General features: G+C 68.0%; 54 protein-coding genes and 1 tRNA gene (2 of these 55 running past the window's edge). 35 read left to right on the plus strand and 20 right to left on the minus strand.

The genetic code is table 11. The features are described 5' to 3' along the window. From EX20_RS06385 to mnmC, 7 genes are all read right to left on the minus strand, one after another. On the minus strand, positions 1–355 hold the 5' portion of the coding sequence (locus EX20_RS06385) for an SET domain-containing protein (RefSeq protein WP_034192996.1). The gene continues 176 nt to the left of window position 1, outside the view; only the first 355 of its 531 coding nucleotides appear in the window; it begins with the start codon at positions 353–355; its stop codon lies off the left edge, out of view. A gap of 183 nt (positions 356–538) precedes the next feature. After that, positions 539–1,651, minus strand: a complete 1,113-nt coding sequence (locus tag EX20_RS06390; protein WP_011882786.1) for an NADH:flavin oxidoreductase/NADH oxidase — start codon at positions 1,649–1,651, stop codon at positions 539–541. Positions 1,652–1,831: 180 nt separating this feature from the next. Further along, positions 1,832–2,542, minus strand: coding sequence for a glutamine amidotransferase (locus tag EX20_RS06395; protein ID WP_034193033.1), 711 nt, complete (start codon positions 2,540–2,542; stop codon positions 1,832–1,834). Positions 2,543–2,570: 28 nt separating this feature from the next. After that, the gene (locus tag EX20_RS06400; protein WP_011882784.1) at positions 2,571–3,209 is read right to left on the minus strand and encodes a MarR family winged helix-turn-helix transcriptional regulator; all 639 of its coding nucleotides are present in this window, start codon (positions 3,207–3,209) and stop codon (positions 2,571–2,573) included. A 504-nt stretch (positions 3,210–3,713) separates the two neighbouring features. Next, positions 3,714–4,829, minus strand: coding sequence for a YbdK family carboxylate-amine ligase (locus EX20_RS06405; RefSeq protein WP_011882782.1), 1,116 nt, complete (start codon positions 4,827–4,829; stop codon positions 3,714–3,716). 14 nt (positions 4,830–4,843) lie between these two features. After that, on the minus strand, positions 4,844–6,058 hold the full coding sequence (locus EX20_RS06410; RefSeq protein ID WP_011882781.1) for a cation:proton antiporter: 1,215 nt from the start codon (positions 6,056–6,058) through the stop codon (positions 4,844–4,846). A gap of 672 nt (positions 6,059–6,730) precedes the next feature. After that, positions 6,731–8,692 carry a bifunctional tRNA (5-methylaminomethyl-2-thiouridine)(34)-methyltransferase MnmC2/FAD-dependent 5-carboxymethylaminomethyl-2-thiouridine(34) oxidoreductase MnmC1 gene (mnmC, locus tag EX20_RS06415; RefSeq protein ID WP_034192997.1) on the minus strand — a complete coding sequence of 654 codons (1,962 nt, stop codon included), beginning with the start codon at positions 8,690–8,692 and terminating at the stop codon, positions 6,731–6,733. A gap of 389 nt (positions 8,693–9,081) precedes the next feature. On the opposite strand from mnmC, the gene EX20_RS06420 reads away from it, so the two are divergent. Further along, positions 9,082–9,360, plus strand: coding sequence for an HU family DNA-binding protein (locus tag EX20_RS06420; RefSeq protein ID WP_006401505.1), 279 nt, complete (start codon positions 9,082–9,084; stop codon positions 9,358–9,360). A gap of 140 nt (positions 9,361–9,500) precedes the next feature. On the opposite strand, the gene EX20_RS06425 is transcribed toward EX20_RS06420, so the two are convergent. After that, positions 9,501–10,811, minus strand: a complete 1,311-nt coding sequence (locus EX20_RS06425; RefSeq protein WP_011882778.1) for a GTP-binding protein — start codon at positions 10,809–10,811, stop codon at positions 9,501–9,503. Positions 10,812–10,956: 145 nt separating this feature from the next. Beyond that, a complete protein-coding gene (locus EX20_RS06430) occupies positions 10,957–11,403 on the minus strand; it encodes a lytic transglycosylase domain-containing protein (RefSeq protein WP_014722145.1) in 447 nt (148 codons plus the stop codon). Between the two features lie 372 nt (positions 11,404–11,775). On the opposite strand from EX20_RS06430, the gene gspD reads away from it, so the two are divergent. From gspD to gspF, 3 genes are read left to right on the plus strand one after another with little or no spacing between them, the layout of a single operon-like run. Beyond that, positions 11,776–14,100 (plus strand): type II secretion system secretin GspD, encoded by a 2,325-nt coding sequence (gene gspD / locus EX20_RS06435; protein ID WP_034192998.1) that lies wholly within the window; start codon positions 11,776–11,778, stop codon positions 14,098–14,100. Next, positions 14,097–15,596, plus strand: coding sequence for a type II secretion system ATPase GspE (gene gspE / locus EX20_RS06440; RefSeq protein ID WP_011882775.1), 1,500 nt, complete (start codon positions 14,097–14,099; stop codon positions 15,594–15,596). The genes gspD and gspE overlap by 4 nt, the downstream gene beginning before the upstream one ends. Before the next feature lie 4 nt (positions 15,597–15,600). Continuing rightward, the gene (gene gspF, locus EX20_RS06445; protein ID WP_011882774.1) at positions 15,601–16,818 is read left to right on the plus strand and encodes a type II secretion system inner membrane protein GspF; all 1,218 of its coding nucleotides are present in this window, start codon (positions 15,601–15,603) and stop codon (positions 16,816–16,818) included. 30 nt (positions 16,819–16,848) lie between these two features. Here the strand turns inward: gspF and EX20_RS06450 are convergent, their stop codons facing one another. Beyond that, positions 16,849–17,259 (minus strand): hypothetical protein, encoded by a 411-nt coding sequence (locus tag EX20_RS06450; RefSeq protein WP_011882773.1) that lies wholly within the window; start codon positions 17,257–17,259, stop codon positions 16,849–16,851. Positions 17,260–17,432: 173 nt separating this feature from the next. Here EX20_RS06450 and gspG point away from each other — a divergent pair, with 173 nt between their 5' ends. The 8 genes from gspG to gspN are packed head-to-tail and all read left to right on the plus strand — an operon-like array spanning position 17,433 to position 23,362. Next, positions 17,433–17,885, plus strand: coding sequence for a type II secretion system major pseudopilin GspG (gspG, locus tag EX20_RS06455; RefSeq protein ID WP_011882772.1), 453 nt, complete (start codon positions 17,433–17,435; stop codon positions 17,883–17,885). A gap of 42 nt (positions 17,886–17,927) precedes the next feature. Beyond that, positions 17,928–18,458, plus strand: a complete 531-nt coding sequence (locus EX20_RS06460; protein WP_034192999.1) for a GspH/FimT family pseudopilin — start codon at positions 17,928–17,930, stop codon at positions 18,456–18,458. After that, positions 18,455–18,862: a type II secretion system minor pseudopilin GspI gene (gene gspI / locus EX20_RS06465; protein WP_014722141.1), complete on the plus strand. Its 408-nt coding sequence runs from the start codon at positions 18,455–18,457 to the stop codon at positions 18,860–18,862. The genes EX20_RS06460 and gspI overlap by 4 nt, the downstream gene beginning before the upstream one ends. After that, positions 18,840–19,544, plus strand: coding sequence for a PulJ/GspJ family protein (locus EX20_RS06470; protein WP_011882769.1), 705 nt, complete (start codon positions 18,840–18,842; stop codon positions 19,542–19,544). Before gspI ends, EX20_RS06470 begins: the two co-directional genes overlap by 23 nt. A 2-nt stretch (positions 19,545–19,546) precedes the next feature. Continuing rightward, a complete protein-coding gene (gene gspK / locus EX20_RS06475) occupies positions 19,547–20,647 on the plus strand; it encodes a type II secretion system minor pseudopilin GspK (protein WP_034193034.1) in 1,101 nt (366 codons plus the stop codon). A 24-nt stretch (positions 20,648–20,671) separates the two neighbouring features. Next, a complete protein-coding gene (gene gspL / locus EX20_RS06480; RefSeq protein WP_034193000.1) occupies positions 20,672–22,039 on the plus strand; it encodes a type II secretion system protein GspL in 1,368 nt (455 codons plus the stop codon). Further along, entirely contained in the window at positions 22,036–22,542 is a 507-nt protein-coding gene (gspM, locus tag EX20_RS06485) for a type II secretion system protein GspM (protein WP_011882766.1), read from the plus strand. Before gspL ends, gspM begins: the two co-directional genes overlap by 4 nt. Before the next feature lie 31 nt (positions 22,543–22,573). Next, positions 22,574–23,362, plus strand: coding sequence for a type II secretion system protein N (gene gspN / locus EX20_RS06490; RefSeq protein ID WP_011882765.1), 789 nt, complete (start codon positions 22,574–22,576; stop codon positions 23,360–23,362). Between the two features lie 28 nt (positions 23,363–23,390). Here gspN and EX20_RS06495 read toward each other — a convergent pair whose 3' ends face one another. Both EX20_RS06495 and EX20_RS06500 read right to left on the minus strand, forming a co-directional pair. Then, positions 23,391–24,929: an efflux transporter outer membrane subunit gene (locus tag EX20_RS06495; protein WP_034193001.1), complete on the minus strand. Its 1,539-nt coding sequence runs from the start codon at positions 24,927–24,929 to the stop codon at positions 23,391–23,393. 287 nt (positions 24,930–25,216) lie between these two features. Then, on the minus strand, positions 25,217–25,510 hold the full coding sequence (locus EX20_RS06500; protein ID WP_081054222.1) for a multidrug ABC transporter ATPase: 294 nt from the start codon (positions 25,508–25,510) through the stop codon (positions 25,217–25,219). 173 nt (positions 25,511–25,683) lie between these two features. Here EX20_RS06500 and EX20_RS06505 point away from each other — a divergent pair, with 173 nt between their 5' ends. Both EX20_RS06505 and EX20_RS06510 read left to right on the plus strand, forming a co-directional pair. Next, positions 25,684–26,181: a MarR family winged helix-turn-helix transcriptional regulator gene (locus EX20_RS06505; RefSeq protein ID WP_011882762.1), complete on the plus strand. Its 498-nt coding sequence runs from the start codon at positions 25,684–25,686 to the stop codon at positions 26,179–26,181. Positions 26,182–26,356: 175 nt separating this feature from the next. Next, a complete protein-coding gene (locus EX20_RS06510) occupies positions 26,357–27,919 on the plus strand; it encodes a DHA2 family efflux MFS transporter permease subunit (protein ID WP_034193003.1) in 1,563 nt (520 codons plus the stop codon). A gap of 126 nt (positions 27,920–28,045) precedes the next feature. Here EX20_RS06510 and EX20_RS06515 read toward each other — a convergent pair whose 3' ends face one another. Next, entirely contained in the window at positions 28,046–28,972 is a 927-nt protein-coding gene (locus tag EX20_RS06515) for a LysR family transcriptional regulator (RefSeq protein ID WP_014722135.1), read from the minus strand. A 138-nt stretch (positions 28,973–29,110) separates the two neighbouring features. Between EX20_RS06515 and EX20_RS06520 the strand changes: the two genes are divergently transcribed. The 17 genes from EX20_RS06520 (at position 29,111) to EX20_RS06600 (ending at position 46,985) form a co-directional block, all read left to right on the plus strand. Next, positions 29,111–29,587 carry a CidA/LrgA family protein gene (locus tag EX20_RS06520; protein ID WP_034193004.1) on the plus strand — a complete coding sequence of 159 codons (477 nt, stop codon included), beginning with the start codon at positions 29,111–29,113 and terminating at the stop codon, positions 29,585–29,587. A 13-nt stretch (positions 29,588–29,600) separates the two neighbouring features. Further along, on the plus strand, positions 29,601–30,323 hold the full coding sequence (locus tag EX20_RS06525; RefSeq protein ID WP_011882758.1) for an LrgB family protein: 723 nt from the start codon (positions 29,601–29,603) through the stop codon (positions 30,321–30,323). Positions 30,324–30,545: 222 nt separating this feature from the next. Continuing rightward, complete coding sequence (gene fliL / locus EX20_RS06530) at positions 30,546–31,082, plus strand: flagellar basal body-associated protein FliL (RefSeq protein ID WP_046425506.1); 537 nt, start codon at positions 30,546–30,548, stop codon at positions 31,080–31,082. Between the two features lie 22 nt (positions 31,083–31,104). Next, positions 31,105–32,103, plus strand: coding sequence for a flagellar motor switch protein FliM (fliM, locus tag EX20_RS06535; RefSeq protein ID WP_011882756.1), 999 nt, complete (start codon positions 31,105–31,107; stop codon positions 32,101–32,103). Further along, on the plus strand, positions 32,096–32,608 hold the full coding sequence (gene fliN, locus EX20_RS06540; protein ID WP_034193005.1) for a flagellar motor switch protein FliN: 513 nt from the start codon (positions 32,096–32,098) through the stop codon (positions 32,606–32,608). Before fliM ends, fliN begins: the two co-directional genes overlap by 8 nt. Beyond that, positions 32,605–33,174: a flagellar biosynthetic protein FliO gene (gene fliO / locus EX20_RS06545; protein ID WP_034193006.1), complete on the plus strand. Its 570-nt coding sequence runs from the start codon at positions 32,605–32,607 to the stop codon at positions 33,172–33,174. The genes fliN and fliO overlap by 4 nt, the downstream gene beginning before the upstream one ends. A gap of 36 nt (positions 33,175–33,210) precedes the next feature. Then, positions 33,211–33,972: a flagellar type III secretion system pore protein FliP gene (gene fliP, locus EX20_RS06550; RefSeq protein WP_011882753.1), complete on the plus strand. Its 762-nt coding sequence runs from the start codon at positions 33,211–33,213 to the stop codon at positions 33,970–33,972. A 15-nt stretch (positions 33,973–33,987) separates the two neighbouring features. Further along, complete coding sequence (gene fliQ / locus EX20_RS06555) at positions 33,988–34,260, plus strand: flagellar biosynthesis protein FliQ (RefSeq protein ID WP_011882752.1); 273 nt, start codon at positions 33,988–33,990, stop codon at positions 34,258–34,260. 28 nt (positions 34,261–34,288) lie between these two features. Further along, positions 34,289–35,071, plus strand: coding sequence for a flagellar biosynthetic protein FliR (fliR, locus tag EX20_RS06560; protein ID WP_014722130.1), 783 nt, complete (start codon positions 34,289–34,291; stop codon positions 35,069–35,071). Positions 35,072–35,216: 145 nt separating this feature from the next. Then, the gene (locus EX20_RS06565; RefSeq protein WP_034193007.1) at positions 35,217–36,221 is read left to right on the plus strand and encodes an ABC transporter substrate-binding protein; all 1,005 of its coding nucleotides are present in this window, start codon (positions 35,217–35,219) and stop codon (positions 36,219–36,221) included. A 135-nt stretch (positions 36,222–36,356) separates the two neighbouring features. Continuing rightward, positions 36,357–37,154 carry an ABC transporter ATP-binding protein gene (locus tag EX20_RS06570; RefSeq protein WP_011882749.1) on the plus strand — a complete coding sequence of 266 codons (798 nt, stop codon included), beginning with the start codon at positions 36,357–36,359 and terminating at the stop codon, positions 37,152–37,154. Positions 37,155–37,199: 45 nt separating this feature from the next. Continuing rightward, positions 37,200–38,057, plus strand: coding sequence for an ABC transporter permease (locus tag EX20_RS06575; RefSeq protein ID WP_124260013.1), 858 nt, complete (start codon positions 37,200–37,202; stop codon positions 38,055–38,057). 71 nt (positions 38,058–38,128) lie between these two features. Further along, on the plus strand, positions 38,129–39,496 hold the full coding sequence (locus tag EX20_RS06580; RefSeq protein WP_034193008.1) for a sensor histidine kinase: 1,368 nt from the start codon (positions 38,129–38,131) through the stop codon (positions 39,494–39,496). A gap of 14 nt (positions 39,497–39,510) precedes the next feature. Then, on the plus strand, positions 39,511–40,188 hold the full coding sequence (locus tag EX20_RS06585; RefSeq protein ID WP_011882746.1) for a response regulator: 678 nt from the start codon (positions 39,511–39,513) through the stop codon (positions 40,186–40,188). A gap of 286 nt (positions 40,189–40,474) precedes the next feature. Then, a complete protein-coding gene (locus EX20_RS06590) occupies positions 40,475–41,605 on the plus strand; it encodes a porin (protein ID WP_034193009.1) in 1,131 nt (376 codons plus the stop codon). Between the two features lie 335 nt (positions 41,606–41,940). Next, a complete protein-coding gene (locus EX20_RS06595; protein ID WP_034193010.1) occupies positions 41,941–43,959 on the plus strand; it encodes a site-specific DNA-methyltransferase in 2,019 nt (672 codons plus the stop codon). Then, the gene (locus tag EX20_RS06600) at positions 43,959–46,985 is read left to right on the plus strand and encodes a type III restriction-modification system endonuclease (RefSeq protein ID WP_034193011.1); all 3,027 of its coding nucleotides are present in this window, start codon (positions 43,959–43,961) and stop codon (positions 46,983–46,985) included. Before EX20_RS06595 ends, EX20_RS06600 begins: the two co-directional genes overlap by 1 nt. 239 nt (positions 46,986–47,224) lie before the next feature. Here the strand turns inward: EX20_RS06600 and EX20_RS06605 are convergent, their stop codons facing one another. The 5 genes from EX20_RS06605 to egtB all read right to left on the minus strand — a co-directional run bounded on the left by EX20_RS06605 (position 47,225) and on the right by egtB (position 50,878). Next, the gene (locus tag EX20_RS06605; protein ID WP_034193012.1) at positions 47,225–47,608 is read right to left on the minus strand and encodes a hypothetical protein; all 384 of its coding nucleotides are present in this window, start codon (positions 47,606–47,608) and stop codon (positions 47,225–47,227) included. Between the two features lie 198 nt (positions 47,609–47,806). Further along, on the minus strand, positions 47,807–48,061 hold the full coding sequence (locus EX20_RS06610; protein WP_034193013.1) for a glycine zipper 2TM domain protein: 255 nt from the start codon (positions 48,059–48,061) through the stop codon (positions 47,807–47,809). Between the two features lie 56 nt (positions 48,062–48,117). Beyond that, positions 48,118–48,420: a hypothetical protein gene (locus tag EX20_RS06615; RefSeq protein WP_034193014.1), complete on the minus strand. Its 303-nt coding sequence runs from the start codon at positions 48,418–48,420 to the stop codon at positions 48,118–48,120. A 231-nt stretch (positions 48,421–48,651) separates the two neighbouring features. Then, positions 48,652–49,665 carry an L-histidine N(alpha)-methyltransferase gene (egtD, locus tag EX20_RS06620; protein ID WP_034193015.1) on the minus strand — a complete coding sequence of 338 codons (1,014 nt, stop codon included), beginning with the start codon at positions 49,663–49,665 and terminating at the stop codon, positions 48,652–48,654. Next, complete coding sequence (egtB, locus tag EX20_RS06625; RefSeq protein ID WP_034193016.1) at positions 49,649–50,878, minus strand: ergothioneine biosynthesis protein EgtB; 1,230 nt, start codon at positions 50,876–50,878, stop codon at positions 49,649–49,651. Before egtB ends, egtD begins: the two co-directional genes overlap by 17 nt. Positions 50,879–51,432: 554 nt before the next feature. Here egtB and EX20_RS06630 point away from each other — a divergent pair. Further along, entirely contained in the window at positions 51,433–51,909 is a 477-nt protein-coding gene (locus tag EX20_RS06630; protein WP_034193017.1) for a carboxymuconolactone decarboxylase family protein, read from the plus strand. After that, positions 51,909–52,778 carry a sigma-70 family RNA polymerase sigma factor gene (locus tag EX20_RS06635; protein WP_034193018.1) on the plus strand — a complete coding sequence of 290 codons (870 nt, stop codon included), beginning with the start codon at positions 51,909–51,911 and terminating at the stop codon, positions 52,776–52,778. The genes EX20_RS06630 and EX20_RS06635 overlap by 1 nt, the downstream gene beginning before the upstream one ends. A 173-nt stretch (positions 52,779–52,951) precedes the next feature. On the opposite strand, the gene EX20_RS06640 is transcribed toward EX20_RS06635, so the two are convergent. Then, positions 52,952–53,028: transfer RNA gene (locus EX20_RS06640), tRNA-Val, on the minus strand. 519 nt (positions 53,029–53,547) lie between these two features. On the opposite strand from EX20_RS06640, the gene EX20_RS06645 reads away from it, so the two are divergent. Both EX20_RS06645 and EX20_RS06650 read left to right on the plus strand, forming a co-directional pair. Continuing rightward, positions 53,548–54,648: an Imm72 family immunity protein gene (locus EX20_RS06645; RefSeq protein ID WP_231572243.1), complete on the plus strand. Its 1,101-nt coding sequence runs from the start codon at positions 53,548–53,550 to the stop codon at positions 54,646–54,648. 76 nt (positions 54,649–54,724) lie between these two features. Beyond that, positions 54,725–55,795, plus strand: a complete 1,071-nt coding sequence (locus EX20_RS06650) for an Imm72 family immunity protein (RefSeq protein WP_034193019.1) — start codon at positions 54,725–54,727, stop codon at positions 55,793–55,795. Positions 55,796–56,290: 495 nt separating this feature from the next. Here the strand turns inward: EX20_RS06650 and EX20_RS06655 are convergent, their stop codons facing one another. After that, positions 56,291–56,431, minus strand: the end of a protein-coding gene (locus tag EX20_RS06655) for an anti-sigma factor family protein (protein WP_011882732.1). It continues 621 nt past the right edge of the window; the window shows 141 of its 762 coding nt (coding positions 622–762); the start codon falls outside the window, past its right edge; the stop codon is at positions 56,291–56,293.

Genomic DNA, 56,431 nt, shown 5'->3' on the forward strand with positions numbered 1-56,431 from the left:
TCACGAGGCCGTAGTCGTAGAACAGCTCCTCTTCCGGCTCGATGTCGCGCAGCGCGTGGACGAACACGCGGCCCTTGATCTCCTCGGCCTCGCAGTTCGGCGCGCACGAGTGGTTGATCCAGCGCGCGCTGTTGCCGTTGACCTTGCCATCGATCACGCCGCCGTCTTCGAGTGCGAAGTAGAACGTATGGTTCGGGTCGTTCGGATCGTGCGGATGACGGCGCAGCGCTTCCTTCCACGAGATCCGCTCGCCCTTGTATTCCACTACGCGCTCGCCGGCCTTGATCGGCTCCACCGCGAACACGCCCTTGCCGTGTATTCCCGAGCGGCGCACCGCGATCCTGCGTGAACTCATCGAACGAATCCTTGTGAAGTCGACTTGAATGAAAGACGGCCGTGCTCACGGCCCTGCGTCGCGCCAAACGAAAACGCGGCACCGACGGTGCCGCGTCCGGGCATGCAGCGAATCATCCGCATGCTACACGTTCGAGATTGCTTCGTTCAACATCGCGCGACGTCGCGCGCACGACGTTCAGCGTCAGCGCTGGCCGAACGCGACGTCGCCGAACAACGCCTTGTGCTCGCGCGGTTGCGAACGCCAGTACTGCGGCGGCGCCGACACCTGCGCGCCGAGCTCGGCCGCCGCATGCCACGGCCAGCGCGGGTCGTACAGCATCGCGCGCGCCATCGCGACGAAATCCGCGTCGCCGGCCTCGATCAGCCGGTTCGCATGCGCGGGCTCGCTGATCAGGCCGACCGCAACCGTCGGCATCCCGACCGCGCGCTTCACGGCCTGCGCGAACGGCACCTGATAGCCCGGCGACAGCGGAATCTTCTGCAACGGCGACACCCCGCCGGACGACACGTCGATCCAGTCGCAGCCGCGCTGCTTCAGCGCATGCGCGAACGCGATCGTGTCGTCGAGCTCCCAGCCGCCTTCGACCCAGTCGGTCGCCGACACGCGCACGCCGACCGGCCGATCGTCGGGAAACGCCGCCCGCACGATGTCGAAGATCTCTAGCGGAAAGCGCATCCGGTTCTCGCGCGAGCCGCCGTACTCGTCGGTGCGCCGGTTCGCGAGCGGCGACAGGAACTGATGCAGCAGATAGCCGTGCGCCGCATGCACCTCGATCGCGTCGATGCCGAGCCGCGCCGCGCGTTTCGCCGCCGCCGCGAACGCGTCGCGAATCCGGTTCAGGCCGGCCGTATCGAGGGCCAGCGGCGGCGTCTCGCCGTCCTTGTGCGACACGGCCGACGGCGCATGCGGCAGCCATCCGCCGTCGGCCACCGAGACGAGCTGGCCGCCCTTCCACGGCACCTCGCTCGAGGCCTTGCGGCCGGCATGCGACAGCTGCATCGCGACGCGCACCGGCGAATGCTTGCGAATCGCCGCGAGCACCGGCGCGAGCGCGGCTTCGGTCGCGTCGTCCCACAGGCCGAGGTCGCCGGCGGTGATGCGGCCGTCGGGCTCGACCGCGGTCGCTTCGATGCAGAGCAGGCCCGCGCCGGACAGCGCGAGATGGCCGAGGTGAATCATGTGCCAGTCGGTCGCCTCGCCGCGTTCGGCCGAATACTGGCACATCGGGGAGATCACGATCCGGTTCGGAAGCGTCACGCCGCGTAGCGTGAACGGGGAAAACAACGCAGTCATGGAGGCCGCTCGCGTGCAGAGGAAAGAGCGGATCAGCGTAGCACGCACGTCGCGCGCGTGCAGGCGGGCGGTTGGTCAGTAAGCGGATGGTCAGCTAGGGGGTTGCCGCAGATGTGGGAACAGCACTGCGCCGCGTGCCGGCTCGCCGATCGCGCGGTGCCAGCGGTGCCGCGCGCGCGATCACACCCCGACGCTGTCGAGCCACTCCGAGAACATGCGTCGCGCGGCCGTCTCGAGCGCGGGGCCGTGCTGCGCGGTGTCGGCCCGCAGACGACACGCGTCGATGCCGGCCGTCGCCGCGATCTCGCCGGCATTGCCGATCAGCCAGGGCTCGAAGCGGTCGGTGCGGATTTCCGGATGGCATTGCAGCGCCAGCACATGCCGGCCCCATGCGAACGCCTGGTGGCGGCACGCCGGTGTCGATGCGAGATGGATCGCGCCGCCCGGCAGGTCGAACGTGTCGCCGTGCCAGTGCAGCATCGAGGTGGCCGCAGCGTCCAAATGACGCAGCGGCGAGGCGCGGCCCGCGTCGGTGAGCGCGAGCGGCGCCCAACCGAGTTCCTTCTCGGCGGCCGGATAGACGCGCGCGCCGAGCGCGCGGGCGATGAACTGTGCGCCGAGACAGATGCCGAGGATCGGCAGGCCCGCATCAATGCGCTGGCGCACCAGCGCCGCAAGCGGCGCGATCGACGGATACTGCGCATCGTCGTACACGCTGAGCGGCCCGCCGAGCAGCACCAGCAGCGACGGCTGCAGCGCGTCGAGCACCTCGACGCGCGACGCGCCGACGTCCACGTAACGCACGCGGCGCCCGCGTTCGCCGAGCACCTGCTCGAAGCTGCCGAGATCCTCGAAATGCACGTGGCGGATCGCCACCACTTCGGCATGCATCATCGGCCTCCCGGTCGATCGGCGGACTTCAGCCGGCGAATACCTTCCAGGTCTTCTTCTGGGTCGCGACGTCGGCTTCTTCGTGCCCCGAGCAGTCGAGGCGCAGGTCGCTGTCGGTCATCGCCTGGTCGAACACGGCGCAGTGGTGCACGGTCTTCTTCGACTGCTTGCCCGGCTGGAAGTGCGCGCACGTCAGGCACATGCGCTGCGGCGGCGTCGCACCGGCCACCTGCAGCTCGCGCAGCGTCTTCAGCAGCGCGCGGTAGAGCGCGCCCTGCTCGTCCGCGCCGAGCTTGCCGACCGCTTTCGACAGGAACTCCGGCCATTGCAGCGCCTTCTTCGCCGCGGTGCGGCCGCGGGCCGACAAACGCACCGCGAGCGCGCGGCCGTCGTCCAGGGCGCGACGCTTCTCGACGAGCCCCTTCGTCTCGAGCGTGCTCACCGCATCGCTGGTGGTCGCGGCCGTGAGCTGCGTCTCGCGTGCGATTTCGCCGAGGCGCATCGGCCCCTTGCGTTGCAGCAGCAGCACGAGGATCTCGCCCTGCGTCGGCGTGAGGCCTGCGCCCTCCGCCCAATCCCACGCCTGGCTCCGCATGGCCGTGCTCAATCGCAGCAAGCTGTGGGTCACACGTCCCGAAGCCTGATTCCCGTAAACGCCTTCGCTCATAGTCTTTTCGCTTTGCCGCCGCCCGGATGCCGAGCAGCCGTAGTGTGGAGATCCGATGTCTATCTCAAAATAAACGCCCACCGAGGAGCGTCAACACGGCCGTCGCGAGGCACACGCGGCGGTCGCATTCGCGGCGACCGGTGAGAGACCCGTCGTTCCGGTGTCCGCAGAGTCGCCATTCTAAGCGAGAGCGGAAAATCGTACAGCTAAGTTATCCACAGCATTCTGTGGGGAATACCTCGATAACCGTAACTTTTCGTTGTGCCGCCAATTGCCGCGGGTGGTGCGACAAAACGCGCAAACATTTTCGTGTCCGGATCGGACATTTGTCTGGCGATACCGGACGAAGGGGTTATCCAGTGCGCAGAGCGTTGACTTTGAAGCGGAATATCGGGTTATCCACAGATTTTGAGGAACACTGGGGACGCGATTGGCCCGAAATGGCGGCGAATACCGTTCAGTGAATCGCCGCGCGGTCGAGCCTGCAATCTGCAAAACATTTTTTCATTCGCGCCAGCGCAAACACTGCTGTCTGACCGTTTCGTTCAGCGACTTCTCCTGTTTGAAAACGGTTCTCAACCACGACGCGTCATTTACGCGCGCTTTCGCTAGCGCACCGATCTCGTCGAGGGCCGCGCGCGAGCCGAGCGCCGCCGCGTGCGGGGCGATCCGGTCGAGCGTGTCGAGGATGTCCTCCGCGATCGTGCGGCGCTCACCCGTCTGAGGATTCACGCAGGTCCCCTCGAGCCCGAAGCGGCACGCTTCGAAACGGTTGAACGTGTAGACGAGATAGTCGTCCTCCGACAGCTTCAGCGGCCGGTCGGTCAGCAGATAGCGCGCGAGCGTCTGGATGTAGCACGCGATCGCGGCCGCGCGGTCGACCGACAGCGGCGTGTCCATCACGCGCACCTCGATCGTTCCGTAGCCGGGCTTCGGCCGGATGTCCCAGTAGAAGTCCTTCATCGAGTTGACCACGCCCGTGTTGACCATCTTCGTGAAGTACTCCTCGAAGCTGTCCCAGGTCAGCACGAACGGCGCGCGGCCCGACAGCGGGAACGCGAACACCGAGTTCAGGCGCGCCGAATGGAAGCCGGTGTCGACGTTCTGCACGAACGGCGACGACGCCGACAGCGCAATGAAGTGAGGAATGAAGCGCGACATCGAATGCAGCAGGAACAGCGCGCTGTCCGGGTCTGGGCAGCCAATGTGCACGTGCTGGCCGAACACGGTGAACTGCTTAGCGAGATAGCCGTACAGCTCCGAGATGTACTGGAAGCGCGGCGCGTCGTAGATCTGCCGGTCGCTCCACTGCTGGAACGCGTGCGTGCCGCCGCCGCAGAGCCCGACGTTCAGCTGGTCGGCCGCCTTCACGAGCACGTCGCGGATCGCGTGCAGCTCGGAGAGCGCCTGTTCGTGCGAATGACAGATGCCGGTCGACAGCTCGATCATGCTTTCGGTGATTTCCGGCGTGATGTTGCCCGGAAAGGTCTCGCCCTGGATCAGCCGCATCAGGTCGGACGCGGCCTTGGTCAGGTCGTAGTTGTGCGTGTTGACGACCTGGATCTCCAGCTCGACGCCGAAGGTGAACGGTTCGGAATTGACGAAGGTTTCGAGTGCCATGGCGGGTTCCGGAATCAGTTTCTGTCGCTGCGTTCGCTGACCGCCGACAGGCAGCGGTACACGACGAACGGGCTCACGAGCTGCAGGACCACGATCGTGCACATCACGATCGCGCGCAGGTGCGGGTCGAAATTCGGATACATCTGATAGGTGTCGTCGACGAGCAGGTACGACAGCGCGGACATCGGCGTGAGCGCGATGCCGAGCGCGACGCCCTGCTTCATCCCGAGCCCGCTCGGCTTCGCGAACGCGACCACACCCGCCAGCTTGGCGACGAGCCGCGTGACGATCAGCACGATCGCGAGCAGCCCGCCGAGCGCGATGTCGCCCCACGTGAACGACGTGAGCGTCAGCACGAACAGCACCACCGTGAGCAGCCAGCCGGCCGTGCCGAAGTGCTCGGGCCACAGCTGCGGACGCGCTTCGAGGTTCTTCACGATGATGCCGGCGAGCAGCAGCGTGAGCAGCGTCGACAGCTTCAATGCCTGGGCGACCGCGATCGCCAGCATCACGAGCCCGAACAGCGCGACGAACGAGTGCTCGTCGCGCATCGTCGAGGTCATGTGGCGGAACAGGTAATTGCATGCGCGCGCAACGAGATAGGCGACGATGAACGAACCGGCGATCAGATACACCGGTTGCAGGATCGTCGCGAACACGTTGCCGTACGCTTCCTGATGGAGCCAGCTCGTCACGAGCTTGGTCAGCACGATCGCATACACGCTGTTCAGCGCGGTCAACGTGATGAGCCGCTGCGACACCTGCCCTTCCGCGCGCAGTTCGGTCTTCAGCTGGATCACCATCGACGGCGAGGTCGCGATCGCGATCGCCGACAGCACCAGCGCGACCATGCCCGACACGCCGAGCGCGAGCATCACGAACAGCACGAGCACGAAGGTCAGCGTCGCTTCGGCGAGGCTCGACGCAATCAGCCACGGATTGCGGCGAATCCACTTCAGGTCGAGCCGGCTGCCGAGCTCGAACAGCAGCAGGCCGAGCGCGACGTCGATCAGCAGACGCGAGGTTTCGTCGGTACTCGCGTCGATCACGCCGAATCCGAGCGACCCGGCGATCAGACCGATCACCGCATAGCCGGTGATGCGCGGCAGCCGCCAGGCGCGATAGCACAGCTCGCCACACAGACCGGCCGCAAACAACGCGAGACCGGCCCAGAACACGGCATCCGGCGCGAGCGGCCAGTTGGGCAGAAATGAGAACGCCGACTTCATCGTGGTGACTTCTCCTTTGGAAGCAATCGCCAGCGGCGCGGGGTCAAGCGTCAGAAATGAGATGCACGCCGGCTGGGTATCGCCCCGAATGTGATTGTTGTGGTCGACGACGGCGGGACATGGGATCCGCCTCTTCCGCCATCCGGCGGAGTGTCGTACAGGCTGCCGATCTGGATTGTCGGCCTGGTGTGTGAACGGACTGCGCAGTCTCGAAGATTCAGATTCGAAATCGTGCCGACCGTTCCATTGATGCATGTCCGGCGCAGGGCCGGACGAACGCGAAGGAAACCGATTGTGCCACAGCTTTTTCGTTCCGGAACCCGCCCGATCGACTCGCGGCGCTGTGAGGCGCCACAGGTCTTTGGTTTCAACTGTTTACTCGTATACATACGTAGTAGAAGTTAACAAGGCACGCACAGTTCTGTGGATAACGCCGGTTTGTGTAGAAAGATCAAGGCATTGGCGTGCGCGTAACCCGTTGCACACGCTGTTTGCTCACAGCGGTTCGAGTTGAGCAACTTTCGGGCCGCATCGCGGCTGTGCGAGTTACCCAGTTTACGTCCACTGTGATTGCACACGGACTGCGTACGGATTCCGCGCAGTTATCCACAGCGGTGCGTGGATAAGTTTGCGCGGGCGAATCGCGGGACTGTGAGGCATGGGCCAGCCAGGTCAGCCGAGTTTGCGCCCGCGCAGGGCGCGGATCAGGAACCGGGCGGGGTCGACGGCATCGGCGAGCTCGCGCTCGAGCGGCAACGGCTCGCCTTCGAGTTGCGACGCAATCAGCTCGGCGCCGAGCGACGCCCACACGAGGCCGCGCGAACCGAAGCCGAACGCGCCGTACAGGCCGGCGGTGCGCGGCAGGTCGCGCGCTTTCGCACCGCTCAGCGCCCGCGCGTTGGCAGCGGCCTGCGCTTCGTCCGCGAGCGGGCCGATCAGCGGCACGCGATCGGCGACGACCCAGCGAAACGCGACGCGCCCGCGCAATGTATCGACGTCCGGCACGTCGCCGACGAGGCCCGGCAGCAGATGCCGGATGCGCGCGAGGTTTTCGAGGTGGCCGGCGTCGCGAATCTCAGGATCGACGTCGTCCGGTTCGAAGGTCGCGCCGATCAGCAGCGTGCCGTCGTCGAGCGGCACCGCGTAGCCGTCGCCGATCGCGGGGCACGGCAGCGGCGCCGTCGTGCCGGGCGGCAGCAGCGTCAACTGGCCGCGCACCGGCTGTAGCGCGACATGCCGCAGGCCCGCGAGCCGCACCGCGTCGCCGGCATTCGCGAGCACGACGACCGGCGCTTCGGCGATCGTCGCGCCGTCGGCGCCGATCGCGCGCCACGTGTCGCCGTCGCGTTCGAGCCGCGCGACCTCGGTGCCGGTGCGCAGCGTCACGCGCTCGCCGGCCGCGGCGACCTGGGCGGCACAGAGTCCGGCCGGCCATACGGCGCCGCCGTGCGGAAACAGCAGGCCGCCGTGCGCGACCGGCAGATTCAGATGCGCGCGCGCGGCGTCGGCATCGAGCAGCGTGACATGGTCGGCCGGTGCGCCGAGCGCGTCGAACGCATCGCGCATTCGCACGAAGTCGTCGGCCGATTCCGCGAGATGGATCATCCCGCGCGTGCTGCGCGCGAACGTGTGGCCCGCATGCTCGAGCGCGCGCCAGCGCGCGAGCGCATGCAGGAAACCGCTGCGCGTGAGGCGGCTCGCGACGTTGTCGTCGCGCGTCATCAGCGGATGGAACACGCCGGCCGGATTGCCCGATGCCTCGCTCGCGATCTGCGCGTGTCGCTCGATCAGCGTGACGTGCCAGCCGCGCGCGGCGAGCCGCTCGACGAGCGCACATCCGGCGAGGCCCGCGCCGATCACGATCGCCTCGCGCGCGGCCACCGGCAACGCGCGCGGCGGCTCGTGCCGGCGCATCCGCCACCGCGGCGCGTATTCGCCGACCAGCATCGCGAACTTGCCGGCCAAACCCGGCATCTTGCGATAGGCGAAGCCCGCTTCGACGAGCGCCTGCTTCACGACGCCTGCGCTCGAATACGTCGCGAACGTCGCGTCGTCGGCCGCGACGCGTGCGAGCGCGCGGAACACGTCGGCCGACCAGAGGTCCGGGTTCTTCGCCGGTGCGAAGCCGTCCAGATAGAACGCGTCCGCGCGTGCGACCAGCTTCGGCAGCAGCTCGCGCGCATCGCCGAGCGCGAGCGTGAGCACGACGCGTCCACCTTCGAATTCGATCCGATGAAAACCGGGCACGGCCGGCGGCCACGCATCGGCAAGCAGCGCCGCCTGCTCCGACAAAGTTGTGCCCGCAACGATGTGGGAAAGTGCGCGACGCAGGTCGTCGCGCGTGAACGGATGCTTCTCGAACGACACGAAATGCAGCCGCTCGCAGCGCGCGGGGTCGTCGCGCCACGCGGCCCAGGTCGCGAGGAAGTTGGTGCCGGTGCCGAACCCCGTCTCGACGATCGTGAACGTGCGGCTGCCCTGCCAGCGTGCGGGCAGCCGGTTGCCGGCGATGAACACGTAGTTCGCCTGCGCGAACGCACCGGCGACGTTGTAATAGATGTCGCCGTACTCGGGCGAGATGAGGGTGCCGTCGTCGCGAAACGCGAGCGTGGCCGGGACGAGTCGGTCGGGCATGCGAAACAAAAAGCGTGGCGGCCAAGCCTGGCAAGGGATTGCGCGGACGCCCGGCGCGCCGCGTTGGCAAAAACCAACGAGCTGGCGCGCGCGTGGAGCGAGCTGCGTATCCTCTGCGCTTGGCGCAGGTCAAAAAATGGGCAATCGACGATTCATTCGGCGAAATACCGATGAAAATCTTTGAAACCCTTGTCGTTATTGGGTTTGCGCTGCGCTATCATAGCAACGCCGTACCGCGGGGTGGCCGCCGGCAAGCCGGACGGCGCGTCGCGCGGGCCAGGATTCGGCGCTGTGTCGTCGGAGTCTGTCTCTCGACGGCACGGTTCGCGCACGTATAATCGGCGCGTTCGCGCTGTTCGTGTCAAACCTAACCTGAAAAAGGAACCTTAATGAACAAACAGGAACTGATCGACGCCGTCGCCGCCCAAACGGGCGCCAGCAAGGCTCAAACCGGCGAAACGCTGGACACGCTGCTCGAAGTCATCAAGAAAGCCGTGTCGAAGGGCGATGCGGTTCAGCTGATCGGCTTCGGCAGCTTCGGTTCGGGCAAGCGCGCAGCACGTACGGGCCGCAACCCGAAGACGGGCGAAACCATCAAGATCCCGGCAGCCAAGACGGTCAAGTTCACGGCTGGCAAGGCGTTCAAGGACGCCGTCAACAAGCGTTAATACCGCGCTCGTTCCAGAAAAAAACCCGCCTTCCGGCGGGTTTTTTGTTTGGCGCGCGCGGCATTTTCACCACAGTGTGCGCCGCGCTTGCAAGATTTAACGTTGTGTCGGCCGCTTGCCAGCAGCGTGTTTACCGCGTGTTACGCATGCACGATCTGCCCGTCGGGATCGTCGTCATCATGCTCGTCGACGTCCCACGCCGGGAACGGATCGTCGAATGCGGCCCATTGTTCGGCGCCCAGCGCGAATTCCGCATCGGTGAGCAGGCACGCGTCGAGTTTCGCGCGCCAGGCATCGGCGTCGAGCCCGATGCCGATCAGCACGAGCTCCTGACGGCGATCGCCGATCGAGCGATCGTCGAGATCGCCCTGCCACTCCGTGCGAATTTCGGCGAGCAATTCGTCGTCTTCCGGCCATTCCGCGCGATCCTGCGCGGCCCACCAGAGGCCGGCCGGCCCGTGTCGGCACACGCCGCCCGCCTGCGACAGCGAGCCCGCGATGTCGTTGCGCGTCGCGAGCCAGAAGAAGCCCTTGCTGCGCAGCACACCCGGCCATTCCTGATGCAGCAGCGCCCAGAGTCGCGCCGGATGAAACGGCCGGCGTGCGCGGTAAACGAAATTGCCGATGCCGAATTCGTCCGCTTCGCCGTGCACGTGCGCATGATGCGGATCGTGGCAGTCCGGATCGTCGCACTGCGTATGATCGTGATCGAGCGACGCGAGCCATCCCGGCGCATTCGCGGCCTCGTCGAAATCGAAGCGGCCGGTGTTCAGCACTTCGTCGAGCGGCACGTTGCCGAACGTCGAGACGACCTGATGCGCGCGCGGGTTCAGCCGCGCGAGGATGTGCTGCAGGCGCGCGAGTTCGTCCGCGCCGACGAGATCGGCCTTGTTGATCACCAGCACGTCGCAGAATTCGATCTGCTCGATCAGCAATTCGACGAGCGTGCGATCGTCTTCGTCGGAAGCGGCGATTCCGCGCGTCGCGAGCGCATCGTCGGAACCGTAGTCGCGCAGGAAGTTGTACGCATCGACGACCGTCACGAGCGTGTCGAGCCGCGCGACGCTCGACAGCGAGGCGCCGTCGTCGTCGACGAACGTGAAGGTTTCGGCGATCGGCATCGGCTCGGCGATGCCGGTCGATTCGATCACGATCGCATCGAAGCGGCCGTCGGCCGCGAGATTGCGGATCTCGACGAGCAGATCGTCGCGCAGCGTGCAGCAGATGCAGCCGTTCGACATCTCGACGAGCCGTTCCTCGACGTGCGACAGCGCCTGCGCATCGCGCACGAGCGACGCGTCGATGTTGACCGCCGCGAGGTCGTTGACGATCACCGCGACCTTCAGGCCCGCGCGGTTCGCGAGGATGTGATTGAGCAGCGTGGTCTTGCCGGCGCCGAGGAAACCGGACAGCACGGTGACGGGCAACGGCTGGTTCATTGCCGGATTCATAACGATTTGCACCAACGGAAAGGATGAAAAAGCGGCCGCGGCGCCCTTGCGGGGCGCGATCGGCCCGCGGGGCCGGTCGACATGGCGGCGTGAGTCCGCATTGTGCATCAAACGCGCGCCGGCCGAGCGGCTGCGCGCCGCGGCGTCACTGCTGCGGCAGCAGCTTCCACTGCGACAGGATGCCGGCGATCTGCCGCGCATACTTGTCGCGCAGCGACGGCGTTTCCGAATGATAGGCGCCCACCGCCTGCCAGCTGTTGCCGTAGCGATTCATCTTCTGGCGCAGATGCCACGCGGCGATGTAGACGTTCTTGCACGGCTCCATCAGCGTGTCGCGGCCGATCCCGTAACGCGACAGCGTCTGCAGATGGATCGAGTTGATCTGCATGAGCCCGTAGTCGACGGAGCCGTTCGTATTCTTGTTCAGCGCGTCGGGCCGGTTGTGCGACTCCTGCCACGCGATCGCGCGCAGGATCAGCGGATTGACCTTCTGATACCGGGCGGCTTCGTCGAAACAATCGGCGCGAGCGTTGCCGCAGGCGAACCCTGCGCCGGCGGCGATCAGCGCGATCGAAGCGAACCGTCTGTTCATAGTGCGCAAGCGGTGACGAATAGGTGAAATGCTCGGGAAAACCCGTGTCTGTTCGGCGTACGACTGGAAACGCGTCGCCCGTATCATACCGACAGACCGTCACGTGGCGACATCCGACGGACGGCAGACCGTTTATACCGCATTTCCGTGTCGATCTCGATAGCGCGACAAGGCGATGACGGCCGGAATCTCGCAGTGATGCCGAAAATATTACATTCTGCATACATTGCGCCAGCAAGATGTCGTATGTGAGACAGTCTTCGGATCAATGTGATATTTCGGACATGAAAAACTGCTAATGTCGCGCCTTTAGGACTTGGATCCCAGCACTACCGCCGGAAGTGGCCTGAGCCGGCATCGACCCATTCATCCATGACAAGAACTCGCTTCGCTATGCGGCGCATCGCCACGACCCTGGTGGTCGCCGGCATCATCGTCTCCCAGGCCGCCTACGCTCAGGTCACGCTCAACTTCGTGAATGCGGACATCGACCAGGTCGCGAAGGCGATCGGCGCCGCGACCGGCAAGACCATCATCGTCGATCCCCGCGTGAAGGGGCAGCTCAATCTCGTGGCCGAGCGGCCGGTGCCGGAGGAGCAGGCGCTGAAGACGCTGCAGTCGGCGCTGCGCATGCAGGGCTTCGCGCTGGTGCAGGACCACGGCGTGCTGAAGGTCGTGCCGGAGGCCGATGCGAAGCTGCAAGGCGTGCCGACCTATGTCGGCAACACGCCGCAAGCGCGCGGCGATCAGGTGATCACGCAGGTGTTCGAGCTGCACAACGAATCGGCCAACAACCTGCTGCCGGTGCTGCGCCCGCTGATTTCGCCGAACAACACGGTCACCGCGTACCCGGCGAACAACACGATCGTCGTGACCGACTATGCGGACAACGTGCGCCGCATCGCGCAGATCATCGCCGGCGTCGACAGCGCCGCGGGCGCGCAGGTGCAGGTCGTGCCGCTGCGCAACGCGAACGCGATCGACCTGGCCGCGCAACTGCAGAAGATGCTCGACCCCGGTGCGATCGGCAACAGCGACGCGACGCTGAAGGTGTCGGTCACCGCCGATCCGCGCACCAACTCGCTGCTGCTGCGCGCGTCGAGCGCGTCGCGCCTCGCGGCGGCGAAGCGCCTCGTGCAGCAGCTCGATGCGCCGAGCGCGGTGCCGGGCAACATGCACGTGGTTCCGCTGCGCAACGCGGACGCGGTGAAGCTCGCGAAGACGCTGCGCGGGATGCTCGGCAAGGGCGGCAACGACAGCGGCTCGTCGGCGTCGTCGAACGATGCGAACAGCTTCAACCAGAACGGCGGCTCGTCGTCGAGCGGCAACTTCTCGACCGGCACGTCGGGCACCCCGCCGCTGCCGTCGGGCGGCCTCGGCGGTTCGTCTTCGTCCGCGTATGGCGGCGGCGCATCGGGCAGCGGTGGCATGGGCAGCGCCGGCCTGCTCGGCGGCGACAAGGACAAGGGCGACGACAACCAGCCCGGCGGGATGATCCAGGCCGACGCGGCGACCAACTCGCTGATCATCACCGCATCCGATCCGGTCTACCGGAACCTGCGCTCGGTGATCGACCAGCTCGACGCGCGGCGCGCGCAGGTCTATATCGAGGCGCTGATCGTCGAGCTGAATTCGACGACGCAGGGCAACCTCGGCATTCAGTGGCAGGTCGCGAGCGGCCAGTTCCTCGGCGGCACGAACCTGAACCCGACGTCCGGGCTCGGCAACAGCATCGTCAATCTGACGGCCGGCACCGCCGGCGCCACCACGCCCGGCCTCGCGGCCAATCTCGGCACGCTGACGCAGGGCCTCAACATCGGCTGGCTGCACAACCTGTTCGGCGTGCAGAGCCTCGGCGCGCTGCTGCAATATTTCGCCGGCGTGAGCGACGCGAACGTGCTGTCGACGCCGAACCTGATCACGCTCGACAACGAGGAAGCGAAGATCGTCGTCGGCCAGAACGTGCCGATCGCGACCGGCTCGTACTCGAACCTGACGAGCGGCACGACGAGCAACGCGTTCAACACGTACGACCGTCGCGACGTCGGCCTCACGCTGCACGTGAAGCCGCAGATCACCGACGGCGGCATCCTGAAGCTGCAGCTGTATACGGAAGACTCGGCGGTCGTCGCCGGCACGACCAGCGCGCAGACTGGGCCGACCTTCACGAAGCGCTCGATCCAGTCGACGATCCTCGCCGACAACGGCGAGATCATCGTGCTCGGCGGCCTGATGCAGGACAACTACCAGGTGTCGAACAGCAAGGTGCCGCTGCTCGGCGACATCCCGTGGATCGGCCAGCTGTTCCGCTCCGAATCGAAGCAGCGCGCGAAGACCAACCTGATGGTGTTCCTGCGGCCGGTGATCATCAGCGATCGCAACGTCGCGCAGGAAGTCACCGCGAACCGCTACGACTACATCCAGGGCGTGACGGGCGCATACAAGTCGGACAACAACGTGATGCGCGACAAGGACGATCCGATCGTCCCGCCGATGCCGCTCGGTCCGAGCCAGGGCGGCACGCCGGCCGGCAACCTGTTCGATCTCGACAAGATGCGGCGCCAGCAGATGCAGCGTCAGGCCGCGCCGGTCCCGGCCCAGCCGCTGCCGGAGCAGACGCCCGTGCAGCCGCAAAGCGTGCCGCAGCAGACGGTGCCGCAGCAACCGTTGAGCGCCACGCCGGGAGCCTCGCAGTGAGCGACGTGCTCGCGTCCGCGCCCCAGGACGGCGCGCCGGGCGAACGGCAGCCGCCGTCGCCGCTCGCCGCCCGCCTGCTGCCGTACGGCTTCGCGAAGAGCGGCCAGGTGCTGATCGCGCACCAGCTCGACGATACGCTCGAGGTGTGGATCAGCGAACGCACGAGCGACGCGGCGCTCGCCGAGATCGCCCGCAACTTCGGTTCGATCGTCGTGCAGCGCGTGCCGGCCGACGAGCTCGCGCAGGCGATCAACCACGCGTACGCGCGCCAGGACGGCAGCGCCGCGCAGATCGTCGGCGAGGTCGAAGGCGAAGTCGACCTGTCGCGGCTGATGCAGGACATCCCCGAAGTCGAGGATCTGCTCGAATCGGAAGACGACGCGCCGATCATCCGCATGATCAACGCGCTGCTCACGCAGGCCGCGCGCGAGCAGGCGTCGGACATCCACATCGAGCCGTTCGAGAATGCGTCGGTCGTGCGGTTTCGCGTCGACGGCACGCTGCGCGACGTCGTGCGCCCGAAGAAGGCGCTGCACGGCGCGCTGATCTCGCGGATCAAGATCATGGCGCAGCTCGACATCGCCGAAAAACGCCTGCCGCAGGACGGCCGCATCACGCTGCGCGTCGGCGGCCGCCCAGTGGACGTGCGCGTGTCGACGCTGCCGACCGGGCACGGCGAGCGCGCGGTGCTGCGTCTGCTGGAAAAGGACGCGCAGCGCCTGAACCTCGAAGCGCTCGGGATGGGCCGCGACACGCTCGTCCAGTTCGACAAGCTGATCGCCCGCCCGCACGGGATCGTGCTGGTGACGGGGCCGACCGGCTCCGGCAAGACGACGACGCTGTACGCGTCGATGTCGCGGCTCGAAACGGCGACGACCAACATCATGACGGTCGAGGATCCGATCGAATACGACCTGTCCGGCATCGGCCAGACGCAGGTCAACGAGCGGATCGGGATGACGTTCGCCCGCGCGCTGCGCTCGATCCTGCGCCAGGATCCGGACGTCATCATGATCGGCGAAATCCGCGACCTCGAAACCGCGCAGATCGCGGTGCAGGCATCGCTCACGGGCCACCTGGTGCTGGCGACGCTGCATACGAACGACGCCGCGTCGGCCGTCACGCGGCTGACCGACATGGGCGTCGAGCCGTACCTGCTCGCGTCGTCGCTGCTCGGCGTGCTCGCGCAGCGGCTGGTGCGCCAGCTGTGTCCGGTCTGCAAGGAAGAGCGGCACGAGGACGGCCGCAGCGTGTGGCATCCGGTCGGCTGCGACAAGTGCGGCCATTCGGGCTACACGGGCCGGCGCGGCGTGTACGAACTGCTGGTGGTCGACGATGCGATCCGCTCGCTGATCCATCGCAACGCGGCCGACGCGGAGATCCTCGCCACCGGCCGCGCGCAAGGCATGCGCACGCTGCGCGACGATGCCGAGCGCTGGCTCGCGGCCGGCGCGACGTCGCTCGAGGAAGTGCTGCGCGTGACGGGAGGCGCATAGCGCGATGCCGGCATTCCGTTTCGAAGCGATCGACTCGGCGGGGCGTGCGCAGAAAGGCGTGATCGACGCCGACAGCGCGCGCGCGGCGCGCGGCCAGCTGCGCACGCAGGGGCTCACGCCGCTCGTGGTCGAGCCGGCCGCCAGCGCGACGCGCGGCGCGCGTTCGCAGCGCCTCGCGTTCGGCCGCAAGCTGTCGCAGCGCGAGCAGGCGATCCTCACGCGCCAGCTCGCGAGCCTGCTGATCGCGGGGCTGCCGCTCGACGAGGCGCTCGGCGTGCTCACCGAGCAGGCCGAGCGCGACTACATCCGCGAGCTGATGGCCGCGATCCGCGCCGAAGTGCTCGGCGGCCATTCGCTCGCGAATGCGCTCGGACAGCATCCGCGCGATTTTCCGGAGATCTACCGCGCGCTCGTCGCCGCCGGCGAACATACGGGCAAGCTCGGCATCGTGCTGTCGCGCCTGGCCGACTACATCGAGCAGAGCAACGCGCTCAAGCAGAAGATCCTGCTCGCGTTCACGTATCCGGGGATCGTCACGCTGATCGCGTTCGGCATCGTCACGTTCCTGCTGAGCTACGTCGTGCCGCAGGTCGTCAACGTGTTCGCGAGCACCAAGCAGCAGTTGCCGCTGCTGACGATCGTGATGATGGCGCTGTCCGAGTTCGTGCGGCACTGGTGGTGGGCGATCCTGATCGCGGTCGCGCTCGTCGTGTGGATCGTGAAGTCGACGCTGTCGCGCGCCGGGCCGCGGCTCGCGTTCGACCGCTGGGTGCTGACCGCGCCGCTCGCGGGCAAGCTCGTGCGCGGCTACAACACGGTGCGCTTCGCGAGCACGCTCGGCATCCTGACCGCGGCCGGCGTGCCGATCCTGCGCGCGCTGCAGGCGGCCGGCGAGACGCTGTCGAACCGCGCGATGCGCGCGAACATCGACGATGCGATCGTGCGCGTGCGCGAAGGCTCCGCGCTGTCGCGCGCGCTGAACAACGTGAAGACGTTTCCGCCGGTGCTGGTGCACCTGATCCGTTCCGGCGAAGCGACCGGCGACGTGACGACGATGCTCGACCGCGCGGCCGAAGGCGAAGCGCGCGAGCTCGAACGGCGCACGATGTTCCTGACGAGCCTGCTCGAGCCGCTGCTGATCCTCGCGATGGGCGGGATCGTGCTGGTGATCGTGCTGGCCGTGATGCTGCCGATCATCGAGCTGAACAACATGGTGCAGTGACGGCGTGGCCGGCGCGTGCGCCGGCGCCGCTCAGCGCATGTAGATCGCGGGGGACGGCGTGTTGGCCGGGAGCTGGACTTCGGCGCGCGCGCCGTTGCGGTCGACGATGATCGAGCGGCTGCGCACTTCGGCGAGCTTCGCGCCGGGCGCGAGCTCCGCGCCGAGCGACACCGCGCGCGGCGGTTCGCCGCCGATGCCGACGATCGCGGCGCCGCCGTGATCGAGCGCGAGAATGCCGAACAGGTGGATGTCCTGCACGGGATTCTTGTCGAGCTGTCCGCCGAAGAGCGCGGCGGCGTCCTCGGTGCGGATCGGCAGCCGCGCGGCGGCGGCAGGCAGCGGCGCTTCGCGGGCCGACAGCGTGACGACCCAGTAGGTGGCCGTCGCGCACAAACCCGCGAAGAGGGCGAGGGAGAGGATCCGGATCGAGAGCGCGTTCATGCGCGCTATTGTACGGATCTATATGAAATTTGCGTTGAGTGAAAGCCCTCGGCGATGCGCGCCTTACAATGCGTGCTCCGCGCCCCGGGTATCGGAAGCCTGCCGTCAGGTATGCGGCCGCGATGCGCAGGGTGCGTCACTCAATCGACGACATTTTTTGGAAAGAGGTAGTCATGCAAACGTGGATCACTCGCCGTAATGCGGCCGTGCGCCGTCAGCGCGGTTTCACGCTGATCGAGATCATGGTGGTGGTCGCGATCCTCGGGATCCTGGCGGCACTGATCGTGCCGAAAATCATGAGCCGTCCCGACGAGGCGCGCCGTATCGCCGCGAAGCAGGACATCGGCACCATCATGCAGGCGCTCAAGCTGTACCGTCTCGACAACGGCCGCTATCCGAGCCAGGAACAGGGGCTGACCGCGCTGACCCAGAAGCCAACGACCGATCCGATCCCGAACAACTGGAAGGACGGCGGCTATCTCGAACGCCTGCCGAACGATCCGTGGGGCAACGCGTACAAGTACCTGAATCCGGGCGTGCACGGCGAGATCGACGTGTTCAGCTACGGCGCCGACGGCAAGGAAGGCGGCGACGGCAACGACACCGACATCGGGTCGTGGCAGTAAGCCCGCGCTGACCGCTCCCGCCTTCGCCGCATTCTTCCCCTCATGCCCGCCCCTCGCACGCCGTCGCGCCCCGCTGCCGCACGCCGCGCCGCCGGCCGCGTGCGCGGCCGCACCGCACGCGCGCAGGCGCGCGGCTTCACGCTGCTCGAGATGCTGGTCGTGCTGGTGATCGCGGGCCTGCTGGTGTCGCTCGCGTCGCTGTCGCTCACGCGCAATCCGCGCACCGACCTGCGCGAGGAAGCGCAGCGCATCGCGCTGCTGTTCGAGTCGGCCGGCGACGAGGCGCAGGTGCGCGCGCGGCCGATCGCGTGGCAGCCGACCGCGCACGGCTTCCGGTTCGACGTGAGCTCGGCCGACGGCTGGCGCACGCTGCGCGACGATCTGCTGCGTCCGCGCGACTGGGACGGCGGCGTGACGGGCGCCGATATCGACTATCCGGGTTCCGACACGCGCGCGAGCCGCGTCGTGTTCGGCACCGAAAGCATCGACACGCCGGTGCGCGTGACGCTGCATTCCGCCGCCGGCAGCGCGACGATCGTCGGCACCGGCAACGGCCGCTACGAGGTGCAATGACGATGCGTCGTCGCCTGCGCTTCCCGGCCGCTTCCTCGCAGGGCTTCACGATGATCGAGGTGCTCGTCGCGCTCGCGATCATCGCGGTCGCGCTCGCCGCGTCGATCCGCGCGGTCGGCACGATGGCGACCAACGCCTCCGATCTGCATCGCCGGCTGCTCGCCGGCTGGAGCGCCGACAACGCGCTGGCGCAATTGCGCCTCGCGCATGCGTGGCCGGAGGTCGGCGAGCAGAGCTTCGACTGCTCGCAGGGCAACGTGCAGCTGGTGTGCACGCAGCGCGTGAGCAGCACGCCGAACCCGGTGTTCCGGCGCGTGCAGGTGTCGGTGAGCATGCCGGGGCGCGCCGGCGTGCTCGCACAAATGGTGACGGTGGTCGCGAATGAAACCAGCCGTCCGCTCTGACGCGCCGCCGCGCCGCCAGCCGGCGCGCGCCGCCGCCTCGCGGCGCGTGCGCGGCTTCACGCTGATCGAGCTGATGATCGCGATCGCGATCCTCGCGGTCGTCGCGATCCTCGCGTGGCGCGGGCTCGACCAGATCATGCGCGGCCGCGACAAGGTCGCCTCCGCGATGGAGGACGAGCGCGTCTTCGCGCAGATGTTCGACCAGATGCGCATCGACGCGCGGCTCGCCGCGACCGACGACGAAGCCGGCCAGCCGGCGATCGGCGTCGCCGGCAATACGCTGCAGATCGTGCGCGAACTCGACGTGCCGGGCGCCGCGCCGCGGCTGCAGGTGGTCCGCTACCGGATCGCCGGCGGGCGCGTCGTGCGCTACGCATCGCCGCCGCTCGACGACGCGAACCGCCTGCGCGACGTGCTGAAGGACAGCAGCGTCGACGGCTGGAGCTGGGTCGCGCTGATGGGCGGCGTCGGCGCGATCGACGCGAAGCTGTACGTGCCGCGCGTGGGCTGGACCACCAACCTGCAGACGGCCAACGACGCGCTGGCGCAGAACAACGACGCGCTGAAGGTGCCGCAGATCGGCAACGCGCCGCCCGCGCGCGCGGTGACGGGCCTGCAGGTCAGCATCGGCGCGACGTCGCTGCGCGTGCCGGTCACACGCATTTTCCTGGTCGGGGAATGACGATGCGCGCCCGCCCTTCCCGCTTCCGGTTCGCCGCGCGCGCGCAGCGCGAGCGCGGCGCGGCGATCATCACCGCGCTGCTGGTGGTCGCGCTGTCGGCGATCCTTGTCTCCGGGATGCTGTGGCGCCAGCAGGTGCAGATCCGCCGCATCGAGAACCAGCGCGTGCTCGCGCAGGCGCAGTGGGTCGCGCGCGGCGCGCTCGACTGGACGCGCATGATCCTGCGCTCCGAAGCCGACACGGCGCCCGGCATCACCTATCTCGGCGGGATCTGGGCCGTGCCGATCGCGAAGACCAAGCTGTCGGACTTCCTCGGCCGGATCGGCGCGCCGAACGACAACGGCGGCGAGGACACCTACATCTCCGGCTCGATCGAGGATGCGCAGGCGAAGTACAACCTGCGCAATCTCGTGTCGTCGCCGGCGCCGGGCGTGCTGCAGCTCAACGTCACGCAGCTGCAGGCGTTCCAGCGGCTGCTGGCGACGCTCGGTTACGACGGCGCGCTCGCGAAGCGGATCGCGCTGCAGATGCGCGCCGGGCTGATGCATTCGGCGACGCGCTTCCAGACGCCGGCGCTGCCCGGCGCCGGCACGGCCGCGACCGCGCCGGTGCCCGGCGGCGACATGGCCGGCAACTTCACCGACGAACCGGGCATGTCCGACACCGAGCGCGGGCCGGCGCCGCTCGTGATGACGAGCGTCGACAGCCTGCTCGACGTCGACGGCGTGACGTCCGAGATGATCGCGCGGCTGCGCCCGTTCGTCACCGTGCTGCCGACCACGACGCCGGTGAACATGAACACCGCGCCGGCCGAGGTGATCGCCGCGCTGGTGCCGGGGATGAGCGTGTCGTCGGCGCAGGCGCTGGTGTCGCGCCGCGAGACGGTGTTTTTCCGCAACGCCGGCGACGTGCAGCTCGCGCTGCGCGGCGCCGGTGCGCCGAACGCGACGATCGACTCGAGCCTCGTCGACGTCAATTCCAGCTATTTCATCGTGCACGGCCGGATCCAGCACGATCGCGCGGAGGTCGATCGCACCTCGCTCGTGTATCGTGATCCGACCACGCATTCGACGCGGGTCGTGCGCATCCGCGACCAGCTATAACGACGCCATTCGGGAGAGGAGCTCTTGAGCACGCTGATTGTTTCTTTGCCGCCGCGCGAGCCGGCCGTGCCGTTGCAGGAATGGCAGTGGCCCGAGCTGTCGTTCACGCTCGTGGACAAGGCCGGCCAGGTGCAGCGCGCGGGCCGCGCCGCGCTCGCGCTGCTGCCGCGCGCGAACGCGACGGTGCTGATCGTCGCCGCGCGCGACGTGCTGCTGCTGGCCGCGACCGTGCCGCCGCTCAAGGGGCCGAAGCTGCGCCAGGCGCTGCCCAACATCGTCGAGGATCAGCTGATCCAGGATCCGCTCGGCTGCCATATCGCGCTCGATCCGGTCGCGCTGCCCGACGGCCGCCGCGTGCTGGCCGTCGTCGATCGCGCGTGGTTCCGCACGATCTGCGACGCGTTCATCGCGGCCGGCCACCGGCACCTGAGCGCGGTGCCGGCCACGCGCTGCCTGCCCGCGCCGCGCGCGAGCACGGCCGACGCCGCCCTGCCCGCCGACGGCGACGCCGCGCCTGCCGCCGCACTCGCAGCCGACGCCGCGCCGCTCGCACGGCCCGCGCCGGTGGCCGCGGTGCTCGGCCTCGCGACGACGGTCGAACCGGCGCTCGTCGAAGCCGGCGCGCAGCCGGGGGCGGCCGTGGCGCCGCGCTACGAATTCGCGATCGCGCGCGGTGCGCTCGGCGAAGGTTTCGCCGCGCCCGCGGCCCGCGCGGGCGGCACGCTGGCCGCGCTCGCGGGCGGCGCCGACGTCGAACTGTACGAACTCGGCGAGCCGGGCGCGGAGCCGCGCCTCGCGTCGGTCGGCCGCAGCGACGCCGCGCTGTTGCCCGGGGCGCAGCCGCTGGCGTTCGACGTGTTCGCGCGGCGTGCGCTCGACGAGAAGTTCGATCTCTGCCAGTTCGAATTCGAATCGCAGCCGTGGCGCTTCGATCGCGCGACGGTGAAGCGCCTGCGCGTGCCGATCGCACTCGTGGCGGCGACGCTCGGCGTCGCGGTGATCGGGATGAACCTGCACTGGTGGAAGCTGTCGCGCGAGCGCGATGCGCTGTCGGCGCAGATCACCGAGACGCTGCTGTCCGCGTTCCCGAAGACGACCACCGTGCTCGATCCGCCCGCGCAGATGCAGCGCCAGCTCGATCAGCTGCGGCTCGCGGCCGGCGAGCTGTCGCCGAACGATTTCCTCGCGCTGGCGAGCGGGCTGTCGCGCTCGATGGGCGCGCTGCCGCAGAATGGCATCGCCTCGCTCGATTATCACGACCGGCGGCTCGACGTCGGCTTCAAGCCGGAGGTCAAGGTCGACCCCGATTTCCCGCAGCGTCTCGCGCGCAACGGGCTGGCCGGCGAAGTCGACAGCAGCACCGGCAAATGGACGATCCGGAGCCGCTCATGAACACCGCACAACTGAACGAGACGCTGGCCCAGTTCTGGGGCGAGCGCACGCCGCGGGAACGCACGCTGCTCGGCTGGGGCGGCACGGTGCTGGCCGTCGCGATCGCGTATTCGGTGCTGTGGTCGCCCGCGCAGGAAGGCCGCGCGCGCATCCAGCACGAGTTGCCGACGCTGCGCCGCGAGCTCGCGCAGATGACCGCGCAGGCCAACGAGGCGAAGTCGCTGACCGCCGCCGCGCAGGGCGTCGCGCCGACCGGCCTCGCGCTGAAGGACGCGCTCACCGCGTCGCTGTCCGATCACGGGCTGCAGGGCGCGCAGGTGCAGGTGGTCGGCAACGGCGTGCAGGTCCAGATGAAGAACGTGTCGTTCCCGGCATGGACGCAGTGGCTCGACGATGCGCGCCGGCAGTTCAAGGTGCAGGTCGGCGAAGCGCACGCCACCGCACTGAAGGATGACGGTCAGGTCGACCTGACGGCCGTGATGCAACCCTCGATGCAGAAATGACGCAGTGAACGAAACAAGCGACGCCCGGCCGATGCGGCCGGCACTCAGGCGGCTCGTCGCCGTCTTGCCGTGGCTGGCGGCCGGCGCGCTGGCCACGGCCGCCACGCTCGTCGCGCTCGCGCCGGCCGCGTGGATCGCGCCGCAGTTCGCGCGCGCGACCGGCGGTCACGTCAATCTCGTCGATCCGGACGGCTCGCTGTGGCACGGCTCCGGCACGCTGATGCTGGCGCCGGGCGCGGACCAGAGCGCCGCCACGCTGCTGCCGGGCCGCGTCGAATGGACCACGCGCTTCTGGCCGCTCTTGACCGGCCGCGTGCAGATGCGCATGCGGCAGACCGAGGCGATGCCCGATGCCGTCACGCTCGACGCGACGTGGCGCGGCGCGGTGCTGTCGGCCGGTGCGATGGCCGTGCCCGCATCGCTGCTCGCCGGGCTCGGCACGCCGTTCAACACGCTCGACCTGCAGGGCGACGTGCGGCTCGGCTGGACCGACTGGCGGCTGATCGGCAACAACGCGTTCGGCCAGCTGACGGTGACGATCGATTCGATGAGTTCGCGCGTGTCGCGCGTGAAGCCGCTCGGCTCGTACCGCGCGGTGCTGCAGGCGAAGGGCGCGGACGCCGATCTCGACCTGTCGACCACGCAGGGCCCGCTGTTCCTCGACGGACACGGCGGCTTCGGCCCCGGCCACGGGTCGTTCCGCGGCACCGCGCACGCGGCGCCGGAGCAGCAGGCGAACCTCGCGGGGCTGCTGAACCTGCTCGGACATCCGATCGGCAACAACCAGGTGTCGCTGATCTTCGGCGACGCGATGCGCTGAGCCGCCGCGGCCCGCGCCGCGGCTCCCGTTACTGCTGCGCGAGCGGCGCGGCGGCCGTCGCGCCGGACGCCGGCATCGCGGCGGGCGCCGCCATGCCGCCCGTCTCGCGCGCCATGTCCGACGTATCCCAGCCGCCGCCGAGCGCCTTCACGAGCCCGACCGACGACACCATCCGCTGGCCGCCGAGCGTCGCGAGCTTCTGCTGCGCAGTGAACGCGGTGGTCTGCGCGGTCAGCACGTTCAGATAGGCGACCGTGCCGGCCTTGTACTGGTTCGTGACGATCGCCAGCGCCTGCTCGGCGCTCGCGACCGCCTGCCGCTGCACGTCGACTTCCTGCGCGAGGATGCGCTGCGACGCGAGGTTGTCCTCGACGTCCTGGAACGCGGTGAGCACCGCGAGCCGGTACGCGGCGACGTCCTGATCGTAGGTCGCGCGGGCCGCGTCGGTCTGCGCGGCCCGCAGGCCGGCGTCGAACAGCGTCGCCGCGAGCTGCGGGCCGACCGTCCAGAACCGTGCGGGCAGCGTGAACAGCTGCGACCATACCGAGCTCTGGAAGCCGCCGCTGGCCGACAGCGTGAGCGTCGGAAAGAATGCGGCGATCGCGACGCCGATCTGCTCGTTCGCGGCGGCCGCGCGGCGCTCGGCCGCCGCGATGTCGGGCCGGCGCTCGAGCAGCGCGGACGGCACGTCGACCGGCGTGACCGGCGGCTCCTCGGCGAGCGGGTTCGGCGGCAGCGAGAAGGTCGATGCCGGTTCGCCGATCAGCGTCGCGATCGCATGCTCGTATTGCGCGCGCGCGACGCCGTTGTCGATCGACGCGGCCTGCGCGCTCTGCAGCTGGGTCTGCGCCTGGATCACGTCGGCGCGCGCGGCCACGCCCTGCGCGTACTGGTTCTGCGTGAGCTTCAGCGAGTCGCCGTACGACTTCACCGTGTCGTCGAGCAGCTTCTGCAGCGCATCGGACGTGCGCAGCTGGAAGTACGTCTGCGCGAGCAGCGCCTGCTGCGACAGCCGCGCGTTCGCGAGATCGGCCGCGGCCGCCGCTTCGCCGGCGCGCTGCGCGCTGACGTTGCGGCTCACCTTGCCCCACAGGTCCGGCTCCCAGCTCGCATCGAGGCCGACGCTGTAGCTGTTGCCGATCGCCGAGCCGCCGCCGAACGTGGACGAGCCCGACGACGACGACGCGCGTCCCGTACGCGAGCGCGTGCCCGACGCCGTTAGCCCGACCGTCGGGAAGTACGCGGCGCGCGCCTCGGTCACGAGCGCGCGTGCCTGCCGGTACGCGGCGGCCGATTGCGCGATGGTCTGGTTCGACGCGTTGAGCTTGCCGATCAGCGCGTCGAGCTGCGAATCGCCGTAGACGGACCACCACGGCCCGCGATCGGCCCGGTCGGCCGGCTGCGCGACCTTCCAGCCGGCCGGCGCTTCCTTGAACGCGGCGGGAATCGTCGTGTCGGGCCGGTGATAGTCGGGCCCGACCGCGCAGCCGGCGAGCAGCACGGCCGTTGCAACGGCAACGGCGGCGCTCAGCGGGCGAAAGGCGCGCGGGAAGGAGGCGTACGGCATCGTGAGGTTCCTGTCTGGGTGCGGCGGCCGGCGAGCGGCGTCGCGCAAGGCGCGCGGTGCGGACGTTCAGCCGCTGGCGGACAAATGGTAACTGACGGCGGGAAAGCTGCGCAGCCGTAAGGGTAAGGTGCGCGGCCGCGCGCATGTGTTACCGGTGCGGAAGGCCGGTTTACCGGCCGTTACGGCGGGCTTGCGTGCAAAACGGGCCGGCTGCGCCGACCGCACCGCGCGTTGCGGCGGGCCGATTCAACGGCGAAGGCAACGGCGACGGCGGGCGCCGCGCCGCGTCAGTGGCAGCGCGCGGGCACCGGCAGGGGATCGGCGGCGGGCCGCCATGGCGATGGGTCGGGTGCCGCCGTCTGAGTCGTGCGGTGCCCGGCGCGGCCGGCCCGTTTCGCGCTGCGCTGGCGCCGATGATCGAACCACGCGAACCCGAGCGCCGCGAGCGAGCCGCCCGGCACCACCAGCATCGTCACGTACAGCGCGATCTTCCAGCCGCGGTGCGGGCCGGCGAACGCATGATGAGCGGTATCGGTCAGGTTGCGGCGCAGTGCGCCGGCGGCGTTTTTCAGGAACAGCATGGGGAACATCCTCGGGTGCCCGGCAGGGCGGGCGCGGCGGTCAGAACATAGTCTCCGGCGGTGCGACATGCACGTCGTAACTGGTTGCCTGAAATAATATTGACCAAGCAATCATTTTTCAAGATACTGGGCGCGTTTTGTCCTGAAACGCACTGTTGCTGCGCGCAATCGCAATGAACGGCGGCCTTTACGATCCCGACACCATCGAGCTGGAAACGAGCCTCGGTTATTTCCTGACCAAGGCTCGGCAGGCGCTCGTCGAGCGGATGGATCGCGCCCTCGAGCCGTACGACCTCACCGCGCAGCAGATCGGCGTGATCCTGCTGCTGTCGCGCGGCTATGCGCGCACGCCGTTCGAGCTGTCGCGCAAGATGTCGTACGACAGCGGCTCGATGACGCGGATGCTCGACCGTCTCGAGCGCAAGGGCCTGGTGGCCCGCGCGCGCAGCGAGCAGGACCGCCGCGTAATCGAGCTGACGCTGACCGAGCGCGGCGCCGAGGCGGCGCGGGCGTTGCCGTCGCTGATCGCGACCGCGCTGAACGCGCAGCTGGCCGGCTTCTCGGCCGACGAGCTCGCGACGCTCACCGGCCTGCTGCAGCGCTTCATCGCGAACGGCCCCGGCGACGCCGGCTGCCCGAAGCCCGACGAATCCGACGAACCCCACTGTTGAGCGCGGAGGCCCGATGTTCCGGTTTAAGCATTCGCTTATTTGTCTGTCTGGGCAGAAGATGACCGTGCAGGTGCCCCGCGCGCCCCTTCATTCGTTCCACCCGGTCGCGCCGCACGGTTCCGTGTGCCCGCGCCTTGTGCCGACGCGTTGCGCGCGTCGCGTCTAGGAGATTCCGATGTCCACCACCACGGCATCTGCCGCGTCCCCTGCCGCCGAACCGGCGCCGCTCACCGGCGGCGCGCTCGCGCTGCTCACCGTCGGGCTCGCGCTCGGCACCTTCATGGAAGTGCTCGACACGTCGATCGCGAACGTCGCGGTGCCGACCATCTCGGGCAGCCTCGGCGTCGCGACCAGCGAAGGCACGTGGGTGATCTCGTCGTACTCGGTCGCATCGGCGATCGCGGTGCCGCTGACCGGCTGGCTGGCGCGGCGGGTCGGCGAAGTGCGGCTGTTCACGCTGTCGGTGCTCGCGTTCACGATCGCGTCGGCGCTGTGCGGCCTCGCGTCGAACTTCGAGACGCTGATCGCGTTCCGGCTGCTGCAGGGCCTCGTGTCGGGGCCGATGGTGCCGCTGTCGCAGACCATCCTGATGCGCAGCTACCCGCCCGCGAAGCGCGGGCTCGCGCTCGGGCTATGGGCGATGACGGTGATCGTCGCGCCGATCTTCGGCCCGTTGCTGGGCGGCTGGATCAGCGACAACTACACGTGGCCGTGGATCTTCTACATCAACCTGCCGATCGGGATCTTCTCGGCGACCTGCGCGTACTTCCTGCTGCGCGGCCGCGAGACCCGCACGAGCAAACAGCGGATCGACGCGATCGGCCTCGCGCTGCTCGTGATCGGCGTGTCGTGCCTGCAGATGATGCTCGACCTCGGCAAGGACCGCGACTGGTTCAACTCGAGCTTCATCGTCGCGCTCGCGCTGATCGCGGTGGTGTCGCTCGCGTTCATGCTCGTGTGGGAGGCCACCGAGAAGGAGCCGGTGGTCGACCTGTCGCTGTTCCGCGACCGCAACTTCGCGCTCGGCGCGCTGATCATCTCGTTCGGCTTCATGGCGTTCTTCGGCTCGGTCGTGATCTTCCCGCTGTGGCTGCAGACGGTGATGGGCTACACGGCCGGCAAGGCCGGGCTCGCGACCGCGCCGGTCGGGCTGCTCGCGCTGGTGCTGTCGCCGCTGATCGGGCGCAACATGCACCGGCTCGACCTGCGGATGGTCGCGAGCTTCGCGTTCATCGTGTTCGCGATCGTGTCGGTGTGGAATTCGACGTTCACGCTCGACGTGCCGTTCAACCACGTGATCCTGCCGCGGCTCGTGCAGGGGATCGGCGTCGCGTGCTTCTTCGTGCCGATGACGACGATCACGCTGTCGAGCATTTCGGACGACCGGCTCGCGAGCGCGTCGGGGCTGTCGAACTTCCTGCGCACGCTGTCCGGCGCGATCGGCACCGCGGCCAGCTCGACGTTCTGGGAGAACGACGCGATCTACCACCATGCGCGGCTCGCGGAATCGGTGAGCGTCTATGCGCAGAACACGACGGACTACCAGGCCGCGCTCGCGCAGCTCGGGGTCGTCGGGCAGACGGCCAACGCGCAGCTCAACCAGCTCGTCACGCAGCAGGGCTTCATGATGGCGACCAACGACTTCTTCCACCTGTCGGCCGGCGTGTTCATCGCGCTCGCGGCGCTCGTGTGGATCACGAAGCCGAAGAAGGGCGCGGGGCCGTCGATGGGGCATTGAGCCCCGCCGCGGGCGGCCGGCGTCGCGTGCCCGGCCGCCGGCCGCGGGCCGCACACGTCGCCCACGCCCACCGCCCACGGCACGCATGAGCCGCACGGCCGCCGCGTGCCGATGTCCCGGCCCGCATCACTCGCGCGCGAGCAGCCCGCCGAAGGCGAGATCATCGCCGGACGCGATCGGCAGCGTCGCGCGCGCAACCTCGAGCCACGCGCGCGCCGCGTGCGACAGATAACCCTTCTTCAGCCAGCCGAGCGCGATCGCCCACGTGATTTCCGGCTCGACGATCGGCCGGCACGTGAACTGCCGCGCATCGAGCCGCCGGCAGTACGGCTCGGGCAGCAGCGCGATGCCGACGCCCGCGTGCACCAGCGCCGCCATGAAGTCCCAATGGCCGCTGCGGCTCACGATCGACGGCGTGAAGCCAGCCTGCCGGCACGCGTCGAGCACCGCGTCGTGCAGCGCGAGGCTTTCCGCGTAGAACACGAACGACTCGCGCGCGAGGTCGGCGAGCGCCACGGCCGTGTGGTCCTCCCAGCGCGACTCGCGCGGCGCGACCAGCCACAGCGGCGCGCGCACCATCGGCAGCCGCTCGAACGTGCCGGGATCGACCGGCTCCAGCAGCCCGCCCAGCTCCAGCTCGCCCGACATCAGCGCCGCCTCAATCATCCGCGCGCCCTGCTCGAACAGCTTCAGCTCGATGTTCGGATAGCGCTGCTTGTACGCGGCGATGATCGGCGTGAACAACGAGCCGCCGAGCGGCGGAATGCCGATCGTCAGCTCGCCGCGCCCGAGCGTGCCCAGATCGTTGAGCTCCGACTGCAGCTGCGCCTGCGCGGCGAGCACGTCCTGGCCGCGCTGGAACACGATCCGGCCCGCGTCGGTCAGCACCATTTGCCGGCCGTCGCGCAGCAGCAGCGGCGAGCCGATCTCGTCCTCCAGCGCCTTCACCATCTTGCTGATGGTCGGCTGCGTGACGAACAGCCGGTCGGCCGCCGCCGTGAAGCTCTGCTGGCGGACCACTTCGACGAAGTACCGCAGCGCGCGCAATTCCATCGCTTCTCCCCAGATTGGTGCAGCATCTACAGACAGGATTCCGAACTGGAATGATAAGGATAGAGACAAGTCATTTTATTTATGGTTAGGGGAAACCCTATACTCCTAGCATCAACCGAATCTCTGCAGGAGCCAGCCATGAGCCACTCGACCGCGTCTGTCGCCGTCCTTCCCGCCACGCCGGGCAAGCTCACGCGCACGGGCCGCATCGCGCTGCAGTCCGCCGCGCTCGGCGTGCTGTGGCTGGCGGTCGACTGGGCCGTGCGCGCGGTCGGCCTGCCGGTGCCGTCCGGCGTGGTCGGGCTCGCCGTGCTGCTGGTGCTGCTGTTCTCGGGCCGCGTCGCACCTGCATGGGTGAAGGACGGCGCGAACTGGCTGCTGTCCGACATGCTGCTGTTCTTCGTGCCGGCGGCCGTCGCGGCCGTCCAGTACGGCGGGCTGTTCCGCGAGGACGGCTGGCGCATCGCGCTCGTCATGCTCGCCGGCACCGCGTTCGTGATGGTCGCGGTGGCCGTCGCGGTCGACCTCGCCGCGAAGCTCGAGCGCCGGCTCGCCGCGCAACGCATGTTCGCCGAACGCCGCCGCGCGCGTCTGGCGAGCGTGTCGGTCCACTGAGCCGGAGCCCGTCATGCATGCGCTGCTGTCGCGCCTGAGCGTCGACCAGGTGAATACCGCGATCTCGATCGGCTGCTTCGTGCTGACGGTCGCGCTGTATTTCGCGTCGAAGCGGCTCTACGCGTACCGCAAGACGCTGCTGTTCTCGCCGCTGGTGTTCGTGCCGGGCGTGCTCGCGCTGCTGGTCGTGCTGACCGGCATCCCGTATTCGGTGTACTTCCGCGACACGCGCTGGCTGATGTGGCTGCTCGGCCCGGCGACCATCGCGTTCGCGGTGCCGATCTACGAATACCGCGAGCTGATCCGCCGCCACTGGCTGTCGCTGTCGGTCGGTGTCGCGGTCGGGATCGCGGCGGGCGTGTGCGGTTCGCTGCTGCTCGCGAAGCTGCTGCACCTGTCGCCCGAGCTGCAGCGCTCGCTGATGACGCGTTCGGTCTCGACCCCGTTCGCGCTCGCGGTGTCCGACAAGATCCACGCGCCGAAGGACCTCACCGCGCTGTTCGTGATCGCGACCGGCATCTGCGGGATGCTGCTCGGCGAACTCGTGCTCGCGCTGGTGCCGATGCGCACGCGGCTCGCGCGCGGCGCGCTGTTCGGCGCGGCCGCACACGGCGTCGGCACCGCGAAGGCGCGCGAGATCGGCAGCGAGGAAGGCGTCGTGTCCAGCCTCACGATGATGATCGCGGGCGTCGCGATGGTGCTGATCGCGCCGTTGCTGTCGCTGCTGCCGATCTGAGCAGGCACCGAGCCCGTGCGGGCGGCCGGCCGTCCGCATCGCCGCCCGGTCCTGCCTGCCGCCGGCCGCCGCGCCGCGGCCCTTCACCGTTCCCCCGCCGCTCCGCCACCCTCCCCGCGCCGAATCGAGCCGAAGCGCCCCCGCAGCCGGCCGACAATCTGCTGAGATAGCCGTAATTCCCCCCTCTTTTCCGCCCATCGGCTTCGGCCCGGATGCCGAACAATGCATGCTACGAGACACCACGCACGCATTCACATGGCCTCCACGACTGCAAACCCGCCTGCCGACAAGCCGGCTTCGTCCGGCAAGTTCAAGCGCATCGCGCTGATCGCCGTCATCGCGCTGGGCGCGGCCGCCGCCGCAGCCGGCGGCATGTACGTGTTCCTGAGCAAGGCGGGCGTCGGCCATTCGAGCGCGCCGGCCGAACCGCCGCCGCTCGCGGCGCCCGTGTTCTTCCCGCTCGACCCGCTGACCGTCAACCTGCAGTCGGACGACGGCATCCAGCACTATCTGCGCGTCGGGCTGTCGCTGAAGCTGACCGACCCGAAGGCGCAGGAGGAGCTGACCGCGCGCATGCCGGAGATCCGCAGCCGGATCCTGCTCGCGCTGTCGAACAAGCATCCCGAGGAGCTCGCGACGCCGGACGGCAAGCAACTGCTCGCGAAGCAGCTGCGCGAGCTGGTCGAGCAACCGACGCAGCCGGGTAACCAGCGCGCGAAGGTGGACGCCGTGCTGTTCACCGAATTCGTCGTCCAGTAACGCGGCCGCAAAAGGAGCGCGCATGGGCCACCAGGAGTTCATGTCCCAGGAGGAGGTCGATGCCCTCCTCAAGGGCGTCACCGGCGAAACCGACTCGATCGACGAGCAGCGCGACACGTCGGGCGTTCGCCCCTACAACATCGCGACGCAGGAGCGGATCGTCCGCGGCCGGATGCCCGGCCTCGAGATCATCAACGACCGCTTCGCGCGTCTGTTGCGGATCGGCATCTTCAACTTCATGCGGCGCACGGCGGAAATCTCCGTGAGCCAGGTGAAGGTGCAGAAGTACAGCGAGTTCACCCGCAACCTGCCGATTCCGACGAACCTGAACCTGGTGCACGTGAAGCCGCTGCGCGGCACGTCGCTGTTCGTGTTCGATCCGAACCTCGTGTTCTTCGTCGTCGACAACCTGTTCGGCGGCGACGGGCGTTTTCACACGCGCGTCGAGGGCCGCGACTTCACGGCCACCGAGCAGCGGATCATCGGCAAGCTGCTGAACCTCGTGTTCGAGCACTACACGACCGCGTGGAAGAGCGTGCGGCCGCTGCAGTTCGAATTCGTGCGCTCGGAGATGCACACGCAGTTCGCGAACGTCGCGACGCCGAACGAGATCGTGATCGTCACGCAGTTCTCGATCGAGTTCGGGCCGACGGGCGGCACGCTGCACATCTGCATGCCGTATTCGATGGTGGAGCCGATCCGCGACGTGCTGTCGTCGCCGATCCAGGGCGAGGCGCTCGAAGTCGACCGCCGCTGGGTGCGCGTGCTGTCGCAGCAGGTGCAGTCGGCCGAGGTCGAGCTGACCGCGGATCTCGCGGAAATCCCGGCGACCTTCGAGAAGATCCTGAACCTGCGCGCAGGCGACGTGCTGCCGCTGGAGATCGACGACACGATCACCGCCAAGGTCGACGGCGTGCCGGTGATGGAATGCGGCTACGGCATTTTCAATGGTCAATATGCGTTGCGCGTGCAGAAGATGATCAGCGCGGGCGACACGATGAAGGAAGGTGGATATGAGTGAGCTGAACACGACGACGCCCGAACTCGACGCGCAGGCCCTCGCCGACGCGGCGCTCGCGGAATCGGCCGCAGCGGCGGCCCCGGCCGCGCCGGCGGCAGCGGCAGCGCCTGCCGCGGACGAAGAACAGGGCCTCGACGACTGGGCCGCCGCGCTCGCCGAGCAGAACGAGCAGCCGGTGGTGGCCGGCGCGACCGGCGCCGGCGTGTTCCAGCCGCTGTCGAAGGCCGCGGCGAGTTCGACGCACAACGACATCGAGATGATTCTCGACATCCCGGTCAAGATGACCGTGGAGCTGGGCCGCACCAAGATTGCGATCCGCAACCTGCTGCAGCTCGCGCAGGGTTCGGTCGTCGAGCTCGACGGCCTCGCCGGCGAACCGATGGACGTGCTCGTGAACGGCTGCCTGCTCGCGCAGGGCGAGGTCGTGGTCGTCAACGACAAGTTCGGCATCCGGCTGACCGACATCATCACGCCGGCCGAACGCATCCGGAAGCTGAATCGGTGAACGTCGTGAAGGCCGCCCGCCGCGCCCACCGCTTCGCCGTCGCCACCCTCCCGGCCCTCCTGGCCGGGGCGGCGGCGCTCGCGAGCAGCGGCGCCGGCGCGGCCGACATGAACGCGGTGAACCACGCCGGTTCGATCGCGTCGAGCGTGATGGTCGGCTCGGCCGCGCCGTCGCTCGGCGTCGGCGCGGTGCTGCAGACGCTGGTCGGGCTCGCGGTCGTGATCGGCCTGGTGTTCGGCTGCGCGTGGCTCGCGCGCCGCTTCGGGTTCCAGCCCGCGCGGCGCGGCGGCCCGCTGAAGGTCGTGTCGAGCGTCGGGCTCGGCGCGAAGGAAAGCGCGACGATCGTCGAGATCGGCGACACCTGGCTCGTGCTCGGCGTCGCGCCGGGCAACGTGCGCCTGCTGCATACGCTGCCGGCCGGCTCGGCGCCCGACGCGGCCGTCGTGTCGACGTCGCCCGGCGCCGGCGCCGCCGACGCGAACGCGTCCGGCTCGTTCGGCGCGCGGTTTCGCGACGCGCTCGCCGGCGAAGCCGCGAAGCGCTTCGGGCGCGGCAAGGAGCGCTGACATGGCGCCGCGTCACCCATCCGTACCCGCATTCCGATGAAACACGACTTCCTGCGTCACGCGGCGCGCTTCGCGCCCGTGCTGATCCTCGGCCTCTTCCCCGCGCTCGCGTGCGCGCAGGCGGCCGGCCTGCCCGCGTTCAACACGAGCCCGGGCCCGAACGGCGGCACCACCTATTCGCTGAGCGTGCAGACGATGCTGCTGCTCACGATGCTGTCGTTCCTGCCGGCGATGCTGCTGATGATGACGAGCTTCACGCGCATCATCATCGTGCTGTCGCTGCTGCGTCAGGCGCTCGGCACCGCGACGACGCCGCCGAACCAGGTGCTGCTCGGCCTCGCGATGTTCCTCACCTTCTTCGTGATGTCGCCGGTGCTCGACAAGGCCTACAACGACGGCTACAAGCCGTTCTCCGACGGCTCGCTGCCGATGGAGCAGGCCGTGCAGCGCGGCGTCGCGCCGTTCAAGGGCTTCATGCTGAAGCAGACCCGCGAGACCGATCTCGCGCTGTTCGCGAAGATCTCGAAGGCCGCGCCGATGCAGGGGCCGGAGGACGTGCCGCTGTCGCTGCTGGTGCCGGCGTTCGTCACGAGCGAGCTGAAGACGGGCTTCCAGATCGGCTTCACGATCTTCATTCCGTTCCTGATCATCGACCTGGTGGTCGCGAGCGTGCTGATGTCGATGGGGATGATGATGGTGTCGCCGTCCACCGTGTCGCTGCCGTTCAAGCTGATGCTGTTCGTGCTGGTCGACGGCTGGCAGCTGCTGATCGGCTCGCTCGCGCAGAGCTTCACGTAAGCGGAGGAAGACGCGATGACACCCGAACAGGTGATGACGCTGGCGCACCACGCCATGATGGTCGGCCTGCTGCTCGCCGCCCCGCTGCTGCTGGTCGCGCTCGCGGTCGGCCTCGTCGTGAGCCTGTTCCAGGCCGCGACGCAGATCAACGAATCGACGCTGTCGTTCATCCCGAAGCTGCTCGCGGTCGCGGCGACGCTCGTGATCGCCGGCCCGTGGATGCTGACGACGATGCTCGACTACCTGCGGCAGACGCTGCTGCAAGTCGCGACGCTCGGCGCCGGCTGAGCGGCCCGCGCGGCCCCGCTTCCCCGCGATGTTCTCGGTTACCTACGCGCAGCTCAACGGCTGGCTGACCGCCTTCCTGTGGCCGTTCGTGCGGATGCTCGCGCTCGTCGCGACGGCGCCCCTGGTCGGCCACGGGGCGGTGCCCATGCGCGTGAAGATCGGCCTCGCGGCGTTCATGGCGCTGGTCGTCGCGCCCACGCTCGGCGCGATGCCCGGCGTGACCGTGTTCTCCGCGCAGGGCATCTGGATCATCGTCACGCAGTTCCTGATCGGCGTGTCGATGGGCTTCACGATGCACCTCGTGTTCGCGGCCGTCGAGGCGGCCGGCGACTTCATCGGGCTGTCGATGGGGCTCGGCTTCGCGACCTTCTTCGATCCGCATTCGAACGGCGCGACGCCGGTGATGGGCCGCTTCCTGAATGCGGTCGCGATGCTCGCGTTCCTCGCGGTGGACGGCCATCTGCAGGTGTTCGCGGCGCTGGCCGCGTCGTTCCAGACGCTGCCGGTGTCGGCCGAGCTGCTGCACGCGCCCGGCTGGCATACGCTCGCCGCGTTCGGCGTGACCGTGTTCCAGATGGGGCTGCTGCTCGCGCTGCCGGTCGTCGCCGCGCTCCTGATCGCCAACCTCGCGCTCGGCATCCTGAACCGCGCGGCGCCGCAGATCGGCATCTTCCAGATCGGCTTCCCGGTCACGATGCTGGTCGGGCTGTTGCTCGTGCAACTGATGATCCCGAACCTCGTGCCGTTCGTGTCACACCTGTTCGACATGGGCCTCGACGGGATCGGCCGCGTGCTGCAGGGCTGGCGCTGACGCGGCCGCGCCCGCCCCATTTGCTGGAAAACCCCTAACCGAATCGCCGTGTCGCGAAAGGTTGCGGAAGGCTTCGCGTCCCTATACTCGTCGTGACGATGCGCCACGCATCGCGCCATACGAATACAACGAAGGAGACGACCCGATGCGACCCATCCTGCGCACCCTCGCCGTTGCAGCCAGCCTGAGCTGCGCGCTCGCCGCTCACCCCGCGCTCGCCGACGACGGCGGCAAGATCACGATCATGGTCGGCGGGATCGCCAAGCTCATCTATCTGCCCGCGCGGCTCACGCAGGAACTCGGCTACTTCAAGGCCGAAGGGCTCGACGTCGAGCTGCTGTCGCAGCCGGCCGGCGTCGATGCCGAGAACGAGCTGCTGGCGGGCGCCGTGCAGGGCGTCGTCGGCTTCTACGACCATACGGTCGACCTGCAGAGCAAGGGCAAGGAAGTGAAGGCGATCGCCGTGTTCGGCCAGGTGCCCGGCGAGGTCGAGATGGTGTCGACCAAGGCCGCGCCGACGTTCAGGACGATGGCCGATGCGAAAGGCAAGACGCTCGGCGTGACGGGCCTCGGCTCGTCGACCAGCTTCCTCACGCAATACCTCGCGCTGCAGCGCGGCGTGCCGTCGACGCAGTACACGATGCTGCCGGTCGGCGCCGATGCGAGCTTCATCGCCGCGATCAAGCAGGGCCGCATCGACGCCGGGATGACGACCGAGCCGACGGTGTCCGCGCTCGAGAAGATGGGCGACGCGAAGGTGCTGGTCGACATGCGCACCGTCGAAGGCACGCGCGCCGCGCTCGGCGGCACCTATCCGGCCGCGAGCCTGTACGTGCAGTCCGCGTGGGCCGATTCGCACAAGGCGGAAGCGAGCAAGCTCGCGCACGCGTTCGCGAAGACGATGCAGTTCATCCACACGCACAGCGCCGAGGAGATCGCCGCGAAGATGCCGGCCGATTACCAGAAGGACAAGGCGCTGTACGTGGCTGCGCTGAAGGCGTCGCTGCCGATGTACACGGCCGACGCGAAGATGCCGGCCGACGGCCCGGCGACCGTGCTGAAGGTGCTGTCGGCGTTCAACCCGTCGGTGAAGGGCAAGCACATCGATCTGGCGCGCACCTACACCAACGACTTCGTGAATGCCAAATGAGTGCGCAATGAGCGCGCCATGAACGCGCGCGGTGCCCGCGCCGGCGGCCGGCTGCCGGCGGGCGGGCACCGCAGGCCCGGCTGACCGGCCCGGCGCCGCCGCTGCGGCGCCCTCTTCACCCGCAGGACGAATGCGATGAACCAGGCAGTTTCCCCGAGCACACCGGCGATCGAGTTTCGCAACGTGTCGTGCCGCTTCATTTCGCCGGAAGGCCGCGCGACGGTGGCGCTGCGCGAATTCAGCATGAGCGTCGCGCGCGGCGAGTTCATCGCGATCGTCGGCCCGACCGGTTGCGGCAAGTCGACCACGCTGAACCTGATCACCGGGCTGCTGAAACCGGCGTCGGGCGAGGTGCGCGTGATGGGCCGCCCAGTCGACGGGATCGACCCGCGGATCGGCTTCGTGTTCCAGGCCGACGCGGTGTTTCCATGGCGCAACGTGATCGACAACGTCGCGGCCGGCCCGCTGTTTCGCGGCCGCTCGAAGGACGTCGCCTACGCGCAGGCCGACGAATGGATCCGCAAGGTCGGCCTCGACAAGTTCGCGAAGCACTACCCGCACCAGCTGTCGGGCGGGATGCGCAAGCGCGTCGCGCTCGCGCAGACCTTCATCAACCAGCCGGAAATCCTGCTGATGGACGAGCCGTTCTCCGCGCTCGACATGCAGACGCGCACGCTGATGCAGGACGAGCTGCTGCAGCTGTGGTCGGCGAACAAGGGCTCGGTCGTGTTCGTCACGCATGATCTCGAGGAGGCGATCGCGCTCGCCGACCGCGTGTTCGTGCTCACCGCGCGCCCTGCGACGCTCAAGCGCGTGTACGAGATCGACCTGCCGCGCCCGCGCGTCACGTCGGAGGTGCGCTACGACGCGCGCTTCATCGAGATTTCGAAGGACATCTGGCACGACCTGCGCGAAGAAGTGCAGATCGGCTGACGCCTGCGCCGCCCGCGCACGCGACCCACCGCCAAGGACAGGAGCATGACCGACATGACGCTTCCCCCCACCGCCCTGCCGGCGACCACGCTCGAGGACGACGAGCGCGCCGCGCAACGCCGGCTGCGCCGCCGGCGCAATCTGATCGTCGCGCTGCGCATCGCCGTGCTCGTCGTCGTGCTCGGCGGCTGGGAGCTCGCCGCGCGCCTGAAGTGGATCGATCCGTTCTTCTTCTCGATGCCGTCGCTGATCTTCGAGCAGATCCAGGACTGGTTCGTCAACGGCACGTCGCAAGGCCCGCTGCTCACGCAGGTGTGGGTCACGCTGGAGGAAACCGCGATCGGCTTCGTGATCGGCTCGGTCGCCGGCGTGATCTGCGGCATCGTGCTCGGCCGCAACAAGCTGATGGCCGACGTGTTCGGCCTGTACATCCAGATCGCGAACTCGATTCCGCGCGTCGTGCTCGGCTCGGTGTTCGTGATCGCGCTCGGCCTCGGGATCGCGTCGAAGATCGCGCTGGCCGTCGTGATGGTGTTCTTCGTCGTGTTCGGCAACGCGTTCCAGGGCGTGCGCGAAGCGGACCGCTACCTGATCGCGAACGCGCAGATCCTCGGCGCGTCGCGCCGGCAGATCACCACGTCGGTCGTGATTCCGTCCGCGCTGAGCTGGATTCTCGCGAGCCTGCACGTGAGCTTCGGCTTCGCGCTGGTCGGTGCGGTGGTCGGCGAATTCCTCGGCTCCAAGCAGGGCATCGGGCTGCTGATCTCCACCGCGCAGGGCGCGTTCAACGCGAGCGGTGTGTTCGCGGCGATGATCGTGCTGGCCGTGGTCGCGCTGGCCGCCGACTACCTGCTGACGCGGATCGAGAAGCGCCTGCTGAAATGGCGTCCCGCCGCGTTCTGAGCCGCGCCCGGCCGACCGCATCCACGAACCGCGCCGGCCGCCCCGGCGCGGTTCGGCATTGAGGAGACGCCATGGCGCACAGCCTGCGCGGGCGGCTGCTATGGTGGTTGCTGCTGCCGCTCGCGGCCTTCGTGCTGATCGCCGGCGCGATGTCGTACGACACCGCGCGGCGCACGGCCGCGCTCGTGCAGGACAGCGCGCTGATCGCATCGGCGCGCACGATCGGCGAGGACGTCGAATGGCGCAACGGGCTGCCGGTCGCCGACGTGCCGCCGGCCGCGCTGGAGATCTTCGAGTCGCCGTCGCGCGACTCGGTGTTCTACAAGGTGATCGACGGCCACGGCCGGCTGCTCGCGGGCAACCCGGCGCTCGATGCACCGGCGCGGCACCGCGCCGAGCCGACGCTGTACGACACGACGCTCGAGCATGTGCCGCTGCGCGCCGTCGCATACGATCGCCAGCTGTACGACGAGGGACGCGTCGAGACGGTCACGGTCGTCGTCGCGAAGACGGCGCGCTCGTACGACGCGATGGTCGCGACGATCTGGCGGCCGCAGCTGCTGCGCCTGTCGCTGATGCTGGTGCTCGCGATCGTGCTCGTCTATCTCGGCCTCACGCTGGAGCTGCGGCCGCTGATGAAGCTGAAGGACGACGTCGCCGACCGCGGGCCGATGGAGCTGGAGCCGATCCGCCCGGAGCGGCTGCAGCACGAGCTGCGGCCGATCGTCGATGCGATCAACCAGTGCATCGCGCGGCTCAACACGCACACGGCGACGCAGCGGCGCTTCATCGCCGACGCCGCGCACCAGCTGCGCACGCCGATCGCCGTGCTCGACACGCAGATCCAGTACGCGCGGCGGCGCGATCACGGCGACCGCGAGCTGGCGGCGGTGCTCGACAGCATGCAGCGCAGCAGCCGCAAGATGGCCGACGTGACCGACAAGCTGCTGCTGCTCGCGCATGCGGAAGCCACGCCGTCGACGCTGCTCACGCAGCGCGTCGATCTCGCGGCCGTCGTGTCGAGCGTGCTGGAGGAAGCGATCGTACTCGCGCAGCGGCGCGCGATCGACCTCGGCGCGGATCTCGGCGAGCGGCTCGACGTCGCCGGCAGCGACAGCCTGCTGAGCGCGCTGGTGTCGAACCTCGTCGACAACGCGGTGCGCTACACGCAGCCGGGCGGTTGCGTGACGGTGGCCGCGCGCCGCGACGGCCACGCGGTCGTGCTCGACGTGATCGACGACGGCCCCGGCATTCCGGCCGAGGCGCGGCCGCACGTGTTCAAGCGGTTCTACCGCGTGTCGGCCGATACCGAGGGCTCCGGCCTCGGCCTCGCGATCGTGCGCGAGATCGCGCAGGCGCACGGCGGCAGCGCCGTGCTCGCGCCGGGCCCGGGCAATCGCGGTATCGTCGTGACCGTGCGGCTGCCCGCTTACGACTGAAGATACGAATCGCCATGAAACTGCTGCTGGTCGAAGACAATGCCGAACTCGCGCACTGGATCGTGAACCTGCTGCGCGGCGAGGACTTCGCGGTCGACTGCGTCGGCGACGGCGAGCGCGCCGACACGGTGCTGAAGACGGAGCGCTACGACGCGGTGCTGCTCGACATGCGGCTGCCCGGCATCAGCGGCAAGGAAGTGCTCGCGCGGCTGCGGCGCCGCAACGACAACGTGCCGGTGCTGATGCTGACCGCGCACGGCTCGGTCGACGACAAGGTCGACTGCTTCGGCGCGGGCGCCGACGACTACGTGGTCAAGCCGTTCGAATCGCGCGAGCTGGTCGCGCGCATTCGCGCGCTGATCCGGCGACGGGCCGGCGTCGGCACCGCGCAGCTCGTGTGCGGCGACCTCGTCTACGCGTTCGGCACGCGCGAGTTCCGCTGCGGCGACGCGCTGCTCGCGCTGCGGCGCCGCGAGCATGCGATTCTCGAAACGCTGATGCTGCAGCAGAGCAAGACGGTGTCGAAGGCGCGGCTGATGGACAGCGTGTTCGCGCTCGACGACGAGCCGAGCGCCGATGCGATCGACATCTACATCCACCGGCTACGCAAGCATCTCGCGGGCAGCACGGCCGAGATCATCACGCTGCGCGGCCTCGGCTATATCCTGCGCGCGAAGCCCGCGCAGCACTGACGCGCGCGCTCTCTTGCCTCACGCGCCTCGCGCGACCATTCGTAGTACGGAAATTCACCCCCGGCCCGGCGATGCATCGCGCGGCTCGCCGCCGCTCGCGTGCGCGACCTGCCTTCGTCGCGGCTTCGGTGTTTTCACCGACGCAGATGCTTGCCGCGGGAAAGCGACGTGAAGGATTGCACCTTCTACGATGCTACGCGTCGGCCCCATGCGGCCGTCACCATGCGGCGTACGTTTCGTACCGCCAACGAATTGACTTCAATGCGGCAGCCCGGAGGAGACGATCTTGAAACGAACCACCCTTGCCCTTTCCATCGCGGCGACAGGCCTCTGCGCCGGCACCCACGCGCACGCGCAGTCGAGCGTGCAGCTGTACGGGCTGATGGACCTGAGCTTTCCGACCTACCGGACCCACGCCGATGCGAACGGCAATCACGTGATCGGCATGGGCAACGAAGGCGAGCCGTGGTTCAGCGGCAGCCGCTGGGGCCTGCGCGGCGCGGAAGACATCGGCGGCGGCACCAGGATCATCTTTCGCCTCGAGAGCGAATACGTGGTCGCCAACGGCCAGATGGAAGACGACGGCCAGCTGTTCGACCGCGACGCGTGGGTCGGCGTCGAGGATCCGCGCCTCGGCAAGCTGACGGCCGGCTTCCAGAACACGATCGCGCGCGACGCCTCGGCGATCTACGGCGACGCGTACGGCGCCGCGAAGCTGACGACCGAGGAAGGCGGCTGGACCAACTCGAACAACTTCAAGCAGATGATCTTCTACGCGGCCGGCCCGACCGGCACGCGCTACAACAACGGCGTCGCGTGGAAGAAGGTGTTCGGCAACGGCATCTTCGCGAGCGCCGGCTACCAGTTCAGCAACTCGACCGCGTTCGCGACCGGCTCCGCGTACCAGGTCGCGCTCGGCTACAACGGCGGACCGTTCGCGGTGTCCGGCTTCTACAACCACGTGAACCACGGCGGCTTCACCAACCAGACGTTCTCGGTCGGCGGCAACTACGCGTTCAGCATCGTGCGCCTGAACGCCGGCTACTTCCGCTACAACGGCGACCAGGGCTCGCTCGGCCAGCGCCACGACGATTCCTGGACGGTGTCGATGAAGATCGCACCGCGCGGCCCGCTCGACTACGAGCTCGGCTACCAGCAGATGCGCGTGAAGAACGCCGCATACAACGCCGACGGCTTCGTGCCGAACGCCAACCTCGGCGCGTTCAGCCTGACCAGCGGCGTCGGCAACGGCTTCAAGGAGACGCTCTACGGGTCGGTGTTCTACCACCTGAGCAAGCGCACCGAGGTGTACCTCGCCGGCGACTACATGAAGCTGCATGGCGGCTACACGGTGGCGTCGACGTTCGGCGCGAAGAACCAGCTCGAGCTGACGTCGGGGATTCGCACGCGCTTCTGACCGGACCGGGGCCGCCCGGCCCCGTATCGCGCGCGCCCGATACGCGCGGCTGGCACGGCGACGCCCTCGCGTCGACCGTGCCCCTTTTTTCTGCCGTCGCTGCCGCAGCACCGCATCTGCCGCGACCCGCGCGTCGTGCGCCGGCCGCGAGGCCCGCCCCGACGCGCCTCGCGGGCCGCCCGACGGGCGTTTCCCGGCCGATGCGCGCACGCTCGCCTCACATCGGTGCTTGACCTGCGCCGACCGACTCGCTAGCGTTTCGGGTTTGCCCGGGCGGCCCTTGCCGCCGGTGCCGCGACTGCGCCCGATGTCCTGGCGCACGCGGCCGGGCTCCGATGGAAAAGACGATGCAGAAACTCGATGCGGCGAGCCCGCTGGCGATGTCGACGGATTTCACCGCCGACAACGTCGCGCGCCTGAAGGCGCTGTTCCCCGAACTCGTGACCGAAGGCCCGCACGGCGCGTCGGTGGACGTCGACGTGCTCAAGGCGCTGGTCGGCGAGCACACCGTCGGCGCCGCCGACGAGCGCTACGGCTTCCACTGGCACGGCAAGCGCGGCGCGCGCCAGGCCGCGCTCACGCCGTCGACCGGCACGCTGCGCCCGTGCCCCGACGACAGCGTCGCGTGGGACGACACGCGCCATCTCGTGATCGAGGGCGACAACCTCGACGTGATGAAGCTGCTGCACAAGAGCTACGCGGGCAAGGTGAAGCTCGTCTACATCGACCCGCCGTACAACACCGGCAGCGATTTCGTCTACGCGGACGACTTCAGCGACAGCATCCGCCATTACCTCGCGATGACGGGCCAGACCGACGCCGGCGTGAAGCGCAGCACCAACACCGAGGCGAACGGCCGGTTCCACACCGACTGGCTGAACATGATGTATCCGCGGCTGAAGCTCGCGCACGCGCTGCTGTCCGACGAAGGGCTGATCGCCGTGCACATCGACGAGCACGAGGTGCATGCGCTCGTGCTGATGCTGCGCGAGATCTTCGGCGAGGAGAACGAGCTCGGCGTGGCCGTGTGGGACAAGCGCAATCCGAAGGGCGACGCGCGCGGCATCGCGTACCAGCACGAGTCGCTGGTGCTGTTCGCGCGCAACGCCGAGACGCTGCTCGAACAGGCGCCGCTGAAGCGCCCGAAGCGCAACGCGCAGCGCATGCTCGATGCCGCGCACGACGCCGTGTACCGCAGCGGCAACGCAAAGGACGCGCAGAAGGCGTACCGCGCGTGGATGAAGGCGCAGACCAACCTGTCCGGCGGCGAGGTGATGTACGACCGGCTGTCCGCCGACGGGCGCGTGTACCGGCTCGTGTCGATGGCGTGGCCGAACAAGAAGAAGGCGCCGGACGAGTATTTCACGCCGCTGATCCACCCGGTCACCGGCAAGCCGTGCGCGATGCCGGCGCGCGGCTGGCGCAATCCGCCCGCGACGATGCAGGCGCTGATCGAGCGCAGCCAGATCGAATTCGGCCCCGACGAGACCACCCAGCCGCAGCGGATCTACTACCTCGACGAGAACATGTACGAGAACGTGCCGTCGGTGCTGCCGTTCGCCGGCTCCGACGACGCGCTGCTGAAGGCGCTCGGCATCCCGTTCGACCAGCCGAAGCCGGTCGATTTCGCGGCGGCCGTGATCGGCTGGTGCACGCGCGGCGACGACATCGTGCTCGACTGCTTCGCCGGCTCCGGCTCGACCGGCCACGCGGTGATGCAGGTGAACGCGACCGACGGCGGCGCACGCCGCTACATCCTCGTGCAGCTGCCCGAGGCGCTCGACCGCCGCGACAAGGCGCAGCAGGCGGCCGCCGATTTCTGCGCGAAGCTGAAGAAGCCGGCGACGCTCGCCGAAGTCACCAAGGAGCGGCTGCGCCGCGCCGCGCAGCAGGTCGCGCGCGACTATCCGGAAAGCTATGGCGACCTCGGCTTTCGCGTGTATCGCCTCGACACCACCAACGTGATCGAGTGGGATCCGCGCCGCGACGACTTCGACCATGCGCTGTTCGCGTCGGTCGAGCACGTGAAGACCGGCCGCAGCGAAGACGACCTGCTCGCCGAGCTCACGCTCAAGCTCGGCCTCGATCTGTGCACGCCGGTCGAGCATCACCAGGTGGCCGGCAAGACGGTGCACCTGATCGGCCGCGCGATCGTCGCGTGCTTCGACGCGCGCATGTCGCGCGACGACGCGGGGCCGCTCGCCGACGGCATCGTCGAGCTGCTCGATGCGACCGGCGCGACGCGCGACGTCACGTGCCTGTTCCGCGACAGCGGCTTCGTCGACGACGTCGCGAAGCTCAATCTCGCCGCGCTGCTCGAGCAGCACGGCGTGAAGCGCGTGCGGAGCCTCTGATGCGGCTGCATTTCGAAGCGGATCTCGACTACCAGCGCGACGCGATCGACGCCGTCTGCGACCTGTTTCGCGGCCAGGAATCGTATCGCGGCGACTTCAGCGTGCTCGCGAACGCCGCGCCCGGCACGACGGCCGCCGCGCAGGGCTCGCTCGGCTTCGCGGTGTCGGAGCAAGGCGTCGGCAACCGGCTGTCGCTGACCGACGACGCGCTCGCGCGCAACCTCGCCGACGTGCAGCTGCGCGGCGGGCTGCCGCCGTCCGGCCAGCCCGGCTCGCGCGACTTCACCGTCGAGATGGAAACCGGCACAGGCAAGACCTACGTGTACCTGCGCACGATCTTCGAGCTGAACCGCCGCTACGGCTTCACGAAGTTCGTGATCGTGGTGCCGTCGATCGCGATCAAGGAAGGCGTGCACAAGACGCTGTCGATCACCGAGGATCATTTCCGCGCGCTGTACGCTGGCGTGCCGTACGACTACTTCCTGTACGACTCGGCGAAGCTCGGCCAGGTGCGCCACTTCGCGGCGAGCGCGGCGATCCAGATCATGGTGATGACCGTCGCCGCGATCAACAAGAAGGAAATCAACAACCTCTACAAGGACAGCGAGAAGACCGGCGGCGAGAAGCCGATCGACCTGATCCGCGCGACGCGGCCGATCGTGATCGTCGACGAGCCGCAGAGCGTCGACGGCGGCCTCGAAGGGCGCGGCCGCGAGGCGCTCGCCGCGATGGCGCCGCTCTGCACGCTGCGCTACTCGGCCACCCACGTCGACCGGCATCACATGGTGTATCGGCTCGACGCGGTCGACGCTTACGAGCGCAAGCTCGTCAAGCAGATCGAGATCGCGTCGGCGATCGTCGAGGACGCGCACAACAAGCCGTACGTGCGGCTCGTCGGCGTGTCGAACCGGCGCGGCGCGATCAGCGCGCGCATCGAGCTCGACGTGGCGACCGCGGCCGGCGTGAAGCGGCAGATCGTGTCCGCGACCGACGGCGACGATCTCGAACGGCTGACCAAACGCGCGCTGTACGCCGGGCTGCGCATCGGCGAAGTGCATGCGGTCAAGGGCGCCGAATACGTCGAGCTGCGCCATCCGGAAGGCGACGCGTTCCTGTCGCTCGGCGAGGCGTTCGGCGACATCGACACGCTCGCGGTGCAGCGCGAGATGATCCGCCGCACGATCCGCGAGCATCTCGACAAGGAGCTGCGGCTTGCCGAGCGCGGCGTGAAGGTGCTGTCGCTGTTCTTCGTCGACTCGGTCGAGCGCTATCGCCGCTACGACGAGAACGGCACGCCGGTGAAAGGCGACTACGCGCTGATCTTCGAAGAGGAATATGCGCGCGCCGCGCGGGTGCCGGCCTATCGCGCGCTGTTCGACGGCGTCGACATCGCCCGCGAGGTCGAGCGCGCGCACAACGGCTACTTCTCGATCGACCGCAAGGGCGGCTGGACCGACACGAGCGAGAGCAGCGCCGCCGCGCGCGAGAACGCCGAGCGCGCGTACGGGCTCATCATGCGCGAGAAGGAAGCGCTGCTGTCGTTCGACACGCCGCTGAAGTTCATCTTCTCGCACTCGGCGCTGAAGGAAGGCTGGGACAACCCGAACGTGTTCCAGATCTGCACGCTGCGCGACATCCAGACCGAACGCGAGCGCCGTCAGACGCTCGGCCGCGGGCTGCGCCTCGCGGTCGACCAGGACGGCGAGCGCGTGCGCGACCCCGGCGTGAACACGCTCACCGTGATCGCGACCGAGCGCTACGAGTCGTTCGCGGAGAACCTGCAGAAGGAAATCGAGGCCGACACCGGCATCCGCTTCGGGATCGTCGAGCAACACCAGTTCGCGGCGCTGCCGGTGCAGGAAGGCGACGGCCCCGCGCATGCGCTCGGCATCGAGCTGTCGCGCGTGCTGTGGACGCATCTGCACGAGCAAGGCTACGTCGACGCGCAGGGCAAGGTGCTCGACCGCCTGAAGGATGCGCTGCGCCGCAGCGCGCTCGTGCTGCCCGACGCATTCGAGACGCTGCGCGCGCCGATCGTCGCGACGCTGCGCAAGCTGTCGGGCCGCTTCGCGGTGCGCAACGCGGACGAGCGGCGCGCGATCGCGCTGCGCCGCGATGCGTCCGGCAAGGCCGTGATCTTCGGCGACGCGTTCCGCGCGCTGTGGGAACGCATTCGCCATCGCACCGTGTACAGCGTGGACTTCGACAACGCGAAGCTGGTGCGCGACTGCACGACGGCGCTGCGCGACGCGCCCGACATCGCGCGGGCGCGGCTGCAATGGCGCAAGGCCGAGATCGACATCGGCAAGGCCGGCATCGAGGCGATCGAGGTGGCGGGCGCCGGCACGGTGCTGCTCGACGAAGGCGAACTGCCGTTGCCGGACCTGCTCACCGAGCTGCAGGACCGCACGCAGCTCACGCGCCGCTCGCTCGCGACGATCCTCGCCGACAGCGGCCGGCTCGACGACTTCCGCGTGAATCCGCAGCAGTTCATCGCGCTGGCCGCCGACGCGATCAACCGCTGCAAGCGGCTCGCGCTCGTTGCGGGGATCTCGTACAGGAAGCTCGGCGATCGTCACGTGCACGCGCTCGAATCGTTCGAGAGCGAGGCGCTCACCGGCTACCTGCGCAGCCTGCGGCTCGATGCGCGCAAGTCGATTCACGAGGCGGTGGTGTGCGAGACGGACGCGGAGCGCGCGTTCGCCGATGCGCTCGAAGCGCACGACGGCGTGAAGCTGTACGCGAGGCTGCCGGCGTGGTTCCGCATCGCGACGCCGCTCGGCGGCTATCACCCGGACTGGGCCGTGCTCGCGGAGCAGGATGGCGGCGAGCGGCTCTATTTCGTCGTCGATACGCCGAACGCCGACGACGCCGTGCCGAGCGAGCACGAGCGCGCGAAGCTCGCGTGCGGCGCCGCGCATTTCCGCGCGCTGGCCGATGGCGAAGATGCGGCGCGGTTCGTGCGCGTCGCGCAGGTCGATGCGCTGTTCGAGCCCGGTGCGGCGGCGGGCGGCCGCGCGGGTTGATGCGAAGGGCGGCGCGAGCCGCCCTTTTTTCATTTGGGGGGACGCGCTTCCCTCCTTCGATACGAACGATCCGTCCGTCGTCCGCGGGAAAGCGGTTCGTATTCCGACGCGTTCTCACGCGCCGTTACGGCTGGTTGCAAATCAGGGTCGAGACGGCGAGCAACGACCGGCCTGCGATGCCGCGCGCGCCCATGAAAAAAGCGCGCCGAAGCGCGCTTGTTCCGTCCGCACGGGCACGCTTACAGCGTGCGGCCGAGCGCGTTGCGATGCCCGTGATGCGTCGAGGTCGCCGTCGTCGCATGCGCGGTATGGCCGTGCGTATGCGCGTGACCGTGGCCGGGCTGCACGCCGGCGCGGTCGGCGATCGTGTCGGAGCGATCGGCCGCGCGTGCGAGGCCCTTGTCGCGGTCGCCCGAGCGGAAGCCGTTCGAATTGCTCAGCGCGTCGCCGCTCATGTGGCTGCCGGACATCCCGCCCGCGTTGCCGCCCATCCCGCCCATCCCGCCTGCGCCATGGCCGCCGCCACCACCACCGCCATTGCCGCCAGCAGCCGCCTGTGCGCCGGCGGCCCCGAGTGCGAGCAGCGCCGCTGCCAGCACGGACAGATATCGTTGAGTTTTCATCGTTTTCTCCCTGAAGCGCGTTCGGATGACTGCATTCTACGAACGCGCGGTTTTCGCGCGGCGCGACGTTGTAAATGATCGTAACGCGGCGTGTGCACGCATTCGTCCGATCAATTTCCGGCCCACCGGCGTGCGACAACGACAGCGACCGGCGGCGACCGGCGGCGACGGTGTCGCGGCGCCGCCGGTCGTCGTGGTTCACTGCGCCGTCTGCGATGCGGCCGCGGCCGCCTTGCGCTGCGCCGCCTGCTCCTGCTCGTGCTTCTTCGCCAAATGGCGGCCGACGAGACAGCCGCCGACCGCGCCTACCACCGCATGGTGCCCGGCGTAGTGGCCGGCAACGCCGCCCACCGCCGCGCCCTTGATGCAGCCGGCAGCCTGCGCGCTACCGATCGTTGCGAGCGCAACGGCCGCGGCGGCCGTCAACGTTCCGATGTATCGAATGGGGTTCATGCGATCACGCTCCTCGTGTCGATGCGATCAATGTTGTCGTGTGCGTGTCGCGGCGCTCAGTCCCAGTGGCCGCGCCAGCCGCCGCCGTCGCGCCAGCCGCGCTCGCGCCACTCGTGTTCGCGCCATTCGCGGCGGCGCCATTCATGTTCGCGCCACGCGCGCGCACGCCAGTCGTCGTCGCGATAGCCCACCGGCGCGTACATCACCGGCGGCGGCGGTGCGACGTAGACGGGCGCTGGCGCCGCGTAGACGCCCGGCACGCCGATCCCGACCGACAGGTCGACGTGCGCCGACGCGACGCCCGACGCTGCGAGCGCCGCTACACCGAGAACTGCACCGAGAATAAGTTTCTTGCTCATTTCGCGACTCCCTGCACGTATCGTGCGTGATGTGACTACGGTTCGGAGTCTAGGCAGCGCGGGCCGACACAGGTGAAACCGGTCTGCGAGACCGGTAACGGGCGATTACGGCGCCCGCGGAGCCTTGCTGCGCAAGGAGACGCGCGATTCGACACGCCGTTGCGACGGCGCATCGAATCGACGGAGACGGAAATTATTGCCGCAAGGCGGCCGGTGCGGCGTGCCCGGCCGCTACGCGCGGATATCGTCGACGCTGCGCAGCCAGTGCACGCTGAACAGCTCGTCGGCGTCGGTCCACACGGTGTCGGGCTCGAAGCCCGCGCGCCGCGCGATCGCATGGAAGCCGTCGATCGTGAACTTGTGCGAGTTCTCCGTATGGATGCGCTCGCCGGCCTCGAAGCGGAACGCGTGGCCGCGCACGTGCACCGTCTGCGCGACATCGCTGACGAGATGCATCTCGATGCGCTGCCGCTCGCGATCGTAGAACGCGCAATGCGAGAAGGCGTCGACGTCGAAATCCGCGCCGAGCTCCGCGTTCGCGCGCACCAGCAGGTTGAGGTTGAACTGCGCGGTGACGCCCTGCGCGTCGTTGTACGCACGATGCAGCGTGCACTCGTCCTTCACCAGATCGGCGCCGACCAGCAGGCCGCCGCCGCGCAGCAGCCGTGCGGCGTCGCGCAGGAACGCATCGGCTTCTTCCGGCGAGAAGTTGCCGATCGTCGAGCCGGGGAAAAAGCCGATGCGTCGCCGCGGCGTGTTCGTCAGCTCGGCCAGCTGCTCGGCCTTCGTGTAGTCCGCGGCGAGCGGCGCGACGTCGAGCCATGGATACGCGGCGCGCAGGCGCGCGGCGGCGCCGTGCAGATAGTCGGCCGAGATGTCGATCGGCACGTAGCGCGCCGGCGCGTTCGCATAGTTGTTCGCGCAGGCGTCGAGCAGCACGCGAATCTTCTCGAGCGAGCCCGCGCCGAATTCGACGATGTCGGCGTGCGGGCCGACGCGCTGCACGATCTCGGCCGCGCGGTCGCGCAGGATGCCGAGCTCGGTGCGCGTCGGGTAGTACTCCGGCAGCTCGCAAATGCGGTCGAACAGCGCGGAGCCGGCCGCATCGTAGAAGTACTTCGGCGGAATGCTGCGCGGCGTGCGCGACAGCCCGTCGATCAGGTCGCGCTCGAACGCGCTCGGCCGCGCCTCGCGGGCGGGTTGCTGGCCACCGCTCGTGGCCGTCAGGTCAGACGTCTCGCGCAAGTCGCACTCCCGTGAATTGCCAGCGCGCGGCCGGCGGAAAGAAATTGCGGTACGTCGGCCGCGCGTGGCCCGGCGGCGTCGCGATGCTGCTGCCGCGCAGGACCTGCTGGCCGACCATGAACTTGCCGTTGTATTCGGCCGCGACGCCGGCCAGCGGCCGAAAGCCCGGATACGGCTCGTACGACGAACGCGTCCACTGCCACACGTGGCCGAGCATCTCGCGCACGCCGTCCACGCCGAACGCGGCTTCCCATTCGAATTCGGTCGGCAGGCGTGCGCCGGCCCATTCCGCGTACGCGGCCGCCTCGTAGAAACTCACGTGGCACACCGGCGCATCGGGCGCGAGCGGTTCGACGCCATGCAGGCCGAACGCGCGCCATTCGTGTACGGTTTTCGCGGTGCGGTCATCGTCGGCGATCCAGTATGCCGGCGCGCACCACCCTTCGCGCTGCACGGTCGCCCAGCCGTCGGACAACCAGAGTTCGGCGCGCGTGTAGCCGCCGTCCGCGATGAAGGCCGCGAATTCGGCATTCGTCACGAGGCGGTTCGCGATCTCGCAGGGCTGCACGAGCGCCGTATGGCGCGGGCGCTCGTTGTCGAACGAGAACGCGTCGCCGTCGTGGCCGATCTGGACGAGGCCGCCCGGCTGACGCAGCCAGCGCAGCGCGCCGGCGTCGCCCGCGGCGAGCGCCGCTTGCGCGTGCGCGCCGTCGCGCGGCCGGAACGCCGGCTTGAGCGGGTTGCACGAGAACGCGTGCAGCATGTCGGTGACGATCAGCTCCTGATGCTGCTGCTCGTGATGCAGGCCGAGCTCGACCTCCGGTGCGATCGCGGCCAGCAAGGCGGGATCCGCAGCGTCGAGTGCGTGCTGCAGCGCTGCGTCGACATGCTGCCGGTACGCATGCACGCGCTCGAGCGACGGACGCGTGAGCAGCCCGCGCTGCGGCCGTGGATGACGCGGGCCGAGCGCTTCGTAATACGAGTTGAACAGGAACTGGAACGCGTCGTCGAACGGCGCGTAGCCGGGCACGCGGCGCATCAGCACGACGGTTTCGAAGAACCAGGTGGTATGCGCGAGGTGCCACTTCACCGGGCTCGCGTCGGGCATCGACTGCACGGCCTGGTCTTCGGCCGACAGCGTCGCGGTCAACGCGAGGCTATGGGCGCGCACTTCCTGGTAACGGCGCTGAAGCTGGGATGCAAGGAGGCTCATCGGTTTACCGTCCACGTCGCGATTCGCTGCGTTGCGTTGCCGGGAAAAGGACAGCGTTGCGCTCGGATGCGCGCGGCTGACGTGCGACCTTCGTTGCTGCGTCGTCGGGCGGTAGATTCTGCGTCACTTCGTCTGCCCGTGCAGAACAGTATGGGCCAGAAATGTGACCGTCGCGAATCGGATTTCCGGTGAAACGATAGCGAAAGAGGAATGAAAGCATGGGTTCCACGAAGCTCGGATGGGCGGCGGGCGGTCGAATGCAGGTAGCGCAATGCGTCGTAAGGCGCCCGCAATTCGCATGCCCGAGCGTCGATTCTGCCGACATCTGGTGACAAGCGCCCTGAGCGCGTGAAAGCTGCGATGACGCTGCGGCGTCTCCATGCGCGCGATACCGGGCGCGCTGCGCTTCGGATCGGACGCTCGTCGCACATGACCTGCAATCGCGCTGCATCGCCCCGCCGCTTCCGTTCGTTGAAATTTTTTTCGCGTCGATGTCACACGCGGCAGGTGTCGCTCGTCATGTCGTCTGAATCCACCCGAAAGGAGAAGCAACCATGACAGCGAAACTCAATCCGTTTGCCGCCGCGCCCGCGCTGATGAAGAGCTGGATGACCGTATCGGTCGCCGCTGCCGGTAGCCTCGAGCCGACGCTGATCGAGCTCGTCAAGATCCGCGCGTCGCAGATCAACGCGTGCGCGAACTGCCTTAACATGCACACGGTCGAGGCGCGCGCGCGCGGCGAGACCGAGCAGCGCATCAATCTGCTGGCTGCGTGGCGCGAGGCGCCCTGCTACACCGATCGCGAACGCGCCGCGCTCGGCTGGACCGATGCGCTGACGCGGCTGTCGGAAGGCCACGATGCGCACGCAGCCGCGTATGCGGCGCTGGTCGATCAATTCAGCCAGGAGGAACAGGTGAAACTCACGCTGATGATCAACGTGATCAACGGCTGGAACAGGCTCGCCGTCGGCCTCGGCTTGTGGGTCGATCCGGCCGAAGCGAAGGCTGCCGCCGCGAGCCTGGTGGCCTGATGACGAACGTCGATCCGTCCGCGGGCGGTGACGACGCAGCGGCGAGCTTCGATCCGCTGCGCCGTACGTTGATCCGCGTCGCGTACCGGATGCTCGGCTCCGTCGCCGATGCCGAGGACGTCGTGCAGGACGCGTTCATCCGCTGGATGGACGTCGATCGCGCCGACGTGCGCGTGCCCGAGGCGTTCCTGCGCCGGATGGTGACGCGCATGTGCATCGATCAGCTGAAGTCCGCGCGGCATCAGCGCGAGACCTATATCGGCCCGTGGCTGCCCGAGCCGATCGTCGACGAAGACGTGCAGGAGGATGTGACGCTGCCGCTGCTGCTCGCACTCGAACGGCTGTCGCCGCTGGAGCGCGCGGCGTTTCTGTTGCACGACGTGTTCGGTCTCGAGTTCGACGAGATAGCGACGACGATCCAGCGCGAACCGGCTGCGTGCCGCCAGCTCGCTGCGCGGGCGCGCACACACGTGCGCGACGCGCGGCCGCGTTTTCATGTCGAGAAGCAGCGCGGAATCGAGTTGGCCGAGGCGTTCTTCGCGGCGTCGCGCAGCGGCGACATGCGGGCACTCGGCGCGCTGCTCGCCGAGGACGTGAGCCTGCATTCGGACGGCGGCGGCAAGCGCTCGGCCGCGGGCAAGCCGGTGTTCGGGTTCGACCGCGTGATGAAGGTGCACGCGTTTCTCGCGCGGCTGTTCGCGACGCATGCATCGAAGCTCGTGCGGGCCGGGTTCATCAACGGCTTGCCGGGCTTCGTCACGCTGGAGGCCGACGGCGAGTTGCAGACCACGGCGCTCGAGGTCGACGACGGGAAGATCGTCGCGATCTATGTCGTGCGCAATCCGGACAAGCTGAAGCATCTGCATTGAAGGCGCGCGGCGGGCGATTCGTGCGCCCGCTTGGCTGCTTGCAGCGCACGCGCATGCGTGATTTCGACCGCAAAAAGAAAAACGCCACGCGATGTTGCCGCGTGGCGTTCGTATGTTTGGCGAGCCGACTGCCTGTAGGCAATGCGTGCTGCCGGACCCCTTCATTTATTCGTTGGTAGGCTCGATTGGATTCGAACCAACGACCCCCACCATGTCAAGGTGGTGCTCTAACCAACTGAGCTACGAGCCTAAGAAGCCGCGAATTATAGAGAGGGTTTTCAGACAGCACAAGCCCCTTCGTGAAAATTTTTTGAATCGGTGTGCGGGGCGGCTGGCAGTCGGTGTCGGGGCGGCGAAGTCGGGGCGTTGCGCTCGTGTCGTCGCGTCACAGCAAAACGTGTCGGTGCGCTGTGACGTTATCCACATCGCCCTCTGGATAACCGGCTCGGAAGCCTCTGGATTCACAGTGGAACGATTGGGGATACGTCGGCGCGGCTGTGAATCGACGAAAAGTTGTTCTGTGCAGCACAGAGATTTGCGTCTGCTTTGCGGCGGGTTATGCGTTGCGGTTCGGGCTTTGGATTCAGGGGGTTAAGGAGGTTATCCACTGTGAGGCCGTGCGCTTGTTAACTATCACTACGTATGTATACGAATCCTGTTAACACCTTTGGATAAGCACAGTCCGGAGACTGTGATTCGGAGTGGATGTGCACTGCGTGCGGTGGAGGGAGAACCCAATTTGGGCGCTGTGAGCGGGGCCAAGGTCTGGATGGGACGCACAGATCAATTGTTTGATAGCTTGTGGGCCGGGGCATCAACGGATGCCGTCAAAGACACCGGTGACGATTCGAAGAAGGGTGAGCCGTGGATTTCATTTGAGAACGGAGTCAACCTGGCCGCCGATGAAGTCCGTGGCAAACGATGGCCAATAATTTTCGGACCGGATACGTCGACTGAGCAGGCGAGCAGAGTGATGGGTAGATACGATATGCACGACGACACCACACGTCGCAAGGTGTTCTGGTTGCTTCAGCGCCTGACAAGTTGGTCGCTTTGGAAGGCAAAACACGATGCCTTCCAGGTTTTCGCAAACGCGTACGAGGCCGCCGTAACGACACAGCTGCCAAACGACCCGGACGCGCTCGAAGCAGACCACCTGAAAGTTATCTTCGAAATTCTGAGTGACTATGACGAGGGCGTAGCGGAACTCAGGAAGGGGCGTCGATTCGTATGGCGCGCAGGCCAGGCGTTGGAGGAGGCGGTCCGAAAATTCAACGACCTCGGGCGCTATTTCTATCGCAACCCAAACTATTGGGAGCGAGGGCAGGTGGCGCCTTATCCCCCCAAGGTGGATGCGCTTTACCAACTCATGCGCGCATCGCAATTTCAAATGGACTATGCGCCAGTGGAGCGCCGGTCGGATGAAAACGTCGCGAATCTCGAATGGCCGAGTTCACTGTTGGATCCTGCACATTACGATCACGGCTTCTATCAGCTCGACTGTCCCGTGTTTCCTGCCGTATTGCCCAAGGTACCGGATCCAGCTGGACCGGTGATCCCGTCCGGGCAGAAGGTTCCGTGTGACGGCATCTGGGAGCCGGTCACCATCGAACAGAGTCGTATCTCCGGCTCCATCCCGGTCGACGCCAAGTTGTTTCGAAATAATGGCTGCTTCAATTATTTCGTTGCCGAAGCTGTCGCCCCCGGTTTTGCGGACGTTGACGCTGACACATTCGATGTAACGCTCAGATCGACACACTGGCGACTGTTGTGGGAAGACAAGCGATACAGGGACGGCGTCGTGCCGGACGAAGCCCATTATTTTTTGACGCGTGAAAAGGCGCTGCAGCCGATTGCGGCTCGCGAATGAAGAGACCCATACAGAGATGACCGACAGCAACGTGAGTCCCACGACGCGAATTGGAAGCGTGGTACGAAGTTCAACGATGACGAAGACGATCAAGCAATACGACATGGCCGACGATGCGACCCGGCGCAGAATTTTCTGGCTGCTTCAACGGCTGACCAGCTTCTCGCTCTGGAAGCGCAAGCGCGAAGCCTTTGCGATTTTCGCGAAAGAGTACGAGAACGCGGTAAAGACTTGGCCCGAAGATGAGCCCGAGGTCATGCCGGCAAACAATTTGCCGATCATCTTCGAAATACTGGCAGCCTACGATCGAGGGTTGCCAGGACTGGCCCGCGGAGACCGGTCCGTTTGGCAGCGCAGAGAGCCGCTGCAATACGCGTTCGATCGATTTACGTATCTGAACGCGTATTTTTTCCCTCATCCCGATTACTGGGATCGCGGTGCGCAGGCTGCTCCTTACCCGCCGAAGGTCGAAGCGCTGGCGCGGCTGCTGCATGCATCGGAATACCAGATGGAACACGCGCCATTCGAGCCCGGACATACCGGTCTCGCACAACTGCGCTCGGTCGGACTGCTGCTGTCTCCCGGTGCATACGACAACACCTTCTACACGCTTCCATATCCGGTATTTCCGGCGAACCTGCCGGAGGTTCCGGAACCCGTCGGCCCCGTGATCAAATCCGGGCACAAAGTGCCTTGCGACGGCATCTGGGAGCCCGTTACCGTCAAGCGATCGAAGTTGCTGGGCGTTGTGCCGGTCGGCAATCGCAGCTTGCACAACAACGGCTGCTTCAACTATTTCATTCGCGACATCCGCGCGCCGAACCTCAGGGATGACGAGACGCGCACGCCCGTCAAGACACACTGGCGCCTGTTGTGGGAAGACAAGCGATACGCGGACGGCATCATCCCCGACGAATCGCAGTACTTTCTCGATCGGCCTTCAGCGCCGGCGTCGGACCGCGACCCCGTCGCGCAGGTCCGCACGAGCGATATCTGCCCGGTGACCGGCGATTGGCAGACGGACGAATACGGCGGCAAGGTGCTGCGCGTCGAAGCCGGGACGGCGATGCCCGACATGCTGGTCCGGGACAATCTGGGGGAGCTCAAGGTGCACTGGGTGACGTGGCGTCTGGTGAAACGCGCGTAGTGCGCAGACGGCAAGGGCGCGCAAATGCCGCCCGTGCTGCCGTAGCGCTTGGCTTCTGAGTGTGGACAACCGGCACGCAACACAATCGGAAACGCTGTGCCCGTCGACAAAAAGCACGAGTTCGAAGCACTGACGCGCATGCGAACACCGCGAGCGCAGCCGAACCGAGATCCGCTATGCCGGCTCAGTGAAAGCTGTGTGGATATCGCCGCCCGAAGTCACTCGAAACGCTGTGTAACCCGAAGATGGGCGGTTCGACGAGAGGCTGCATGCAGAGTTGCCGAGACTGATGTTGATATCCCGCGCGCAGAAGACGCCAAACCGCACGACACCGGAATCGTGCAAGACACGCCGATCTGCGAACGCACCGAGACGAGACTCTCTGTGTGGACAACCGCCACAAAAGCGACTCCCAACGCTGTGGATCTGAACGTCTCACATGAGCGCTTTGAGCGCTGGCCGAGCTCCACCAGCCGGCCCGCCGACATCACCCCCTCAAATCTGCTGATCCAACGCCCTTGCAACGGCTTGCTCACCGAGATTGCTCGCCGGCCCGACCACCGCATAGTTGAGCCCGTTCACCGACCCATACCGCGCCATCAACGCGCCGTCCACGCGCTGCCCCGCGGGCAGCAG

This window comes from Burkholderia sp. WP42, from assembly GCF_000745665.1.
Taxonomy (GTDB): Bacteria; Pseudomonadota; Gammaproteobacteria; order Burkholderiales; family Burkholderiaceae; genus Burkholderia; species Burkholderia vietnamiensis.

Excerpts from the sequence above, each read along its gene's own strand:
- EX20_RS06390 (WP_011882786.1), bottom strand. The coding sequence starts at position 1,651 with ATGACTGCGTTGTTTTCCCCGTTCACGCTACGCGGCGTGACGCTTCCG.
- EX20_RS06395 (WP_034193033.1), bottom strand. The coding sequence starts at position 2,542 with ATGCATGCCGAAGTGGTGGCGATCCGCCACGTGCATTTCGAGGATCTC.
- EX20_RS06400 (WP_011882784.1), bottom strand. The coding sequence starts at position 3,209 with ATGAGCGAAGGCGTTTACGGGAATCAGGCTTCGGGACGTGTGACCCAC.
- EX20_RS06405 (WP_011882782.1), bottom strand. The coding sequence starts at position 4,829 with ATGGCACTCGAAACCTTCGTCAATTCCGAACCGTTCACCTTCGGCGTC.
- EX20_RS06410 (WP_011882781.1), bottom strand. The coding sequence starts at position 6,058 with ATGAAGTCGGCGTTCTCATTTCTGCCCAACTGGCCGCTCGCGCCGGAT.
- mnmC (WP_034192997.1), bottom strand. The coding sequence starts at position 8,692 with ATGCCCGACCGACTCGTCCCGGCCACGCTCGCGTTTCGCGACGACGGC.
- EX20_RS06420 (WP_006401505.1), top strand. The coding sequence starts at position 9,082 with ATGAACAAACAGGAACTGATCGACGCCGTCGCCGCCCAAACGGGCGCC.
- EX20_RS06425 (WP_011882778.1), bottom strand. The coding sequence starts at position 10,811 with ATGAATCCGGCAATGAACCAGCCGTTGCCCGTCACCGTGCTGTCCGGT.
- EX20_RS06430 (WP_014722145.1), bottom strand. The coding sequence starts at position 11,403 with ATGAACAGACGGTTCGCTTCGATCGCGCTGATCGCCGCCGGCGCAGGG.
- gspD (WP_034192998.1), top strand. The coding sequence starts at position 11,776 with ATGACAAGAACTCGCTTCGCTATGCGGCGCATCGCCACGACCCTGGTG.
- gspF (WP_011882774.1), top strand. The coding sequence starts at position 15,601 with ATGCCGGCATTCCGTTTCGAAGCGATCGACTCGGCGGGGCGTGCGCAG.
- EX20_RS06450 (WP_011882773.1), bottom strand. The coding sequence starts at position 17,259 with ATGAACGCGCTCTCGATCCGGATCCTCTCCCTCGCCCTCTTCGCGGGT.
- gspG (WP_011882772.1), top strand. The coding sequence starts at position 17,433 with ATGCAAACGTGGATCACTCGCCGTAATGCGGCCGTGCGCCGTCAGCGC.
- EX20_RS06460 (WP_034192999.1), top strand. The coding sequence starts at position 17,928 with ATGCCCGCCCCTCGCACGCCGTCGCGCCCCGCTGCCGCACGCCGCGCC.
- gspI (WP_014722141.1), top strand. The coding sequence starts at position 18,455 with ATGACGATGCGTCGTCGCCTGCGCTTCCCGGCCGCTTCCTCGCAGGGC.
- EX20_RS06470 (WP_011882769.1), top strand. The coding sequence starts at position 18,840 with ATGAAACCAGCCGTCCGCTCTGACGCGCCGCCGCGCCGCCAGCCGGCG.
- gspK (WP_034193034.1), top strand. The coding sequence starts at position 19,547 with ATGCGCGCCCGCCCTTCCCGCTTCCGGTTCGCCGCGCGCGCGCAGCGC.
- gspM (WP_011882766.1), top strand. The coding sequence starts at position 22,036 with ATGAACACCGCACAACTGAACGAGACGCTGGCCCAGTTCTGGGGCGAG.
- gspN (WP_011882765.1), top strand. The coding sequence starts at position 22,574 with ATGCGGCCGGCACTCAGGCGGCTCGTCGCCGTCTTGCCGTGGCTGGCG.
- EX20_RS06495 (WP_034193001.1), bottom strand. The coding sequence starts at position 24,929 with ATGCCGTACGCCTCCTTCCCGCGCGCCTTTCGCCCGCTGAGCGCCGCC.
- EX20_RS06500 (WP_081054222.1), bottom strand. The coding sequence starts at position 25,510 with ATGCTGTTCCTGAAAAACGCCGCCGGCGCACTGCGCCGCAACCTGACC.
- EX20_RS06505 (WP_011882762.1), top strand. The coding sequence starts at position 25,684 with ATGAACGGCGGCCTTTACGATCCCGACACCATCGAGCTGGAAACGAGC.
- EX20_RS06510 (WP_034193003.1), top strand. The coding sequence starts at position 26,357 with ATGTCCACCACCACGGCATCTGCCGCGTCCCCTGCCGCCGAACCGGCG.
- EX20_RS06515 (WP_014722135.1), bottom strand. The coding sequence starts at position 28,972 with ATGGAATTGCGCGCGCTGCGGTACTTCGTCGAAGTGGTCCGCCAGCAG.
- EX20_RS06520 (WP_034193004.1), top strand. The coding sequence starts at position 29,111 with ATGAGCCACTCGACCGCGTCTGTCGCCGTCCTTCCCGCCACGCCGGGC.
- EX20_RS06525 (WP_011882758.1), top strand. The coding sequence starts at position 29,601 with ATGCATGCGCTGCTGTCGCGCCTGAGCGTCGACCAGGTGAATACCGCG.
- fliL (WP_046425506.1), top strand. The coding sequence starts at position 30,546 with ATGCATGCTACGAGACACCACGCACGCATTCACATGGCCTCCACGACT.
- fliM (WP_011882756.1), top strand. The coding sequence starts at position 31,105 with ATGGGCCACCAGGAGTTCATGTCCCAGGAGGAGGTCGATGCCCTCCTC.
- fliN (WP_034193005.1), top strand. The coding sequence starts at position 32,096 with ATGAGTGAGCTGAACACGACGACGCCCGAACTCGACGCGCAGGCCCTC.
- fliP (WP_011882753.1), top strand. The coding sequence starts at position 33,211 with ATGAAACACGACTTCCTGCGTCACGCGGCGCGCTTCGCGCCCGTGCTG.
- fliQ (WP_011882752.1), top strand. The coding sequence starts at position 33,988 with ATGACACCCGAACAGGTGATGACGCTGGCGCACCACGCCATGATGGTC.
- fliR (WP_014722130.1), top strand. The coding sequence starts at position 34,289 with ATGTTCTCGGTTACCTACGCGCAGCTCAACGGCTGGCTGACCGCCTTC.
- EX20_RS06565 (WP_034193007.1), top strand. The coding sequence starts at position 35,217 with ATGCGACCCATCCTGCGCACCCTCGCCGTTGCAGCCAGCCTGAGCTGC.
- EX20_RS06570 (WP_011882749.1), top strand. The coding sequence starts at position 36,357 with ATGAACCAGGCAGTTTCCCCGAGCACACCGGCGATCGAGTTTCGCAAC.
- EX20_RS06575 (WP_124260013.1), top strand. The coding sequence starts at position 37,200 with ATGACCGACATGACGCTTCCCCCCACCGCCCTGCCGGCGACCACGCTC.
- EX20_RS06580 (WP_034193008.1), top strand. The coding sequence starts at position 38,129 with ATGGCGCACAGCCTGCGCGGGCGGCTGCTATGGTGGTTGCTGCTGCCG.
- EX20_RS06585 (WP_011882746.1), top strand. The coding sequence starts at position 39,511 with ATGAAACTGCTGCTGGTCGAAGACAATGCCGAACTCGCGCACTGGATC.
- EX20_RS06595 (WP_034193010.1), top strand. The coding sequence starts at position 41,941 with ATGGAAAAGACGATGCAGAAACTCGATGCGGCGAGCCCGCTGGCGATG.
- EX20_RS06600 (WP_034193011.1), top strand. The coding sequence starts at position 43,959 with ATGCGGCTGCATTTCGAAGCGGATCTCGACTACCAGCGCGACGCGATC.
- EX20_RS06605 (WP_034193012.1), bottom strand. The coding sequence starts at position 47,608 with ATGAAAACTCAACGATATCTGTCCGTGCTGGCAGCGGCGCTGCTCGCA.
- EX20_RS06610 (WP_034193013.1), bottom strand. The coding sequence starts at position 48,061 with ATGAACCCCATTCGATACATCGGAACGTTGACGGCCGCCGCGGCCGTT.
- EX20_RS06615 (WP_034193014.1), bottom strand. The coding sequence starts at position 48,420 with ATGAGCAAGAAACTTATTCTCGGTGCAGTTCTCGGTGTAGCGGCGCTC.
- egtB (WP_034193016.1), bottom strand. The coding sequence starts at position 50,878 with ATGAGCCTCCTTGCATCCCAGCTTCAGCGCCGTTACCAGGAAGTGCGC.
- EX20_RS06630 (WP_034193017.1), top strand. The coding sequence starts at position 51,433 with ATGACAGCGAAACTCAATCCGTTTGCCGCCGCGCCCGCGCTGATGAAG.
- EX20_RS06635 (WP_034193018.1), top strand. The coding sequence starts at position 51,909 with ATGACGAACGTCGATCCGTCCGCGGGCGGTGACGACGCAGCGGCGAGC.
- EX20_RS06645 (WP_231572243.1), top strand. The coding sequence starts at position 53,548 with ATGGGACGCACAGATCAATTGTTTGATAGCTTGTGGGCCGGGGCATCA.
- EX20_RS06650 (WP_034193019.1), top strand. The coding sequence starts at position 54,725 with ATGACGAAGACGATCAAGCAATACGACATGGCCGACGATGCGACCCGG.